Below are 40,684 nucleotides of genomic sequence, written 5' to 3' on the forward strand. Positions count from 1 at the left end.
AAATTCTACAGATTCTGAGCCTCACAATGTTCGAGAAAACCCCGTTGGATCAACTGCTTGCGGAAACTGTCATAAACGGATTTCAGCCGGTTTCAGACAATCAGCTGTTTTTGTTCGACTAACGTTGGGACACTAGTGATGCACATTGGAAACGTAATTCTCAAGTCCCCGGCCGTCATGGCGCCAATGGCGGGGCTTTCGGACCTGCCGTTCCGCCGGATCGTTATGGAATACGGCGCCGGGATGGTGACCACGGAGCTTATCAGCGCCAATGCCCTGGTCCGCGAATCGGCGAAAACTTTCGGCATGTTGCCTGTGGAGGACGAGCCACACCCCAACGCCGCCCAGATTTTCGGCGGCGACGTTGATGTCACCAGGGACGCCTGCGTGATCGCGTCGGAAAAGACCGCCTGCGACATCATAGACGTGAATTTCGGCTGCCCTGTGAAGAAGGTGACAAAGTGCGGGGCGGGCGCGGCGATGCTAAAGGACGTTGAAAAGGCCGGGCGCATGGTGGAGGCGGTGGTCATGGCCGTCCGCAAGCCGGTGACTGTGAAAATACGCGCCGGATGGGACATGAACTCCGTGAACGCCGTGGACATGGCGCTCGCGCTCGAACAGGCTGGGGCCGCCGCCATCACCGTCCACGCCAGGACCGCGTCGCAGGGGTATTCCGGAACGGCTGACTGGAATGTTATCTCAAAGGTTGCCGGCATTGTAAAAATCCCGGTGATAGGCAACGGCGATATCGTCACACCGGAAATCGCCCTCTGGCGTCTTTCCGGTTTCGGGTGCGCGGCGGTGATGATCGGCAGAGGGGCCTTGGGGGCGCCATGGATTTTCCGCCAGATCAACGAACTGCTTGCCTCCGGCTCATATTCAAGGCCGGGCGCGGCGGAGGTGATGGAGGTTATGTTGCGGCATCTGGACATGATGATCGGGGCTTCCGGGGAAATACCGGGGGTGCGCAGGATGCGCGCCCACCTTGGCCATTACACGCGCGGACTGCCGTCCGCCTCCCGTCTGCGGGACGCTTTCATGCGCGCGGCCAGCCGGGAGGACGTTGCCCGCATCGCGTCGGAATACCTTCTTGCGGCGGTGAATCACTGATGAGTTTTTAACGACAGAGACACAGAGAAGAAAATTATTTCACTGTGCCGTCTGGGATGCTCTGCGCTTCGCCGGCAATAAACCAAGGCGCTATTGTTGAAAGATTAAGTATTCCCCCTCATCTCTGTGCCTCTGTGCCTCCGTGCCTCTGTGGTTTAAATTTCCGCATTCTTCGCTTCCATTATGAGATACCGATTTTTCGGTAGTGTCTCAGTTTGCTCTTTGATGTCATGCTGAGCAACGCGAAGCATCTCCATATTTTTGTTATTTCAAAGGGTACTAAAAGGAGATTCTTCGGCTTCGCCTCCAGAATGACAAACTGAGACACTACTGATTTTTCGCCTCCATTACGGCCAATCTTTGCTATCCTATCTAATCGAAAGATCAACGCTCCGGCGAAAGGTGAATGATGAACAGGCATATTTTCAGGGAATACGACATCCGGGGGATCATAGACCGCGATTTGACCCCGGAAGCGGTCACCGGCATCGGCAAGGCCTTCGGGACCACTGTGAAAAGGAACGGCGGCAAGACCGTTTCTGTCGGATACGACGCGCGCCATTCGTCGCCGGGGCTCCATAAACACCTGACGGACGGGATACTTTCCACCGGGGTGGACGTGGTGAGCATCGGACTTGTGCCCACTCCCCTGCTCTACTACTCGTTGTACCATCTGCATACGGACGGCGGGGTGATGATCACAGGATCCCACAATCCGCCGGAGTTCAACGGATTCAAGCTCAACCTTGGCAAGGGCTCCATATACGGCGCCGGGATCCAGGCGTTGGCGGACCTGATCGAAAAGAGCGATTTTGAGACCGGCTCAGGCTCCATCAAGACGGTGGACGTGATCGCCGAATATATGATGATGGTGAAGGACAAAATCAAGCTGGACCGCAAGGTCCGGATCGTTGTGGACGCAGGCAACGGGTGCGGCGGCATTTTCGCGCCCAAACTGATGCGCGACCTGGGCTGCGAGGTGACCGAGCTTTTCTGCGACGTGGACGGCACATTCCCCAACCACCATCCGGACCCGACGGTGCCGAAAAACCTGAAGCATCTAATTGACAAGGTGCGCGAAACGGGGGCGGAGGCGGGCATCGCCTATGACGGCGACGCGGACAGGATCGGCGTGGTGGACGAAAACGGCGGCATACTTTTCGGCGACCAGCTTATGATGATTTTCGCGCGCGACATCCTCAAGCGCAAGCCGGGCGCGGCGGTGGTGTATGACGTGAAATGCTCGCAGAACCTCACCGACGACATCGCAAAGCACGGCGGCAGGCCGGTGATTAACGCCACGGGGCACTCGCTTATCAAGGCGCGGCTGGCGGCGGAGAAAGCGGAGCTTGCCGGCGAGATGAGCGCCCACATATTCTTCAAGGAGGATTATTACGGGTTTGACGACGCCATATTCGCCACGGCGCGGTTCGCCCGGATCATGTCGCAGACGCCGATGAAGGTGTCGGAATTCCTGGCGGACACGCCGAAGGTGCACAACACCCCGGAAATCAGGGTGGACTGCCCGGACGACGTGAAATTCGGCCTGATAAAGGAGATCACCGCCCATTTCAAGAAGACCCGCGAGGTGGTGGACATAGACGGGGCCAGGGTCAATTTCGGCGACGGGTGGGGGCTTGTCCGCGCGTCGAACACCCAGCCTGTGCTGGTGCTCAGGTTCGAGGCGCACAGCGTTGCGCGGCTTGAAGAGATAAAGAAGGTGTTCCATGAAAAACTTGTGACGTACCCGGCGATGCGAGGGACGCCGATGTTTTAGGGGCCTGACGGATGTTAAAGCCCCGTCCCGAATCGGAGATATTCTTCAAGCGCGTCAGGAGCAAGTCGCTTGTGTTCACGATCGTCATGGCGCTCGGATGCGCCGTGATAACGATGCGGTTGTGGCATTTGCAGGTGATCCAGTACGCCACACTGGCAAGCAAGGCGGAGAACAACCGGATCAGGGAGCTTTCCATAGACGGCCTGCGCGGCAAGATACTCGACCGCAACGGCGTGACCCTGGTGGACAACCGCCCATCGTTCCAGCTTTCCCTTATTCCGGAGGACATAGACGATCCCAGGCAGGCGCTTGACTACTTGAGCTCGAAAATAGAAATTGACCAGCAGGCGGCGATCAAGGAGATAGAGTCAGTCAAGCCTTTCCAGCCAGTGGCCCTCAAAAGGGACTTAAGCCGCGAAGATGTGGCCTTCGTGGAGGAGCGCCGGATAAACCTTCCCGGTGTGTTCCTTGAAATCAAGCCGATACGCAACTATCTTTTCGGAGAACTTGGAGCGCACGCCCTCGGCTACCTTGGCGCAATCTCCGAAAGCCAGCTTTTAAGCCGTGAATTCGCCAAATTCTCCCGCAACGATTTCATAGGCCAGGCGGGAGTGGAAAAGCTTTATGAGAACGGGCTTCGCGGCTCCAAGGGGATGAAAAGGCTGGAGGTGGACGCGGCGGGGCGCGAGATGAACCATCTGGAGGACATAAGCCCGAAAAGCGGCTCTAACCTTTACCTGACCCTGGACTACGACGCGCAACTGGCCGCGGAGAAATCTTTCGAGGGGCATATGGGGGCCGCGGTGGCCCTGGATCCGTCCACCGGGGAAATCCTGGCCTATATTTCCAAACCGGCGTACGACCCGAACAAGTTCGCCTATGGAGTAAACCCGGCGGACTGGAAAGCGCTCACCGATGACGAATGGCATCCCCTGCAGAACAGGGTGATCCAGGGGCAGTATCCGCCGGGATCCACTTTCAAGATCATCATGGCCCTGGGGGCGCTGGAAGAGGGAGTGATAAACACCTCCACCACCGTTTTCTGCCCCGGGTACTTCAACTTCGGCAACCGCGCGTACAGGTGCTGGAAAAAGGAGGGGCACGGCCATATGAACGTGCACACGGCGCTGGTGCAGTCGTGCGACGTGTTCTTCTATACGATGGGCATGAAGCTTGGGATAAACAGGATCGCAAGCTACGCCAACATGTTCGGACTTGGCGCGAAGACCAACCTCGGGTTCACCGGGGAAAAAGCCGGCCTGATCCCGACGACACAGTGGAAAGAGAGGGCGCGCAAGGAAAAGTGGATGCTCGGCGAAACGGTCTCCTGCGCCATTGGCCAGGGATATGTGCTCACGACACCGTTACAGCTGGCCAGGATGATCGCCGCTGTGGCCAACGGCGGCTCGCTTGTCCGGCCGACGATAGTGAAGACCGGCGACGCCGGCCCAAAGGAGGCGGAACGCGCTCCAATATCCCCCCAGAACATGGACACGGTCCGCCAGGCGTTGCGTGGAGTGGTTGCCGAGCCGCACGGGACGGCGTGGGCGCTCAAGGACGGGCCGTTTGAATACGCCGGCAAAACGGGGACAGCCCAGGTGATAAGGATGAAGCAGGGAGAGGTGGTGAAAACGCGCGACCAGGAATTGCGCTACAAGGATCACGCGTGGTTCGTGGCCTTCGCCCCTTTTGACGATCCGAAAATAGCCGTGGCCGTGATATCCGAACATGGCGGGCACGGCGGCGAGGCCGCGGCGCCCATAGCAAAGGCAATAATGGACGCATATCTGGGAAAGCTCATCGAGGCAAAAAAACCGGCGGCGGAGCCGGAAAGCAAGGAGGAATCCTAGGATGGACGGGCGTTACCTCGAAAGAAGCGCGACCCGCAACTTCGATTTCACCACCCTTGCGCTGACCATGACCCTTTGCGCCATCGGCTTCATGGCGATATACAGCGCAAATATGCAAAGCGATTCGGCCAACCTGCAGGGGATGTATATCCGCCAGGCCGCCTGGACCTTGTCGGCGATGGTGATAATAGGCGCAATGATGTTCGTGGACTACAGGACGATGGAAAGGCTTGCCTATCCTCTGTACTGGATAGGGGTGCTGTCACTTCTGGCGGTCACATTTTTCGGCAAGACTGTCAGCGGAGCCCAACGCTGGCTTTCCCTTGGCGGACTGAACGTCCAGCCGTCGGAATTCATGAAGATCGCGGTGATTCTGCTGGTGGTGCGGATCATAGACGATATGGAGAGGGAGACAGACCTGACGCTTTGGGACCTTCTCAGACCTGCGGCGTACGTTGTGGTCCCTTTCCTTCTGGTGGCCAAACAGCCGGACCTTGGAACGGCCATGATCTATTTCATCATACTCGCGGGGATAGCCTTTTTTGCCGGGATAAACAAGGGGACATTGCTGCGCATGGGCGTTGCCATCGCGCTTTTCCTCCCCACGTCATGGATGTTCCTCAAGCCATACCAGAAAAACAGGCTTTTGACTCTCCTTAATCCCGAGGAGGATCCGATGGGCAAGGGGTATCACACCATCCAGTCGAAAATAGCGATAGGCTCCGGCGGCCTTTGGGGCAAGGGGCTTTTCCAGGGGACGCAAAGCAAGCTTAACTTCCTGCCGGAAAAGCACACCGACTTCATATTCTCCGTCATATCCGAGGAGGTCGGCTTCATCGGCTCGCTTGTCATACTTTTCATATTTTTCCTGCTTATCATGAGGATCGTGGACGTGGCCATGACCTCGCGGGACAAGGGGGGAGCGCTGCTCGCCGCCGGGGTGGGCACAATGATCTCGTTCAATTTTTTGTACAACATAGGAATGACCCTCGGCATCGTCCCCATCGTGGGGGTGCCGCTGCCTTTCATATCGTACGGGGGCTCCGCGCTTCTCACAAACGCAATCGGGGTGGGGATCGCGCTGAACGTATCGTTCAGAAGGTTTTCCGTTGATTAGCGGGAAAACCGCGTTCGAACGCGTCCTTTCCAGAACGCGCAAGCCGTCGTCTTACCTGGGGACGGAGAAAAATTCCGTCCGCAAAGACCACGCCGCCGTCCGCGCATCCATCGCATTTGCGTTCCCGGACCTTTACGACATTGGCATGTCCCACCTGGGGCTGAAAATACTGTACGACATCGTAAACAAGCGGCCCGATTTCGCCGCCGAGCGCGTTTTCGCCCCGGACACGGACTTCGCCGAGGCGATAAAGGCCGAAGGCCTGCCGCTCATGTCGCTGGAGACGAAGACTCCGCTGCCGCAGTTCGACATGATAGGTTTCACGATACCGTATGAACTTTCATACACCACCATCCTGTGGACTCTCGACCTTGCCGGGATACCGCTTCACGCGGCGGACCGTGGCGAAGGACATCCGCTGGTGATCGGAGGGGGGGCGGGCGTTTACAATCCGGAGCCGATAGCGGAGTTTTTCGACCTGTTCTACCTTGGCGACGGCGAGGATGGGATAATTCAGCTCATGGAGGCTGCTGCGGACACGAAAGGGGCGCCGCGCCATGAACGTTTGAAAAGAATGGCCGATATCCGGGGCGTCTATGTCCCGTCGCTGTTCGACGTCTCCTATGAGCCGGAAGGCGGTGTGAATAATATAACCCCGCTTCTGGCCGGCCACGCAATGGCGGAACGGGTGTTCCTCCCTTCTCTGTCGCAGTCCCCCTACCCTTTCGACCTTGTGGTGCCGTTCGGCCAGCCGGCGCACGACAGGCTCAACGTGGAGATAGACAGGGGATGCGTCCAGGGTTGCCGCTTCTGCCAGGCGGGGACCACATACCGCCCGGCGCGGGAGCGGACCCCCGCCGAAGTGGAACGGATAGTTGACGAGGCGATCCGCCGAACGGGCTACGGCGAGGTGTCGCTCACGTCACTTAGCGCCGGGGACCATTCGCGCATCGGGGAACTGCTCACCGCGCTCATGGACAAATACGAGGGGGAGCGGGTTTCCGTCTCTCTGCCGTCGCTGCGCCCCGCCACGTTGACGGACGAAGTGATCCACCAGGCCGGAAGGGTGCGCCGGGGCGGCTTCACCATCACGGCGGAGGCCGGCAGCCAGCGGCTGCGCAACGTGCTGAACAAAAAGGTGACCGACGACGACGTTATCCGGGTCGCCTCAAGGCTTCTGGCCGAAGGCTGGAGGTCGCTGAAACTTTATTTCATGATCGGGCTTCCCACGGAGACGGACGAGGACGTGGAGGCGATTTACACCCTCGCCTCGCGGCTGGCAGTTTTGAACGTTGAAGGCGCCCGATTCATGAACATAAACGTGAGCGTGTCCAACTTCGTGCCAAAGGCGCACACCGCTTTCCAATGGCACGGGCAGGACGATATCGAGATGCTACAGGAGAAAAAGAAGCGGCTTTTCGAGATGATCCGGCGCAACCGCCGCATCACCCTCAAATGGCATGACGCGCGGATGAGCCAGATTGAGGCGGCGTTCGCCAAGGGGGACAGGCGCCTTTCAAAAGTGGTGGAGACCGCGTATGCCGAGGGCGCCAGGCTGGACGCATGGACGGAACATTTCAATCACGGCAGGTGGCTGGAAGCTTTCCGTAAATGCGGGCTGGACGTGAAGTTTTACGCCAACCGGCAAATCGGCCTGGACGAAACACTGCCATGGGACCACATCGCAACAGGGCTTTCCAAAAAGTATTTCCAGCGGGAATGGAAACTGGCCCGGCAAGGGGTGATGACGGAGGATTGCAAGACAGGCAAGTGCATCGGTTGCGGGCTGGACCCCGATGTATGCTTCAAGGCGTATGAGACCGCGCCGTTGCCTGCGGCCAGGCCCAAGGCGGCGGCAGAAGTATCCGGGCTTCGCTTCAAGTACAGACTTAAATTCAAAAAGGTTGGGCTTGCCCGCCATTTCTCCCAGCTTGAGTTCCAGAACATAATCCAGCGCGCCGCGCGTATGGCCGGATTGCCCATGGCGTATTCGCAGGGGCACAATCCGCATCCGAAGATATCTTTCGGCGCGGCGCTGCCGGTGGGGCTGGAGAGCGAGGCGGAGGAGATGGGAATCGAGCTTGCGGAGAACATGGCGCCGGACGCCGTGGCCCGTCGGCTTAACGGGTGCATGCCGGACGGGATAGAATTCACCGCCGCAAGGTTCGCCATGCCAGGGGAAAAGTCCATCAGCGAATCGGCAAAGGGATACGTTTACCTGCTGCGGTTTGGCGAGGGAGTGACCGCCGAAGCGTTGCGCCAGCGGACGGAGTGGTTCAACGCCTCCCCTTCCATCGAGGTGGAGAAAGCGCGGGAAAAAGGAGTGAAGCGGTTTGACATAAAACGGCTGGTCGAAAAACTCGAACCGGGCGATGACACACTTTCGGTAACGTTCACGGTGAACCTCGCCGCAGGGGGCTCCGCCCAGCCCAGGGACGTGGTCCACGCGCTGTTCGGCGAAAGCGCCGTCGAATGGAGCGGTGTGAAGACAGGGAAACTGGAAGGATAAGGCGCTGCTGGAAACCTATGCGCTCACCGTCCAATATAGGATGGCGTCAACTTCAAACCCAGTCCATGCATGATGGACATTATCGTCGACCAGCGGGGATTTCCCTCCGGAGTCAGCGCTTTATATAAAGTGTCGCGGGAGATATTTGCATTCTTGGCCAAAGAAACGATTTTGACGTTCCGCGCGGCGATATAATTCCTCAACGCGGCCAGAAAAACCTTCTCACTTTCCTCCATGGCCAGCTCAAGGTATTTTTGAGCGAACTTTTCGTCCATCAACCGCTCGCGCAACCCCTCGTCATAACTTGCCGATGGGGGATGATTTTTATTTCGCTTCAACGGCGCGGGCTTATTATAAACTCTCATTTCTATTGCCTTGTCCTGCGTTTGTAATCATCAAATGCTTTGATTGCGTCTTCAATATCGCGTTGCTGGCGGCGCTTCGTTCCACCGCCCAATAAAAGAATGATTTTGCCGCTTATATTCCCAAAATAAATCCGGTATCCAGGACCTTTATTCAAAGCTACTTCGTGAACACCATCTCGTACCGGCCGGACTTTCCCGGGGTTTCCTTGCCGGATCCGCTCGATTTGAATATCAATCAGCGCCGCGGCCGCGCCGAGTGTCTTTAACCATTTTTCAAAAGGTTTATTTCCATGAATATCCTGATATACAAGAATATCGTAAACAGTCTCCTGCATAATATCCTCCATGATTTTTTGTTGTTTCATCCATATTCTTTTCCCTTTCTCTGTTTTTCTCGTTAATAATTGGTTCTCTCAAACGAGACGTCTCTTTTATTGTTATGCAGATTATATTCTACATTGTCAACGCCCACCCTTCAATTCTTTTTCTTCCCTCAACTGCCCGCAGGCCGCCAGTATGTCCCTCCCGCGGCTTTCGCGCACGATGGCGGTGCGGTTGTTCTTCATGAGTATCTCGCGGAACTTTTCCACCCTCCCCTCATCCGGCCGCTTATAGGGGAGCCCAGGGCATTCGTTGAACGGGATCAGGTTTATTTTCGAAGGGATGTCCCGCGTAAGCTGGCAAAGCGCCTCCGCGTCCCTGTCCGAATCGTTCACACCGGAGAGCATCACGTACTCAAAGGTGATCCGCCTGCCGCGCGGCAGGGGCCATTTTGCAAGCGCCGCGAAAAGTTCCTTTAACGGATATTTTTTGTTGATGGGCATTATCTGGCCGCGCACATCGTCCGTCACGGCGTTGAGCGACACCGCCAGCTTCACTTTGGGAAAGTCCCCCGCCAGGTCCACTATGCGCGGCGCCAGCCCCGCCGTGGACAAAGTGATTTTCCTGGCTCCGATGATCCCCTCGTCCCCTTCCGTCCACACGTTAAGGGCGCGCAGGACGTTTTCATAATTGTCCAGCGGCTCGCCCATCCCCATGAGCACCACGTTTGTCACCCTCCCCCCCGGCACGGCCAGGCGGGCGGCGATAAGCTGGTCTATTATCTCCGCCGCCGAAAGATCGCGGATAAATCCCCATTTGCCCGTGAGGCAAAAGCGGCAGCCAAGCTTGCACCCCACCTGGGTGGAGACGCAAAGCGTGGCCCGGTCATCGGCCGGGATCCAGACGCTTTCCACGGTGTGGCCGTCTTCGAGCCTGTGGAGGAACTTGATCGTGCCGTCCTCCGACACGGACCGGGCGGCCTCCTCAAGCTTTGTGACACGCGCGATTTGCGGAAGGGTCTCGCGGAACTTTTTGGATATGTCTGTCATTTGCGAGAAGTCCGCCACGCCCCGCATGAATATCCACGCCCTCATCTGCTTGGCGCGATATGGCTTCTCGCCGAGGGATTCCAGCCACTGCTGGGTCTCCAGCGCAGTCAACTGCTTCAAATCAATCCGTTGCATATGGCCTTAAATGCATGTAAATTACCTTTAATGTGAATTTTCGTCATATTTTAATAATCATTCTGACCAATTCCGTTATAAAATGAAACCCGATTCTTTGCCTGGGGACATAAAATAACACGAACAGAGGGGTAAGACGCCATAAAGCATGGCCATTCGATTTTTTCATGCAGCGGTCCTGTTGATGGCCTGTGGGACATTTTCTTGCGCCACATCGCAGGTGGACAAGGCCTTTGGCGGCTCGCTTCCGGCGGATGAAGAGACGAAAACGATCGCGGAATATTGCCAAAGCTGCCATGTCCACAGGGATTTCGCCGCGGACAGGCATATGGAGGAAATCACGGGCAAATATGGCGAGGAGCCATACAAGTCCGCGAAAAGCTGCAGGACATGCCATACTGTGAGCCGCAGCCTGATGGGGGCGGAGACGCGGCAGACACGTTTTCCCGAGGGACGAATGATAAATGAGTGACATCCAGTCGACGATAAGAGTGGGGATCATCGGCGCCGGTGACGGGGCCAACTCCCTGCTGGACGTCCTCGCCGACTACACTGAGGTGAAGATCGTGGGGATTGCCTGCCGCACCGCGGACAGGCCGGCGGTGGCCAAGGCCAAACGCATGGGCGTTGTGGTGTTTGACGATTACCGGGAACTGGCCGAATCAAAGGATATTGACCTTATCATAGACGCCTCCGGCAATCCGGACGTGGAGATGTTCCTGGCCAACCGCAAAAACTCCGCCTCGGACGTTCTTTCCGGCTACAGCACCCTGTTCCTGTGGCGGATGGTGGAGGAGCACAAGAAACGCCAGGAGGACATGTCCCGTTCCATGGCCGAGCAGGAGGCGCTGTACAGCACGGGGGTGATGCTGGCATCCGCCGCCAACACTGAACAGACGCTGACGCTTATCATGGAATCGGCCCTGATGCTCACGAACATGGCGGCCGGGACGCTGGCGCTGTACGAGGAAGAGCGCGGCACGATGCAGATAAAAGTTTCCATGGGCTTTGAGGGGCGCGCGTCCAACGTCAACCTGCAATGGAAAGTGCGCGCAGGCGGACTGACCGGGCGGATACTCTCCAACGAAAAACCGACGGTGATAGAAGACCTCCAGGCGGACAATACGTTCGACACCGACCCGCTGCAGAAGCTGGGCGTGCGGGCGCTCATCGCCACTCCGCTGAAGGTGGAGGGGAAGATCGTCGGCATACTTTACGTGGACGACTTCAAGCCCCGCAAGTTCTCCGAACGTGAAATAAACACGCTAAACCTGCTGGCCACCCAGGCCGCCGCCGCGATAGACAAGGCGCTGCTGCTGGAAAAGGCGGAGATAATGGCGGTCACCGACGAGCTTACCAAGCTATACAACCACCGTTATTTCATGCGGGCGCTGGAGCGGGAGACAAAGAGGGCGGTGCGCTACGGATTCTGCCTGAGCCTTTGCATGATAGACGTGGACCATTTCAAGAATTTCAACGACACCCACGGCCACCTGCAGGGGAACGTGGTGCTAAAGACCGTGGCGGAGATACTCGCCGGCACTGCGCGCGAGACGGACGTTGTGTCCCGCTACGGCGGCGAGGAATTCGCCATCATCCTGTCCCAGGCCAACGAGGACCAGGCTTTCTACGTTGCCGAAAGGATACGCCAGGAGGTGCAGAACCACCCGATAGTTGGAGGCGAAAAGCAGCCCGGCGGCAGGCTCACCGTAAGCGTGGGGGTGGCCACCTTCCCCACGGACTCGCATGACGCCATGGGGATAGTGGAATGCGCGGACAAGGCGCTGTACCGTTCCAAGGCCGTGGGGCGCAACGCGGTCACCGCGTTCCGCACAGTCAAGAACAACCCTTCCGTGCTCGACAGCAAGTACAAGGCCAAGCACTGACACGCCGTCCTGCTCCCTATATTTCACCGCCATCCCGCCGCAAACGCTTGCGGGAATCCGGCGCTACGGCATGATATACGGCAGATAGACCGACGCGGCGGCGCCCTTCCCTTCCTGCCTGTTCTGGATATCCAGCGATCCGCCGTGGGCGCGCACCAGGTGGAGCGTCATGGAAAGGCCCAATCCGGAACCTCCGTGCTTTTTCGAGAAAAACGGCGTGAACAGCATCGATATGGCCTCTTCGTCGAGCCCGGCCCCGTCATCGGCCACCTCCACCCTGATGAACCTTCTCCCGGCCCCCTGAGGGGCAAGCCGGGGAACGCTCCATGCCAGCGACGTGGTGATCGTCACCGTCCCCCCCGCCTCGCACGCCTCCACGGCGTTCTTGGCCACGTTCAGGAATATCTGGCGGAGCCTGTCCTCGTCCCCGGCCACCAACGGAAGGCTGGGGTCGTACACCCGCAGCACCTTTATCCCCTTGGCGGAGATGGCGGGCCCCAATATTTTCAGCGCGTCGTCGAGCGCGGGATAGATATTGACCGGATTTTTCGGAAAATCCTCCGGCTGGTTAAGGTTTATCAAACTTAATACAAGCCGGTTGATCCTGTCCGCCTCACGGATGATAAGGTCGGCGCATTCCTTCATTTCCGAAGCCGCCTCCGAACCGATAAGCTGGGCCGCGCCACGGATTCCGCCGAGCGGATTCTTTATCTCATGGGCGATTCCGGCGGCCAGCGTGGAAAGCTCCACAACCTTGTCCTGCGCGGCGACGAGCCGTTCGAGCGCCCGCAGGCCCGTCAGGTCGCGCACTATGACGGCGGTGAACCTGTTTGACTCGTCGCCGAAAGGAAAGGCCGACACGTCCACTGGGAACAAACTCCCTTTCCTGTTTTTGAGCATGGCCCCGTGGTCTGTACGTGAAACTCCGTCCCGCATCACCCCTGCGGCCGCATCATGGGCCGCGTCCCCCTCCGCCAGCACGGCGTTGAACGCCATTCCCTTGGCCTGGCTTATCGGCAGGCCTGTCAGTTGCTCCGCCGCCGCGTTTAGCCATTCCACCGCGCCTCCGGGGCCGATGATGATCACCGCGTCGGAGAAGGAGGAGAGGACGCTTTCGAAGAAATTAGGCTTTTCCAATGTTCAAATCCGCAATAAAAAAACGGCGGACACCTTTATGAAGCGTCCGCCGTTATAATGACACGAATGCGCCGCCAGGTCACAGCGCCGGATGTTCGCTCATCGCCTTGATGCGGGCGAAGCGGCGGTCCACCTCTTTCTGGAAGCCGTCGAGGATGTCCTTGTACGTCGGGGTGAGCATGTGCTTGGTCTTGCCCATGAGCTTGAGCCACTCGGTGACCGGGACCTTCTTCCCCTTGCTTTCCGGATCGTAGTTGAGCGTGGTGATCCCATGCTCCACTTCGTACAGCGGGAAGAAGTTGCAGTCCACCGCGGCCTGGCTCACCTCCTGGCCGATGTTGTCCGCGTGGCGCCAGTTGAGCGGGCATACGGAGAATATCTTCCCGAACACCATCCCCTCGTTCTTCGCGAAATACTGCGCCTTGGCAGCCTTGCGGATCAGGTCCTTGTACATAGACTCGGTGGCCGTGAACACATACGGCACATGGCACGCGGCGAACAATTGCGCCGAGTCCTTGTGCCCGAATTTCTTGCCCCGTCCCACCGTCCCTATGTTGGAGGTGGAGGTGGCGTGGCCTATGGGGGTGGTGAACGAAAGCTGGTGCCCCGTGTTCATATACCCCTGGTTATCGTACTCCAGGATTATCAGGTTATGGTTGCGGAACGCCGTGCCCAAGGCGGGCCCAAGGCCGATGTCCAGCCCGCCGTCGCCGGTGACCATTATGAAGGTGATGTCCTGGTCCTTGGCGATCTCCCCTCTGCGCTGCCGTTCCTTGTACATCTCCACAACGCCGGAAAGGGTCGCCGCGCCGTTCTGGAAAAGGTTGTGTATGTACGTCACGGCGAAGGAGCTGTTCGGATACCCGGTGGTCACCACCATGCCGCATCCGGTGTGCCACAGCATCACCACGAACCCTTCGATCCCCTTGAGGAAAGTCCCTATGTTCGGGAAAATGCCGCATCCCGGACATGCGCCGTGCCCCGGCACGATCCGCTGGGGCATGGCGGTAAGGTCCCGCTGCTTGACCCCTTTGACTTCCATCATCCCGGTCTTCTCGTCCCTGTAAACGGAGACGATGCCGGGGGACTGCTGTTCCTTGGTCAACGTGGCCACGCCGGGTACAGGCTTCCAGTTCGGGTCGCCCGGCTCCGCGCCGATATAATCGTAAGGTATGGCCACCCTCCCCTTGGACACAGCCTCGGAGGCCAGCCGGAACATCTCCACCGCGTCCTCGGCGAAAAAGTCTTTTCCGCCAAGCCCGTATATGCGGGAAATGACCATGGTTTTGTTGTCCTGGTCGTCCTTGAGCGCGGACTTCACCTCGTGGGCCAGCCTGCCGCCGTGGGCTCCATAAGAATCCGCCCTGTCGCCGACAACTATCGCCTTCACGTTCTTGAAGGTCTTGCGTATCTCCTCGGCCGGGAACGGGCGGATCACCGTCAGATACACCGCGCCGGCCTTCTTGCCTTCCTTGCGAAGCCTGTCCACCACTTCCATGGCGGTGTCCGCCGCGGAGTTTAGCACCATCACCGCAACTTCCGCGTCCTCCATCCGGTAGGTCTCCACTTGGCGGTATTTGCGGCCGCTGATCTTCTCGTACTCCTCGAAGACTTTCGGGATAACCTTCTCGGCGGCGGCCATGGCCAGCGAGAGCTGCTTTTTGTTGTTTATCTGGTCCGGATCGTTCATGTACGGCCCGATGGTGACCGGATTGGCCGGGTCCACCGAAACGTTCTGGGGCTTGAACGGCCCTATGAAATCCTGGACAGGCTTCCTGTCCTCAAAGTAATAGACGCGCCGCTTCTGGTGGGAGGTGAAGAATCCGTCGTCCGCCACGATCACCGGCAAACGCACGTCCTGGTCCTCCCCCACTTTCACCGCCGCGATCACCATGTCATAAACAGCCTGCGGATCCTTGGCCAACAGGACGATCCACCCCATGTCCATCACCGCGATAAGATCCGAATGATCCCCCCGGATGTCCAGAGGGCCGGACACCGACCGGCAGACCAGGTTTAGCACCATCGGATAGCGCGTGCCGGACTGCACCGGAAGCTGTTCAAGAGAATAAAGCAGGCCGTTTGCGGACGTGGCGTTGAACACCCTGCCGCCGGCCGTGGTGGCGCCGTAGCAGATGCCCGCCGCGCCGTGCTCCCCGTCCCCCGGAACAAGATGCACGTTGTGCTTGCCGTTGGCGCCCATCTCGTCCAGATACTCCGCCACCTCGGTGGAAGGGGTGATCGGATAGTAGCCCATCACGTGGAAATTCACGTGGGAAGCGGCCAGCGAGCTCATCTCGTTGCCCGAAAGGAAATCCACCACCTGCGCAGGCTTCCCGGCCTTCACGTCTTTCGCCTCGGTAGTCGAACTCATGCTTTAAAATCTAACCTCCAGTTTGTCCGGTCAGGCTCCCGCCGCGGGACGCATCGCGCCTCCCGGCCCGGAACCTGTCGCATTGTTAATCCGTGAAACCAGCCTCGATCACCTTGTGATCCACCTCATACTCCACCTTGGAGGAGAGCGCGTCGAACTTGCATATGTCCACGCAGCGCAGGCACCCCTTGCAATGCTTGTAATCTATCTTCAGCAGGGTCTGCGCCTCTTTGCCCTTCTTGTCCTTGGCCACGCCCCAAACAAAGCAGTAGTCCGGACATGTGATGTCACACTCGCCGCAGGATGTGCATTTGCCGTGCGACAGCACCGGGATCCACCCCGCGCGCGACACGGTCAGGTCCTTGTGGACCGAATTTCCGGCGGTGTGGATGACGCCTCCCATCGGCTGGTTCATATATCCGATCTTAGCTCCGTCCCGCCTGAAAGGCTGCAGGGGATATTTCCCGTCGTCCTTGAAGGTCTTTTTCTGGAACTCGGCGGCCCCCCTGTCGAACGTCTTGATGTTCGGCGGGATGAGGTTCGCGTATTTTTTGCCCAGATTCTTCTTTATGTAATCTTTCACCGCCTCCGGATCAATAAAGCCGGAAACGGCCGTTATCGCCCCCAGTATGGCGGTGTTCACCCGGGTCTTCTCCTCCACGGCGATACGCATGGCGTCTATCGTCACCACCGTGCCGCACGCAAGGCGCATCTTGTCCCGCGCCTCGTCCGGGCTCATGGAAGTGTTCACTATCACCGTGGTGTTCTCCCCCGCGCCGGATATGATTCCCGGGGTGTCCAGCATGGTCTCCAGGAATATGGCGAGGATGTGCGGCTCGGTCACCGGGCTGTTTATCCTCACATCCACAGACGGATCGCAAAAGCGGACGAACGCCTTGACCGGGCTCCCCTTCTTCTCCGAACCGTAGCTGGAGAAATTCGATCCGTTAAAGCCCATCCCCAAAACACCGGCCTCGCCGAGGATCTTGCCGGCCAGGTTGGCGCCGAATCCGCCCACCGACTCCATCCTCACCTCGAAAAAGCCGAGATCGTTCACAACTGGCAGCTTGGACGACATAAGAATCTCCTTTGAAACAGCAATGAGCGTCCGCCGCATAAAGCGGGCGCCTTTCCTCCCAAAAATGAGCGGTCATGATACCAGATTTTCCCGCGTCCACCACATAAAAACAAAGGACAACAGGTATCATCGGCCAAGGACTATCAAGCTCACATAAGGCCATATGACAATGGATCCTGACCCCATCGTTAAATGTTATCAAATAAGGTCTGCTGTGTCCCCATGAAAAAGATTCCCGCCATGTGTCAGTTTGTTCCTGGATGTCATGCCAAGCGTCAGCAAAGCGTCTCGAATTTCTTTAATTTCAGTTTGAATGAGATTCTTCTGCCTCACCCGGATTGATAAACATGGGATACCCCATTTTCAGCATTTTTTTCGTAACATTTCAAGCCATTAAATAGTATGATTTCCTTTGAACGGAATTTTGTTTTATAATTGAAACATTAGTTGTTGACCGACACAACTGCTTGCGGGGGAGCTTTTGAAAAGGAGCGTGGGAGAATTGGCTGCCAGTAACGCCGTGTCCACCGGCCGGATGAAAAGAGAGCTTGAAGAGCTCAGGTGGCGCGTCACCGAGATGGTAAGAATCGCCGAAGAGCGCACCAACGCGGAATCGGCCCTTTCCGACAGCGAGGCGAAATATCGCGACCTGGTCCATTCCATATCCGAATACCTGTACAGCGTACAGTTCACCAACGGCAAGCAGACCGCCGTTTACCACAGCCCCCAGTGCGAGATAATCACCGGCTATAGGCCGGAGGACTATTACCGCGACCTGGACCTCTGGATAAAGATGGTGCATCCGGACGACCGGGAGAAAGTCACCGCCTTCCTCCGGGACGCCATGGCCGAAAAGACCGCAAAAAGCATCGAGCACAGGATCATCCACAAGGACGGCTCCGTGCGATGGGTCTCCAACCATTGCACCGTGACGACAGATCAGTCGGGCGCATCCGTAAGGCAGAACGGATTTCTGCTGGACATAACCGGGCTGAAGGAAACACAGAGGGAACGGGACCGGCTGTTCGCGGCGATAGAACAGGCCGCCGACGTGGTGATCATCACCAACACCGACGGAGTGATCCAGTACGCCAATCCGGCATTCGAAAGGGTGAGCGGTTTTACGCGGGAAGAAGCCGTGGGAAAGAATCCCCGCCTTCTGAAAAGCGGCGCCCACGACGACGCCTTTTACAAGGAACTTTGGGACACCATCGCAAGCGGCAAGACTTGGGATGGAACGTTTGTTAACAGAAGAAAAGACGGCTCCGTTTACTCCGAGTCGGCCACCATATCCCCGATAAAGGACGAGACGGGCAAGGTGACAAACTTCGTGGCGGTCAAAAGGGACGTCACCCGCGAATCGGCCTTCGTGAAGGCGAGGGACTATTTCACCGCCGTCACCTCCCACGAGCTTCGCAGTCCGCTGATAAAGATCGACCTTCTGAGAATGCTCGTTTCCAGGATAGAGAGCCAGGTGACAGACAAGGAGACACTCTCCCGGATCAACGAAGTGATAAACAACATCTACCAGTGCGTGGACGGCGTGGTTTCGGCGACGACCCTTATATCCGAGCTTAACGTGCCCCGGGGGGGCGATTCATTCAGCAAGGTGCTTGTGTATTTTATGGTCCAGTCCAGCGTTGAATCGTTGAAATCCTCCGTGGAAAAGGAAAAACGCAAGCTGGACATCAAGATGGACTTAAGCCGGCTGCCCAAGGACTGCTCCGCCCTTGGCGACCTTCGGCTGCTCACCCGCGCTGTGAACGAGGCGCTTTCCAACGCGGCCAAGTACACGCCGGACGGCAAGAGCGTGAACGTGACGGCCTGGGTGGACGACGCCAAGGCTGTGGTGGAGGTGAAGGACGAAGGCATCGGCATCGCCGCCGAGATGCAGGAGAAGATATTCGAGCCGTATTTCTCGCTGGAGAATCCCGCCTATTACACATCCAGCAAGCACAAGTTCATGGGAGGCGGCATGGGGCTGGGGCTCACCGTGGCGCGGATGATCATGGAGATACACGGCGGCAGGCTTGCCATTGAAAGCATGGGAGAAGGCAAAGGGACGTCTGTGACGCTCTGCATGAACCTGGCGTGACGGGTCTTCAGCCCGGCAACCTCAAGGACATCCTGCAAATCCGCGCGCAAATACAAGCCGGACAGTTCGAGTTCAGCCGGCACGCGTTCCACCGTGTGGTCGAACGCAATATAAGCGAAACTGAAATCAGAAGCCTAGGCGCAAATGCCCAAGTGATAGAAGAATATCCGGAGGACAAATACTCCCCCAGCGCTTTATTGCTTGGATTCACACCGAATGGACGGCCTTTGCATTTTCAGGTATCATTGACAGATATGGAGTTGGTGAAAATCATAACGATCTACGAGCCGGACTTGGGCAAGTGGGCTGACTATAAAAAACGGATATAAGAATGTTCAAATGCCATGTTTGCGGAGGGGAATCGGCCGGACGGGAGTTCGTGAGCGAAGTTTTTAATATCGGTGAACGCCGCGCCCTTGTTGAGCATATCCCTGCGATTGTCTGCGCACGTTGTGGCGAGGCCACTTTTTCACGGGAGACCACAGAGCGCATCCGCAAGCTTGTCCATGGACGCAAGCGTCCCTCAAAGACAGTCCCTTTGGATGTTTTTGATTTGCCCGCTCGCCGCTCCGCATAAACCTGGCGTGACGGGTCAATAAGCGTGTCCATCTTGCCGCTGTCCGGGGTGTTGCAACCCCGGCTTGAGCCTGGCGAAAACCCGTCAGTATGCGTGGCGGTTCACAAATCCCTTCCAGAGAGTGAGCAATATGATCTTGATGTCGAACATCAACGACCAGTTCTCGATGTAATAAAGGTCATACTCGATCCTCTTCTCCAGCGACGTGTTCCCCCGCAGCCCGTTCACCTGGGCCCAGCCGGTTATTCCGGCCTTCATCTTGTGCCGCAGCATGTACATCGGCACGCTCTTGCGGAAATCCTCCACGAACACCGGCCGCTCCGGCCTGGGGCCGACAAGGCTCATGTCGCCTTTGACCACATTGAACAGTTGAGGCAGCTCGTCCAGGCTCGTCCTCCTGATAAACTCGCCCACCCTGGTGCGCCGGCCGTCGTCCTTGGCTGCCCACACGGCGCCTGTGCCGCTCTCCGCGTCCTGCTTCATCGAGCGGAACTTGTATATCACGAACTTCCCGCCGCCAAGGCTCATCCGCTCCTGCCGGTACAGCACGGGGCCGCGCGACTCCAGCTTGATCATCACCGCTATCGCCGCCATCACCGGCGACCACAATATGATGGACATAGTGGCGACCACTATGTCGAACACCCGCTTTAGCACCACGTTCCAGCCGTACATGGGGCTTTCGGAAAGGGAGACTATCGGGATGCCGTCAAAATCCTCCACCCCGGCGTTAAGGCGCATGAACTGGAGGATGTCCGGCGCAAGCTTCACGTCCACCATCTCGTCCCCCAGAAGGTTGAGAGTTTTTTCCAGCCGTTCATCGGCGTGGCGGGGGAGCGCCACGAAAATCTGGTCTATGGTGCGCTGCTGGATGATTTCCTTTACGTCGTCTATGGCGCCGATGACCTCGAATCCGGCTATCCGTTTTCCGATGTCCGCCGGGTCGTCCGAAAGCATTCCGACAAGGCACAGGCCAGACTCCGGATGCCGCGCAAACGTATCGGCAAGCGCCCTGCCCAGGTCCCCCGCCCCCACTATCAACACATAGCGCAGGTTGTATCCTTTGGCCCTCATGCGCCGCAGGAACTCCCGCACGGCGGAATGGGCCACTACAAGGCCCACAAGGCTCAATCCCCAGAACAGGGCCATCACCGCCCGCGAATAGGAATATTCCCGGTAAAAGAATGTGGCCGCCATCATTATCACGGTGGACCCAGTGGCGGTGCGGAACACGCGGAAATACTCGTTGAACCGCGAGTCCGACCTCATGGGGGTGTACAGCCCGCCGATCTGGAGCGAAAAAAGCCAGACCAGCCCGATTATCGGGGTGAATTGAAGGTATTGCCAAAGGGGCGGAATCCCCAACGGGACGGGGAGCAGGCTTGTGTAAAACCGGATGTAATACGCGGCGATCCACGCGGCGAGCACCACCAGAAGGTCCAGCCCCACCATGAGGCTTAAAAACAGTTGGTTGTGCTTCCTTAACATGCCGTAATATCTTTCAATTCAGCCATTTGCCATACCATGTTGACCTTGCATTATAATCGAAATCCATTTATTTTTCATCTGTTTCGTTTAATAAGTAGTGTCTCGTTTGTCATTCTGGAGGCGAAGCCGAAGAATCTCCTTTTAGTACCCTTTGAAATAACAAGAATATGGAGATGCTTCGCGTTGCTCAGCATGACATCAAAGAGCAAACTGAGACACTGCCTTCATTCAATTGGGTTTGTAAAAAAAGCTCAGGTGATATAACTTGGACAATTTAACGCTTATGATTTCACGGATATTCACTCTGGTCCAGGCGGTTGTGTTTATCGCCGTGATGGCCATCGCCGGGTCGGTGGCGTGGTTTTTCGCCTGGCCGGACATCGCCGCGCTCAAAAAGGAGAATCCGGCGAAAACTTCGTTCATGAAGTATCGCGAGGAGGAATGGCAGAGCGCCGGACGCAAGGTCAAGATTGACTGGCGGTGGGTCCCCGCCTCCCGGATATCCCCCTACCTGCGCACCGCGGTGATTATCGCCGAGGACGACAAGTTCTGGAACCACGCCGGATTCGATTTCGAGGCGATGAAGAAAGCGGCGGAGAAGGACATCAAGGCGAAAAAGTTCAAGGCCGGCGGAAGCACCATCAGCCAGCAGCTCGTCAAGAACCTGTATCTTTCACCGTCGAAAAATCCGACGAGGAAACTCAAGGAGGCGATCCTCACATACCGGATGGAGAACACCCTTTCCAAGAAAAGGATACTGGAGATTTACCTTAACGTGATCGAATGGGGGGACGGGGTGTTCGGCGCCGAGGCGGCGGCAAGGCGCTATTTCGGCAAGTCCGCCGCGGACCTGGACGCCGGGGAGGCGGCGCGGTTGGCGGTGGTGCTTCCCAATCCACGCAAGTTGAATCCGTTGCGGCAGGACGGTTATGTTAAAAAAAGGGCGGACACCATCTACGAGATCATGGTCAAACGCGGCTATGTGGCCGAAGAGGAATAACACGATACTGCTTATCGCAATCCCCCCGCAGCGCTGTCGTATGTGAATGGCGACGTGGTGCATACCGGATGTCTTGCAGTGGCGGTCCAGCCGGAGTTTGTTCCGGTGGAAGAGACAAGGATCACCCCCTGGCTCCAGGTGAATCCGGGGATGTTGCTGCTTCTGTCAGCGTTTTGGCTAATCGCCACATACACCCGTTCATCAACGAAATAGGCCTCCTGGTGGCGAGCCAGGTTGGCCAGGTCGGACTTGACGGCGGCGCAGTTCGCCTTGTCCTTGTTGCCGCCGAGCATGGTGACGGCGATGGCCGCCAGGATACCCAATATGGCCACCACGACAAGCAGTTCCACCAGGGTGAAGCCCTCTTTCCTTGAATTTACCCGTGTGGATGTCATCGTTTTCTCCAATTCTCCATCAAACGTTCCGCCTCACTTTTTTTCCATCTGCTTTTCCAGGTCGAAAATGTACCTGGCGCCGCCTGTCTTGTACGTGGCCTTGAACGATATGTCCGTGGCCTCCAGCGGCCAGGCAAAGGCATACCGCTTGTTCTTCACGGTTATCACCCCTCCTTCGCTCAACGTGGCCCTCAGCACGGCGCCGTTCATGGGGATGATGTATATCTTGTTGGAGATTTCCAGCTTGTAATTGGTGAACACCTTGAAAAGGTCGGCGTATTGCCTGGCGCTGGCCTCTGCGTATCCGTGGATGGCGCTTTCAACAAAGTCCAGCCTGCGCGAGGTGATGGTCACCCCGTCGCCGGCGGCCTTTTTCACATGCTCAGGGTTTTGGGCGAGGTCCCTCAATGCGTCCAGGTCTTTGCGGCGAAGGTGGGACATGGTCTCCTGCGAGCCGAAATTCAAGTAAGTCACGGCAAGCTCACCCGATCCGTCCGGTTTTATTTTCAGGGAGAACTCCTCGCCGTCGTACTCGAGCTTGCACCCGGCCAGCGCAATGGTTGCAAACGCGAGAAACACCAAGGTGGGGCACATCCGCCGGGCTCGTGAACTCATATTCAATCAGCGTCCGCCTTTGGTTTATACGCTTTCACGGCATCGGTTTTTATGCCGTGGCGATACAATAAATAATATCGCATCGAATGGATGATACATTGAAATATCGGCGGTTCGCCACATAAATCGAGTATTCCGCTCTGTGAAAATGAAGGGTGGCACGGAAGGAAAACTTAACAAAACCACAGAGGCGCAGAGGCACACAGAGAAGATGACTCTTTATCTGTGTGTCTCCGCGCCTCAGTGGTCAAATGCCATTTATCGCCGGAGGCGATAAAGAAATCACATGTTCGACTTTATGAGCTCCGAAAGTTCGCCCTTGGACTTCACCCCGACGACCTGCTTTACGATCTGTCCCCCCTTGAAAAACAGAAGCGTGGGGATGGAGCGTATGCCGTAGCGCGTGGCGGTCTGCCCGTTTTCGTCCACGTTGAGCTTGCCGACGTTCACCTTGCCGGAATATTCCTTCGCCAGGTCCTCGATGGCGGGGGCTATCATGCGGCACGGGGCGCACCATTCCGCCCAGAAGTCCACCACCGTCAGCTTGTCGGATTTAACAACCTTCTCGTCAAAATCGCCGTCCGTGAAATGCGCGACGTTCTCAGACATTATCAACAATCTCCTAATTCGCGTTTACGTAAATCAAGTTTAGCTATTAGATGCGGCGGAATCAACATGGATTTCGCCGGAATGGGCCAAATGTCCGGAAAATCAAGTCAACAGCAGGACGACGATGAAGAGTCCTCTCCACAGCCGCATGCCGGTTCCCCGCCTTTCACCGCCGCGCCGATGAGGGCCGCGGCGCACCCGACGCCGCTGTCCACGGCTATAGCCTCCACGGGGCAGTTTTTCTGGCACGCGCCGCACTCCATGCAATCCTCCGGACGGGCAAGCGACACAACATCCTCCCCTTCCGCGAACACATCGTGCGGGCAAACAATTATGCACACGCCGCAGTTCACGCAAAGCTCTGCGTCGTAGCGCAGGGTGTTCACCGAATACATGCTCTTTATCATGATATCCATTTTACCAAAAACATACCCGCGACAGCCAGCAATCCAAGTCCGGCCATGGCCGCCATCACCGGGGTGTACGCCGCGATCTCCTTTTTCACCCCGCTAAGGGAGGTGAACGGCGTGGAGCCTGTGAAATTAAGCGCAAGATACGCTGTCACCGGCGGCATGGCAAGCGCGTAAAAACCAGCCCATCCATGTCTGTCCACAGTTTCCCCCTGCCCCGCCAGCGACTGATAAATGAAAGGGGCCGCCGTCACCGCGCCCAGCGCAAAACCTTTCAGGCTGAAATTGGCGGACGGCAGCCACGGCAGAAGGAGCGGAAACAGGAAAAGGCCGGAGAAAAAGGCCGAAAACACCGCCATCCCCGGCATCCAGCCGCCAATCAACAGAAGGGCCAGTGTAGATAAAGCCATCGGCATGAAATAATTCGTAAGCTCCACCGGTATGAGCACAGCCCTGTCCCAAAGGCCGAAGCGGACTTTCCTCATTTCCGGGGCGGCCTTGCGTGTTTTCATGTATTCAGGCAGGTCCTCCGCGCGCACAGGGCCGTATTCCACCTTGAATCCGGAGCGTTTCTTGGCCAGGTGCGCCGCCACCCCCACCGCCCCAAGCTGCGGCAGGATCACATGGCGATGCTCCACAATCCCCTTCAGGTCCACGCTGGCGATCCTGTTCACAAGCTCATCCGTGCCCAACGTCCCTTTCCCCGCCGCGCACCACACGTTCACTCCCTTCGTGTCCAGAACCAGGATATATCCGTCCATCCCCGCCAGGGCTTTGCGAAGCGCATCGAAACTTAACGTGTAGTTGGCGGTGACAAACACCGGCGACGCTGGAACCGGATTTCCGATGGAGTACAATCCCGGCGCCACCCTGTGCCCGCTCCTGTTCCATCCCAGCCGCGCCTTGATGTGGTCAACGGTGTCGCTCCATGTGATCCGGGTGGAGGCGGGCCTTATTGCCGCAGGCTTTTGCGTTTCAATAGTGGTAAAAACCTCCATCTCCGGCCTGTCACCGCCCTTCGGTCCGCAACAGGTTGTTTGAGCGTCTCTGGCGTCCATATCCGGCGTATTGTCCGAAGCGCTCATTTTGCTTTCTTTCCCATGGATGAAGCCGGTTTTTTCCGTTCGGGGCAACACGCCTCCAGCGCGCCTGCCAACGCGCGAAGCTTGCCCGCCACCGCCGCCGTGTCCAGCCGGCAATAGACCTCCCTCCCTTTTTTCTCGCATATCAAAATTCCCGAATCACGCAGCGCCCCCATGTGGCGGGAGACGACGGAAATGTCCAGATTCATTCCGTCCGCCGTTTCCGAAACGGTCAAGGGGCGCCCCGCCGAAGCGACCTTGGCCAGTATGGCGGCCCGGGAAGGGTCGCAAAGCGCCTTTAGCATCCGGAACGGCATGCCGCCGGCGTCAAACCCGCAACAGGCGTTCCCGGTCTTGTTTGTTTGCGTCATTGTGCAAATGTACAACTGTCCATGGCGGCTGTCAAGCATTTCTGAAAATGATTTATATGCGCCACAGGCTGTCATCCGGATGACCGCTTCTTGGTTGAACATCTCCGGCACGTCTGATATAAGAATCACAGGACATCAATAACGGCGGTTGATTTTGAGACATCTCCCCGGTTATTTCGCCATATTAGGCGGGCAGGACGGCGCATATTTCGTCATGTCCTCCGTTCTGCTTGCGGCATACCATGTATATCTGCGCATCCGGATCGCAAAAGATCCCGGCTACACCATACAGTCGGTCAACTTCAAGGCACGGGCCTTGTGGGTGGAACGGATCATGAAAAGCGGCGAGGACGGGGTGCTGGCGGTGCAGACCCTGCGAAACTCCACCATGGCCGCCACGCTCATGGCGTCAACCTCCGTGATACTGGTGATAGGCGTGCTCACGCTCAGCGGCCAGGGGGACAAGCTTGGCGCCACATGGCATGTATTGAACCCGGGGGACATAAGCGCGGAAATATGGCTGCTAAAGCTGATTATGGTGCTTCTTTGCTTCTTCACGGCCTTTTTCAGCTTTTCGCTTTCGGTCCGCATGTTCAACCATGTGGGATACCTCATCAACGTCCCCCTTTCCATGGGCCAAAGTCTGATTTCGGCGGAATACGTGGCCGTTTACTTAAACCAGGCGGGGAAGTATTACAGCGTGGGGATGCGGGCTTTCTACTTTTCCGTCCCGCTCATTTTCTGGCTGTTCGGGCCGCAGTTCATGCTCTCGGCCACCATCGCCCTGATCGTGGCGCTTTACAGAATTGACAGGGCGCCAACAAGCACGGCGGATTAAGGCCGGTTAAAATGGAAAAAGACGGGACTTGTCTCTTAACTCCGCGTCTCCGTGTCTTTCTGGTCCATCGGCGCCCTCTCCCCGCTGTTTTTTTCAATACGGGCCATCTTCTCCTCGTATTCCTTCTGGTTCATCACGTCCAGGTCCCACCGGGTGACCTTCACCGCAAGCTTCACGTTCACCCCTCTTTTGCCTATGGCCAGGGAAAGCTCCCCGTCCGGCACGATCACGTCGGCGAACTTTATCTTGTCCGACGGAAGCACCTTCATGCTCTTGGCCGGGGCGAGCGCGGCGGTGATCAGCTTTTTCGGGTCTTCGCTCCAGCCGATGATGTCTATTTTCTCGCCGGAAAGCTCCTTCATCACAGGCTTTATCCGCGCCCCGTGTGGCCCGATGCACGCCCCCACCGGGTCTATATCATGCTTCCTGCTTTTCACCACCACTTTGGACCTGCCAGAACCGTCCCGGGCCACATTGACTACTTCCACAGTGCCGTCGGCCAGTTCCGGAGATTCATTTTCCATCAATTTTGTCAACAGGTTAGGATGTATACGTGAAAGTGTTATCATAGGTTCACGCCGACCTTCCGCCACCTCCGCTATGGCAAGTTTCACGTGCCTTCCGCGCTCAAACCTGTCGTTTGCAAGCTGTTCGGAATGGGGGACCACCCCTTCAAGCTCGCCAAGCTCGAACACAAGCCCCGCGTCGGTCTTGCGTATGAACCTGGCGGTGACCACCTGCCCCTTACGGGCGCTGTATGAAAGGAAAAGGTGGTGCAGTTCCGCCTCCCTCCCCTTTTTGTGAATCATCTGGCGCACCGATTGCGCCGCTATCCGCCCCAGGTCCTCCATCTCCACCCGGTTTTTCACGGTAGAACCGACGGACGCCTCCGGGGCTATCATCACAGCCCTGTCCAGCGATATCTGCAACGACGGATCGGACGGCTCCTCGGCCACTTCCAGTATCTCGTAAAGCTCGAACTCCCCCCTGGCCCGGTCGAACCGGACTTCGAGGTTCTCCCTGTTCAGCCGTTTGACGGCGACGATTTTCACCGCCTCCTCGATGACCGCCACAAGATCGTCCACCTTCATGGACCGCTCGTCGGCCACCCCCTTCAACGCGTTCAACAATTCGGATGTCATATTTTAAAACTCTATTTCCAGGTGCGCTTTTGCGACGTCCTGGTATGGGATGGTGAATATTTGCCCGTCTTTTTTCAGGGAAACGGTCACCCCTTTCTCGTCGGCGCTTGTGATGGTGGCCAGTATCTTGTTGGAACCGGCCAACTGTACGCGAAGCTTGAACGCCGCCAGCTTGCCTATGGCCCGGATGAAGTCCATCGGTTTTTTAAGGGGCCGTGTAAGCCCCGGGGAAGAGACTTCCAGCATGTAAGCTTCCGGGATCACGTCCTCCGAGTCCAGGGCCAGGCTTATCTGGCGCGACGCGCTGGCGCAATCCTCCACGTCCACCCCGCCCTCCTTGTCCACATACACCGCCAGCGTGCGCCTTCCGCCGCCGCCGCCGGCGAACTCCACGTCCCATAGTTCCAGCCCTTCGGCCTTCACGACGGGCTCGATAATGCCCCTGATTTTGTCCAGTATGTCCATTGTCATAATCTGCGATCCAAAAAATAAAAAAAGTGGGCGAGAAACCTCGGTCCACTTGAAAATGCAAAACGCCTCAATTTCTTTTGATTATCCCACACGGGGCCGGGCGCGGCAAGGGGGGGTGGGGATTTTTCCGGCGGGCAACGTGGATTCTTCCGGTTTTGCGGCGGTGATGTTAGTATTGCTGGAAATTTAACTGGCGGTAAAACCATGGCGACAAGTTCCATCGGGCACGTGCGGCAGGTGATGTACCACGTCATCGTAAACGGCCCCAAAAGCGTGCTGGACGTGGGGATCGGTTTCGGCCGGTGGGGATTTTTGTGCCGGGAGATGCTCGACGTATTCCCCGGCCGGGTGAAAAAGCAGGAATGGAAGACGCGGATCGAGGGGATCGAGGTGTATGAGCCATATCTGCAGGATCATCAGCGGTTCATATACGACAAGATCCATATCGGCAACGCCCGTGACGTGATAGCCACCCTCGGCCATTACGACATCGTGATAATCGGCGACATGCTTGAACACCTTTCAAAGGACGACGCATGGGCCCTTTTCCACGGCGCCATGGAACGGGCGGACATGGGACTTGTATTAAACCTCCCAATCGGCAAGGAATGGCTCCGCGCGACCGGGGGGGAGAACAAGTGGGAAGACCACCTTTCATGGTGGACACTGGACGAGTTCGCCGACTACCTTCCCCAGACCTATCTCACCAGGCTTGAAAACGGCATGGAACACGCGGCCATGTTCATTAGCTCCGCCGACTACAGGTATGTCCAGATGCTCACCCAGGCAGGGCAGGCCGAGCAGGCCGGAGATAGCGAAGAGGCGGTTTCGTTGTGCAAGTCGGCGGTGTCCATTTCGCCCAAACGGCCCGAAGCTTATATGACCGCCGCTGACATACTGCTCAACTCGGGGCTTGTGGGCGAGGCGGAGAAGATAATGATGGCCATGACGGTCAACGCTCCTGATTATCCACATGGCAGGATACTGCTGGCAAACCTTTACAACCTGAGCGGCAAAAAGGACAAGGCGACAGAACAGCTTCAGATTGTGGTCTCCATGCCCGGAGTGGACGAAGGGATCAAGACACAGGCGGCGGACCTGATCGCGGCGATACGGAAGGTGTCCAGCGCTTGATGCCGCACAAGCCGGGGCGGTTACCGCAAGCTTCCATACGCCTTCAAAAATATAAACCGTCCGTTTTGATGAGTCCGGGGTGACCGCCCTTGCGGGCTACAACACCCCGGACAGCGTTAAGATGCCCGCGCTCCCACAAAGTCCCCGGTTCCACGCTTTAAGAATCCGTGGTCAGCGACCACGGGGAAGCGTACTTGAGACGACCACGGGGAAGCGTGCTTGAGACGACCACAGGAAGCGCACTTGAGACGACCACTGTGGGAAGCGCTAATAGAGGCGGCCACTGTGGGAAGCGCTGATAGAGACAACCAGCGTGTTTGCGGACAGCTAGCCCGGTTGAACGCTCACCGGGGTGTTGTAGCCCGCAAGGACGGTCACCCCGGTGTCTTACCGCTCGGCGGGGTGTTTGAGCGCGAAGCGCGTCACCCCGCCGTCGTATACGGCGGCAATTGCCGGCGGGACGCCGGCGCTGCAAAAGTCCAGACCACGTGGAAGCTTTGAACAAGGGCCGAGTGGACTTCATTCTTACGTTTCCTTGACACTTCCATACCCCTAACGCATACTTGATTGACCGGGTCTTACGGCAATAAACAACATTACGGTTCTTTTGTGAGCGAAACCACTCAGGCGGAAGGAAAGCGGGCCGCCATGGACTTTAAAGAGGTCACCGTCCGTTACGCGGAAGACATGGCCCGGGTGGAAAAGGACATCCAGCGCCATTTTTCCTCCGACGTGGCGCTCATCCCGGCCGTTTCCGGCTATCTGATCGGCGGCGGTGGCAAGCGTATCCGCCCGCTTCTGTTGATAGTCTCGTCCCGGCTTTGCGGATACACAGGCTCCACGCGCCAGATAACAAACTCCGTGGTGGCCGAATACATCCACGCCGCCACCCTGCTCCATGACGACGTGGTGGACGAGGCGGACACGCGCCGTGGCTCGGCCTCCGCCAACGCAAAATTCGGCAACGAGGCCTCTGTGCTCGTCGGGGATTTCCTTTTCGCCAAATCGTTCGACCTGATGAGCGCCGACGGGGACATCCGGGTGATCCGCGCCATGTCCACCGCCACAAAATGCCTGGCGGAAGGCGAAGTGCTCCAGCTTGTGAACACGTGCAACCTGGAGGTCTCCAACGAGGCGTACATGGACACCATATACAGAAAGACCGGCGCGCTGATAGAGGCGTGCTGCCGGGTTGGCGCCATGCTCGGCGGGGCGCAGGAGGAAAGGGAGAACGCCTTGGCCAGGTATGGAAAGAACATCGGCGTGGCCTTCCAGCTTGTGGACGACGCGCTAGACTACGTGGGCGAGGCAAAATCGTGGGGCAAACCGCTGGGGGCGGACCTTGTGGACGGCAAAGTCACCATGCCGCTGATCCACGCGCTTGCCGCGGCGAACGAAAGGGAGAACACGATCATCGCCGAGGCGATAGAGCAGGAAGGCTCCGCTTCGGACAAGCTTGGCGCAGTCATGCCAATCCTGGAAAAGCGCGGCTCCATTATCCACACGATGGACATGGCGAGGGACTATGCCGAGGAGGCCAAATCGGCAATCGCTTCCCTGTTCCCGCCGTCGGACCATCTGGAGGCTCTCCATTACATAGCCGAATATATCGTCAGCCGCAACGTATGATATGACACGGTCCGCAAAATGGCCCTGGTAATAGCCGAAATCGGCTTTTCCCACGGAGGGGACATAGACCTTGCCATCCGCATGATCGAGGCGGCGTCGGGAGCCGGGGCGGACGCCGTCAAATTCCAGTCATTTTTCGCGGACGACCTTTATTTCCCGGATCACGAGCTATATCCGATTTTCAAGGCGGGGGAAATATCCGTGGCGGCGCATGCGGCCTTAAAGAACGCGGCGGACGCCAATGGGATCGGTTTCCTGTCCACCCCCTTCAGCCCGTACTGGGTGGACGTGCTGGACAAACTGTCGCCCATGGGCTTTAAGATCGCCTCCATGGACATCAATAATCCGGTGTTGCTCAAGGCCGTGGCGGCCAAGGGGCGCGAGGTGTTCATTTCCACCGGCGCTTCGGACATAGAGGAAGCGGCCCGGGCCGTGCGGATATTGCGCGACGGAGGGGCAAGCGAGGTGTGCGTGATGCACTGCGTGTCCAACTATCCCACAGACCCGCAGGACGTGGCGCTGTATATGATCCCGAAACTCCGGGCCGAGCTTGGAACGCCGGTGGGATTTTCCGACCACACGCTGGGGGTGAACGCGGCGGTGGCGGCGGCGGCGCTGGGGGCGGAGGCCATCGAGAAACATTTCACCTTAGACAAAAACCTCCCCGGGCCGGACCACAAGATATCCGCCGATCCGGAAGAAATGGCCCGGTTGGTGAAGGCCGTGAAGGACCTGGAACTGGAGATGGACGCATTTTCCGCGGATCATCACGCGGCCCGGGCCGACGCCGGAAAGAAAAAGGGGATGCGGCGCGGAATCTACGCCGGGCGTAACATAGCCGCCGGGGAAACCGTGACCCTTGATTGTTTGAAACTAGTACGGCCGCAGATCACCCCGCTTGAAAGGCTGGACGAGTTTCTCGGCAAGCCCGCCCCCCGTGCATACAAGGCCGGGGAAAGCCTGTAGCGGGGAAAAGAATTTTAACCACAGAGTCACAGAGACACAGAGATAAGAATTAATTCTTATCTTCATTTCTTTACCTGTGTGTCTCTGTGACTCTGCGGTAAATCAGTCCTTTCCCTTTGCCTGTTGAATCGGGCGCCTTGCATGGCTTACCATAGGCCAGCCGGTAATTTTCTGGAGAAGCCGATGCCAAGCCGCCGCCCTGGATGCCCCTACTGCGGGGCGCAAGTCACCCTCGCGGGAGATCCCGGCGGCGATGGGCTTTACACCGTTAAATGCGCCAAATGCGGCAATCTGTTGAAAATTCCCGCACAGGACAACACCACTGAAAAACTTCCGCCGCCGACTGAAAAAGTTCCGCCCCCTTCAAGCCCGGAGGCGCGGGCAAGGCACGCCGCGGAACTTCATGAAGACGGGACGCGGCTTTTAGAATCGCAAAAATTCCCGGCTGCGGTGACGAAGTTCCGGGCCGCGTCCGACAAGGCCCCGGACAACGTGGAAATCCTTTCCGCCCTCGCCCACGCATGTTCCAGGGCGAACATGGCCTATGACGCGCTGGCCGCGTATAAACGCATTCTCGACATTGATCCGGACAACAGGGAAGCTCTGCTCAAGACAGGCATGCTTTACATCCAGTTAAAGCGCCCGGCGCTGGGGGCGGCGGCCTTGCACAGGCTGCTTGAATTTGATCCCGGCCATGAGCAGGCCCGCCTGATGCTGGAGATCGCCACAGCGCAGAAAAAGGACGAGGAAAAGTCCACCGGAGCCCCATCCGCCACGCCTCGGCGCGATGTTCTGGCGGAACTGGCCGGCCTTGTCTTAAGCGCCGGGTGGGGAAAGACCGGGCTTGTGGCGGCGGAATGGATATTGCCGCTGGCGGCCTTTGTGGCGATCTACCAGACGATCGGCTCCGAATCGGTTTATATGGACGGACTTCTGGCGGCGATGTTCCTTTATTGCGTCTTCTTAGGCGTGGTGGCGCACGAACTTGGGCATGGCGCCGCGGCGCTCATGTGCGGGGACAGGACCGCGCTCAACGCCGGAAGGCTTTCGCTTGATCCTCTTCGCCACCTGTCGTTTCTGGGAACCATCGCCGTCCCGGCGCTTGTGTACATCGCCGCGGGGGTGATGTTCGGATGGGCAAAACCTGTCCCTTTCGATCCGATGAAGATGGACCGGCATCCAAGGGACCTGGCGTTTGTTGCCGGCATGGGGCCGTTCGCCAGCTTCGCATCGGCCTGCGTTTCCTTCACGCTGTTCCTGGCGGTGGCCGCCGCCCACAACATTGACCATCCCGAGGCTTATCTCAGGTTCACATCCGAGCTTGGCTCGCCGTTGGATGCAGGGTCCGGGCGATGGGAGGCTTTCTGGTTCGTGGCGCTTGAGATAACGGCGCTGTCGGCGGTGGCAAACCTTATCATCGGCGCGTTCAACCTTATCCCCCTCCCCCCGCTGGACGGTGGCTGGCTGTTAAAATGCGCCGCGCCGCGTTCCGGCGAGTGGCTCAACAGGCTCATGTGGCCCGGCGCCATAGCGGTGATCGGGCTGATATATTCCGGGTTCGCCCCGCTCGTCTTTTATCCGGTGTATGTGGCGCTGGCCGGGTTTTACTTCGTCTCGGGGTTGGTGCTTTGAAAGGCGCCGCGTGCGTCCGCTGCGGCATGGTCAATATGCCGCCGTCCGGGGGGGACAAGTGCGCCGTGTGCCAGACTCCTCTCAAGGAAAGGCCGGAAGACCCGTTCGCCGGGAAAATGTTCGGCCTTGAGCTGAACCGGACTCCGCTGAAAAAGCTTGCCGGGCGCAAGCTCGCGCAACTGGGCAAATTCAAGGGGACGGCTGAATTTGTTTCCGTGGCGGCCAACATCATCACGGCAAAACTTTTGCGGAGGATCGCGCTGGAGCCTTTGTTTTGCGGCAGGCTGATCCGTTTCCGGAAGACCGACCTTACGGAGGAGACCGCCATTGACCAGGCGGCCTTAAAATCGGTCACGTCGAAACTTAAAGAGAGAGGTTTTGCGGCGGCGTGGGACAGGATCGTGGAATCGCGCGTGCCCCCGGTGTATGAGCGGATATACATAAATCCCGAAAAAAAGCTGTACGCATCCGCCGGTTTGGTGGAGAACACGTTGGGCGCCGGGGCGCGGATAATTTCGCCGAAAAAGGAGGCGGGGCTTGTGATCGTCTCCAACGAACCGGCGCAGATAGCGGCCGACCCGGAATCGGAGTTTCATTGCGTCCCTGGCGGCTCCATCCCGGAACTGCTCAACAAAATGGAACGCCTTATCGAGGGGAAAGACAGGACGAACGTCCGGTTCTCCGCGCGGGACATACTTATAGACCTCGCCGACAGCCATGAACGCGCCTTTGACGACGCCGTATCAAAAAAACTGTTGATAAAATTCCGCGTGGAGGGGGAAGAAAACCCGGGAGCCTCCGCGTTCACCCCACCGGCCGCGTGCCATTTCCATCACAACGAAACGGCGGTGAAACATTGCTCGCTTTGCGATAAGCCTGTGTGCGTGGCCTGCCTGTTCCGGTTTGAGGAAAAGGATTATTGCAAACTCTGCCTGCCGGGGGAGGCGGAAAAAGGGATCGGGACGCATCTGGACCTGACCGGAGAGCTGAACCCCGCCGGAATGGCGCTTCGCGGCGCCGTGAAGGTCTTAGAAATAGCCGGATTGTTATGGCTTTTGGCGGCGATGTTCCCGGAAGGGGCGGCGGGATCGAAAATCGCCTTTTTTATCCTTGCCTCCGCCATGTTCACCGCGTACTTCTTCGCGACGGTTGCCGTTTGGGGCGCCACCCCTTTGCAACTGGCCGCCGGGGTGGCCGTGATAGACGCGGAAACCGGGGCTCCGCCGGGATTCAAGGGGGCGTTCATCAGGACCTGCTATCTTTTCGTCACGATGATCACATTCATTCCGGCGATAGGGTATATCGCGGCAATCCGCGATCCGCTCCGGCGCGGCTGGCACGACAGGATGGCGGGGACGCTGGCCGTCACATCGAACGCCCCCATGAAGGAAAAGGCGGGGCTGGCGGCGATTGTCCTGATGGCGGCCATAGCCGGATTGAACTGGACACACCTGAAAGGGGGAGCGGCGGATATTTTCACCGTGGCGTTCGGTGGATCGGCGCCTTTGGACATGGCCGTGTCGGCAACGCCATATTGGAGCGGCAAGACCGCCACGCCACCGGCAATGCCCCCCGGACGGGCCGCCGTCGTGGCCGAAGATGGCATCGCAACAGCGTATATGCCCGACAACGGCAGGCAAATATGGGCCTCCCCTGCCCGGAATGTTGAGAGGGTCTTCGCGGATACTTTCTCCAGCAATTACATATTCACCGCGGGGAAAAATATCGGCGCCATCGCGGGGCAGAACGGCGCCGTGGCGTGGTCAACGGCTCTGCCCGCCAAGCCTGAAACACCACCGGCGTTCAACTCCACCGGCATCACCATCGCCGCCGGAGGGAACGTGATATCGCTGGACCGGGCAGGCAAGTTTATGTGGAGCAAAAAAGCGGACGGGCCTGTGGAGCGTCTATCGGCCACAGCGGAAACTGTCACGGCGGTGATAAAGGGACAAGGCTCCACAGTTTACCGGCAGAATGACGGGCAGGTTCTCGTAAAAATGCCGGGGATGCGCCCGGTGGCCTCGACATCGGCCGTGGAAACGGTGTTTGGCGGCGCGGCCGGGACGGCGCTTGTGAACATGAAAGACGGCAGCGTCAAATGGGCTATCAGCAGGCGCTTGATATTCCCCGTGGAGGACATGTCCGGCCAGCCTTATCTATACTCCGCCACGGCCGCCCTTCGCCCGGAAAGCGGAATCTCCGCGTTCGGCTATCCCAAAGGATGCGCTTTCACCGGGACGCTAAAGAACCTTTTGATTTTGAACTGCCCGTCAAGCAAGAAGATGATAATAGCCGACGGCAAGACCGGCGCCTCCATTTTCAATATGGGCGCCCCTCCTTTCGGCAAATCATGGCTGCTGGCGGAAACCGGGCGCTATGCAATGCTGGCTGAGGACTCGTCCGCCGGAGGATTCGTCAAAATGTACCTGTTGATGGTGGATCCCGGCCTGGTGGGGGCCCAGACCATCCCGCTTGGCGATTTTAGCGGCGAACCTTCCATCCATTACGACCGCCGCGCCAACGCCCTTTTCATCGCCGGGAAGAATTTCATGGGAGCCTGGCGGCCGCCATTTTAGATGGGGGCGCGAGCAAAGGACGCTTCACACCGCCTTTCGTAAAAGCTTCAGTTCCGCGCGTATGGTGTCGCGCACAATGTCCTGAATGGCGCGCTGGTCTTTCCTGGTATATTCCCGCAAAGCCTCGTTTATATATGGCTGGTAAGCGCGTCCCTCACGTTCGGATTTAGCGCGGAACCAATTCAATACGTCCGTGTCTATGCAAATGGTTATTCTGGTCTTGCCTTTGGTGGACGCAATGGGGCCGCGCTTTCCTTTGCCAAAATCAACTTCCTTTTTCATAGTATTGCCTTTCCCGTCTTGTGGCTTTCCTTGCCGATATAAGACGTGTTTTGCCGTCATCCATAAATGCGAATACGATCACGATCACTTCACCGGTGATATTTTGTCCTATGGCCAAAAACCTTTGTTCGGAATGTCTCTCGTCTTCAACGGTGATGGTTGATGGATCCTCAAATACAGACACCGCGTCGTGGAAATCCACTCCATGTTTTTTCTTGTTTGCGGCGGCCTTGCTTATGTCCCAAACAACATCACCAGGTTTCATGGGCTTATTATATGCATATGATATGTATTTGTCCAGAAACCAAGGCCGCCGTTATAAATTCCGCCGCCTATCCCCCCACTATCCCGGCGGCGAACGCCACCGCCATCCCCTTCTCGTGCGACAGCGACACGTCCAGCGAAGCGATTCCAAGCTCCAGCGCGATTTTCTCCGCTTTGCCCGATAGCGTCACCACCGGACGCCCTTCTTCGTCCGCCGAAATGTCTATTTCAGTGAACGACACTTTGCCGATCCCCTTGCCCAGAACTTTCATCACCGCTTCCTTGGCGGCGAAACGGGCGGCGTAAGATGGATTGGGATCGGCCATGCGCGAGCAGCGGTCCATCTCCCCCTGGGTGAATATGTGGCGCAAAAACCTTTCGCCGTGGCGGGCCACCGCCTTTTTGATCCGGGCGGGGTCGCAGATGTCCACTCCTGTCCTTATGGAGACGCGGGGCTGTGGTCTTGATGGATCGGGGCTCATGGGGGATATGATAACAGAAGAAGCGTTATTCGCCAGCGTGCCCGGCGGCCTCTTTCTCCATTTCATCGAAGGCGCGCTGAACGATCTTCTCCACGGCTGGGGGAACGCTCAACGACGCCTTGAACCGCCGGACGAAATCCTCGTATTCCTTGAGCAGCGTCTCCTCCTCATCGGCGGCGATCTTAAGCTCACGTTCGATGCGGGAAGACTCCCCCTTATATATCTCCAGCTTCTGGAAAAGGACCTGCCGCTTGCGGTCGAAAGCTTTTATCTTCTGGCCCCCCTGTTCCATTTTTTCCTGCGATTCGCCTCGTTTGCGGGCGGTTTCGGAGAGTTTTGCGTCCAGTCCGGCGAAGGAGGACTTGAGCCTGCCCAGGAATTTCTCCCGCCGGTCCGCCAGGTCCACGTCCTGCGGGGCGAAAAGCGAATCAAAGGATCCCGCAATTCCCCCCTCTTCGGCGGGCATGCGGCCGGAAAGCAATTCCATGTACTTTCCCTTAAGGGAGGTCTCTTCCCGGGAAAGCCTGGCCGCGTCGTCCTTCGCGCGTGAGATTTCTTTTTTCAGCCGGTCGGTGTTTGTGACGATGTTTTTAAGGGAGGCGACCGTTTCTTTGCGCAAGGCGGTAAGTTTTTCCAGGGTCTCCACCTGGCGGGCGCGCCGCTCCCGCCGGTATTTAAGGCTTCCCCGGAACCGGACGAGAATCTTCTCGAGCGTCTCCACCGCTCCAGCCACCTCTTTTTCAGTGGCTACCCGCCGTCCGTCCGCCCTGTTGTGGTCCTGATCCAAAACGTAGCTCTCCGTCATTAAGTTGACGCCATAACCGCTACCATAAATGAAAACCACATTCCGTGCCAAACCACGCCAACGGCGGAATAATGACACGCGGACCAAACGGACGTAAACAGGAATTATCAACCACAGAGGCACGGAGGCACAGAGGGAAGAAAAGAAAAAAGATAATATTTCCCCCATATCTCAAAGGCTTCGTGGTTTCTCGCATCTATAATGAATGTGGAATTGAAATAATTTGCATCAGTTCCTCACCTCCTCCCCTCTGTGCCTCCGTGCCTCTGTGGTTATTTCATCCTGTATCCGCCTCTGTGGTCAATCCACCCTTCTTCTAAATTTTCCTTGCGAAAACGAAAATTTACGGTAAGATTAGGTTTTCTTTTTTCGTAACAATTCAATCGGATTATTTAAGGGAGCGTTATGGGACGCATTAACTATCTTTTTACTTCTGAATCGGTGTCCGAAGGACATCCGGACAAGATATGCGATCAGATTTCCGACGCGGTGCTAGACGCCGTCATCGGGCAGGACCCCTATGCCCGCGTCGCATGCGAAACATTCTGCACCACCGGGCTTGTGCTTATCGGCGGTGAGTACACTTGCGACCCGAAGGTGAAGCTGGACGTGGCCCAGATCGCCAGGGACGTGGTGCAGGAGATCGGCTACAACGAGTCGGCCATGGGATTTGACTATAAGTCCTGCGGGGTGCTCAACGTGATGCACGGCCAGTCGGCGGACATCGCCATGGGCGTTGTGCGCGAGACCCCGGAAAACCAGGGGGCGGGCGACCAGGGGATCATGTTCGGCTACGCCACCAACGAGACCCCGGAGCTTATGCCCATGCCCATCCTGCTGGCGCACAAGCTTATGCTCAAGGCCGCCGAGATGCGCAAGAACGGCAAGATGCCGTTCTTGAGGCCGGACGCCAAGTCGCAGGTGACGGTGGAATATGTGAACAGGACACCCCACAAGATAGACACGGTGGTGCTTTCCACCCAGCATAGCGACGACATCTCGCAGGAAGACCTTAAAAAGGAAGTGATCGAGAAGATAATAAAGCCGGTCATGCCAGAGCATCTTTTCGACGAGAAAAAGGTGAAATTCCACATCAACCCCACCGGGCGGTTCGTCATCGGCGGCCCCCACGGGGACACGGGATTGACCGGCCGGAAGATAATCGTGGACACATACGGCGGCGTGGGATCCCACGGCGGCGGCGCTTTCTCCGGCAAGGACCCGAGCAAGGTGGACCGCTCCGCCTCGTACATGGCCCGTTATGTGGCCAAGAACCTTGTGGCCGCGGGGATCATGGACAAGTGCGAAGTGCAGCTTGCCTACGCCATCGGCGTGGCGGAGCCCGTGTCGGTGCTGATAGATTCTTTCGGCACGCGCCACCACAAGATTGACCAGGAGAAAATCCAGAAGATCGTGCGTGAGCATTTCGACCTGCGCCCGTACGGCATCATCAAGACGCTGGAGCTGCGCCGGCCCATATTCCGCAAGACCGCGGCCTACGGCCATTTCGGCAGGCAGCTGCCGGAGTTCACCTGGGAAAAAACGGACAAGGCCGACGCGCTTCGCAAGGCGGCGGGGCTGTAATCTAAATAAAAGGAAGAATGATGACGACTCAAACGGCGCTAAACCACGACGTTAAAGACATGAACCTCGCCGACAAGGGGCGAAGCAGGATTGAATGGGCCGACGGCGACATGCCGGTGCTCCGCACGATCCGCGACAGGTTCGCCAAGGAAAAACCTTTGGCTGGCGTGCGGATGTCCGCGTGCCTGCATGTGACCGCAGAGACCGCGAACCTTTGCCGCGCGCTGAAAGCCGGCGGGGCGGACCTGGTGCTTTGCGCCTCCAATCCCCTCTCCACCCAGGACGACGTGGCCGCCGCGCTGACAAAGCATTACGGTATCCCCACGTTCGCCATCAAGGGGGAGGACAACGAGACGTACTACAAGCATCTTAACAGCGCGTTGGACCATAATCCCAACGTGACGATGGACGACGGGGCGGACCTGGTCACCATGATCCTCACCAAACGGCAGGACCTGGCGGCGCAGGTGTATGTTTCCATGGAAGAGACCACCACCGGCGTCATCCGCCTTCGCGCCATGGAAAAGGACGGTGTGCTGAAATTCCCGGTGATCGCGGTGAATGACGCGGACACCAAGCACCTTTTCGACAACCGCTACGGCACTGGCCAGTCCACACTCGACGGCATCATCCGCGCCACGGACATATTGCTGGCGGGCAAGAAAGTCGTGGTGGCCGGCTATGGCTGGTGCGGCAAGGGTGTGGCCTCCCGCGCCTCCGGCATGGGCGCCACGGTGATCGTCACCGAGGTGGACCCGATCCGGGCGCTTGAAGCGGCCATGGACGGGTATCTTGTGATGAGCATGGAAGAGGCCGCGCCGCAGGGGGACCTTTTCATAACCGTCACCGGCAACATGCACGTTGTCCGGCCGGAGCATATGAAGAAGATGAAATCCGGCTCGATGGTGTGCAACTCCGGCCATTTCGACATCGAGATAGACATCAAGGGGCTTGAGGCCATCGCCAAGAAGAAGACGAAAAACATCCGTAACTTCGTGGACGGCTACGAGCTGGACGGCGGCAGGACGGTTTATGTGCTCGGCGAAGGGAGGCTTATAAACCTGGCCGCCGCCGAAGGGCACCCCGCTTCCGTGATGGACATGAGCTTTGCCACCCAGGCCCTCGCATCCGAATGGGGTGTGAAGAACAAGGGGAAGCAGGCCGTGGCCGTGCACAACGTCCCCCGGGAGATAGACGCGCTGGTCGCCACGCTGAAGCTTGGCACGATGGGTATCGGCATAGACAAGCTGACACCAGAGCAGGCGCACTACCTTTCCAGCTGGCAGCACGGGACGTAAGAATACTTTCGCCGTCAATCGCTTTTAAGAGCGGGGTGATATTCACCCCGCTCTTTTTTATGCGCGGCGCCACGGGAGCGTGGGATCATTTTTCTCCCCCTTTACAAGGAGACCTTTGCATAATTCCAGCATCGTGGTTTTGATCCATCATTTACCCCGTAATTGCGGATTGACGGCCTCTTTGCGCTCAGACAACGACTGTTTTGTGCCCCCCATGGAGCCCGCTTTAGC

38 protein-coding genes are annotated in these 40,684 nt (G+C 57.8%); 19 read left to right on the forward strand and 19 right to left on the reverse strand.

Going from position 1 to position 40,684, the window contains the following annotated elements:
* The first annotated feature begins 138 nt into the window (after positions 1-138).
* The 5 genes from dusB (at position 139) to HZB29_05500 (ending at position 8,363) form a co-directional block, all read left to right on the forward strand.
* Entirely contained in the window at positions 139-1,110 is a 972-nt protein-coding gene (dusB, locus tag HZB29_05480) for a tRNA dihydrouridine synthase DusB (GenBank protein MBI5815043.1), read from the forward strand.
* 409 nt (positions 1,111-1,519) lie between these two features.
* Entirely contained in the window at positions 1,520-2,887 is a 1,368-nt protein-coding gene (locus tag HZB29_05485; GenBank protein MBI5815044.1) for a phosphomannomutase/phosphoglucomutase, read from the forward strand.
* An 11-nt stretch (positions 2,888-2,898) separates the two neighbouring features.
* Entirely contained in the window at positions 2,899-4,737 is a 1,839-nt protein-coding gene (gene mrdA / locus HZB29_05490) for a penicillin-binding protein 2 (protein MBI5815045.1), read from the forward strand.
* Position 4,738: 1 nt separating this feature from the next.
* On the forward strand, positions 4,739-5,854 hold the full coding sequence (gene rodA / locus HZB29_05495; protein ID MBI5815046.1) for a rod shape-determining protein RodA: 1,116 nt from the start codon (positions 4,739-4,741) through the stop codon (positions 5,852-5,854).
* On the forward strand, positions 5,847-8,363 hold the full coding sequence (locus HZB29_05500) for a TIGR03960 family B12-binding radical SAM protein (protein MBI5815047.1): 2,517 nt from the start codon (positions 5,847-5,849) through the stop codon (positions 8,361-8,363). The genes rodA and HZB29_05500 overlap by 8 nt, the downstream gene beginning before the upstream one ends.
* A 23-nt stretch (positions 8,364-8,386) precedes the next feature.
* On the opposite strand, the gene HZB29_05505 is transcribed toward HZB29_05500, so the two are convergent.
* The 3 genes from HZB29_05505 to rlmN form a co-directional block, all read right to left on the reverse strand.
* The gene (locus HZB29_05505; GenBank protein MBI5815048.1) at positions 8,387-8,728 is read right to left on the reverse strand and encodes a putative addiction module antidote protein; all 342 of its coding nucleotides are present in this window, start codon (positions 8,726-8,728) and stop codon (positions 8,387-8,389) included.
* Between the two features lie 2 nt (positions 8,729-8,730).
* The gene (locus HZB29_05510) at positions 8,731-9,093 is read right to left on the reverse strand and encodes a type II toxin-antitoxin system RelE/ParE family toxin (GenBank protein ID MBI5815049.1); all 363 of its coding nucleotides are present in this window, start codon (positions 9,091-9,093) and stop codon (positions 8,731-8,733) included.
* Positions 9,094-9,189: 96 nt separating this feature from the next.
* Positions 9,190-10,233, reverse strand: coding sequence for a 23S rRNA (adenine(2503)-C(2))-methyltransferase RlmN (rlmN, locus tag HZB29_05515; GenBank protein ID MBI5815050.1), 1,044 nt, complete (start codon positions 10,231-10,233; stop codon positions 9,190-9,192).
* 184 nt (positions 10,234-10,417) lie between these two features.
* Here rlmN and HZB29_05520 point away from each other — a divergent pair, with 184 nt between their 5' ends.
* A complete protein-coding gene (locus HZB29_05520) occupies positions 10,418-10,705 on the forward strand; it encodes a hypothetical protein (protein MBI5815051.1) in 288 nt (95 codons plus the stop codon).
* Entirely contained in the window at positions 10,698-12,119 is a 1,422-nt protein-coding gene (locus tag HZB29_05525) for a diguanylate cyclase (protein MBI5815052.1), read from the forward strand. Before HZB29_05520 ends, HZB29_05525 begins: the two co-directional genes overlap by 8 nt.
* Positions 12,120-12,182: 63 nt before the next feature.
* On the opposite strand, the gene HZB29_05530 is transcribed toward HZB29_05525, so the two are convergent.
* From HZB29_05530 to HZB29_05540, 3 genes are all read right to left on the reverse strand, one after another.
* A complete protein-coding gene (locus HZB29_05530) occupies positions 12,183-13,256 on the reverse strand; it encodes a PAS domain S-box protein (protein MBI5815053.1) in 1,074 nt (357 codons plus the stop codon).
* A 79-nt stretch (positions 13,257-13,335) separates the two neighbouring features.
* Entirely contained in the window at positions 13,336-15,630 is a 2,295-nt protein-coding gene (locus HZB29_05535; protein ID MBI5815054.1) for a pyruvate synthase, read from the reverse strand.
* Positions 15,631-15,715: 85 nt separating this feature from the next.
* Positions 15,716-16,708, reverse strand: coding sequence for a 2-oxoacid:acceptor oxidoreductase family protein (locus HZB29_05540; protein ID MBI5815055.1), 993 nt, complete (start codon positions 16,706-16,708; stop codon positions 15,716-15,718).
* A 502-nt stretch (positions 16,709-17,210) separates the two neighbouring features.
* Between HZB29_05540 and HZB29_05545 the strand changes: the two genes are divergently transcribed.
* The 3 genes from HZB29_05545 to HZB29_05555 are packed head-to-tail and all read left to right on the forward strand — an operon-like array spanning position 17,211 to position 19,380.
* Positions 17,211-18,803, forward strand: a complete 1,593-nt coding sequence (locus HZB29_05545; protein MBI5815056.1) for a PAS domain S-box protein — start codon at positions 17,211-17,213, stop codon at positions 18,801-18,803.
* Positions 18,800-19,132, forward strand: a complete 333-nt coding sequence (locus tag HZB29_05550) for a DUF4258 domain-containing protein (GenBank protein MBI5815057.1) — start codon at positions 18,800-18,802, stop codon at positions 19,130-19,132. Before HZB29_05545 ends, HZB29_05550 begins: the two co-directional genes overlap by 4 nt.
* A gap of 2 nt (positions 19,133-19,134) precedes the next feature.
* Positions 19,135-19,380 (forward strand): YgiT-type zinc finger protein, encoded by a 246-nt coding sequence (locus HZB29_05555; GenBank protein ID MBI5815058.1) that lies wholly within the window; start codon positions 19,135-19,137, stop codon positions 19,378-19,380.
* Between the two features lie 84 nt (positions 19,381-19,464).
* Here HZB29_05555 and HZB29_05560 read toward each other — a convergent pair whose 3' ends face one another.
* The gene (locus HZB29_05560; GenBank protein MBI5815059.1) at positions 19,465-20,868 is read right to left on the reverse strand and encodes an undecaprenyl-phosphate glucose phosphotransferase; all 1,404 of its coding nucleotides are present in this window, start codon (positions 20,866-20,868) and stop codon (positions 19,465-19,467) included.
* Between the two features lie 283 nt (positions 20,869-21,151).
* Here HZB29_05560 and mtgA point away from each other — a divergent pair, with 283 nt between their 5' ends.
* Positions 21,152-21,868, forward strand: coding sequence for a monofunctional biosynthetic peptidoglycan transglycosylase (mtgA, locus tag HZB29_05565; protein MBI5815060.1), 717 nt, complete (start codon positions 21,152-21,154; stop codon positions 21,866-21,868).
* An 11-nt stretch (positions 21,869-21,879) separates the two neighbouring features.
* On the opposite strand, the gene HZB29_05570 is transcribed toward mtgA, so the two are convergent.
* From HZB29_05570 to HZB29_05595, 6 genes are all read right to left on the reverse strand, one after another.
* Positions 21,880-22,263, reverse strand: coding sequence for a prepilin-type N-terminal cleavage/methylation domain-containing protein (locus tag HZB29_05570; protein ID MBI5815061.1), 384 nt, complete (start codon positions 22,261-22,263; stop codon positions 21,880-21,882).
* A 33-nt stretch (positions 22,264-22,296) separates the two neighbouring features.
* Entirely contained in the window at positions 22,297-22,878 is a 582-nt protein-coding gene (locus HZB29_05575; protein MBI5815062.1) for a hypothetical protein, read from the reverse strand.
* 282 nt (positions 22,879-23,160) lie between these two features.
* The gene (gene trxA, locus HZB29_05580; protein ID MBI5815063.1) at positions 23,161-23,487 is read right to left on the reverse strand and encodes a thioredoxin; all 327 of its coding nucleotides are present in this window, start codon (positions 23,485-23,487) and stop codon (positions 23,161-23,163) included.
* Positions 23,488-23,594: 107 nt separating this feature from the next.
* Complete coding sequence (locus HZB29_05585; GenBank protein ID MBI5815064.1) at positions 23,595-23,894, reverse strand: ferredoxin family protein; 300 nt, start codon at positions 23,892-23,894, stop codon at positions 23,595-23,597.
* Entirely contained in the window at positions 23,891-24,895 is a 1,005-nt protein-coding gene (locus tag HZB29_05590) for a carbon monoxide dehydrogenase (GenBank protein ID MBI5815065.1), read from the reverse strand. Before HZB29_05590 ends, HZB29_05585 begins: the two co-directional genes overlap by 4 nt.
* 83 nt (positions 24,896-24,978) lie before the next feature.
* Entirely contained in the window at positions 24,979-25,350 is a 372-nt protein-coding gene (locus HZB29_05595) for a helix-turn-helix transcriptional regulator (GenBank protein ID MBI5815066.1), read from the reverse strand.
* A 214-nt stretch (positions 25,351-25,564) separates the two neighbouring features.
* Here HZB29_05595 and HZB29_05600 point away from each other — a divergent pair, with 214 nt between their 5' ends.
* A complete protein-coding gene (locus HZB29_05600; GenBank protein ID MBI5815067.1) occupies positions 25,565-26,188 on the forward strand; it encodes a DUF599 domain-containing protein in 624 nt (207 codons plus the stop codon).
* Between the two features lie 35 nt (positions 26,189-26,223).
* Here the strand turns inward: HZB29_05600 and nusA are convergent, their stop codons facing one another.
* Positions 26,224-27,330 carry a transcription termination/antitermination protein NusA gene (gene nusA / locus HZB29_05605; GenBank protein ID MBI5815068.1) on the reverse strand — a complete coding sequence of 369 codons (1,107 nt, stop codon included), beginning with the start codon at positions 27,328-27,330 and terminating at the stop codon, positions 26,224-26,226.
* A gap of 3 nt (positions 27,331-27,333) precedes the next feature.
* Positions 27,334-27,801: a ribosome maturation factor RimP gene (locus HZB29_05610; protein ID MBI5815069.1), complete on the reverse strand. Its 468-nt coding sequence runs from the start codon at positions 27,799-27,801 to the stop codon at positions 27,334-27,336.
* Positions 27,802-28,005: 204 nt separating this feature from the next.
* On the opposite strand from HZB29_05610, the gene HZB29_05615 reads away from it, so the two are divergent.
* From HZB29_05615 to HZB29_05635, 5 genes are all read left to right on the forward strand, one after another.
* On the forward strand, positions 28,006-28,935 hold the full coding sequence (locus HZB29_05615; protein MBI5815070.1) for a tetratricopeptide repeat protein: 930 nt from the start codon (positions 28,006-28,008) through the stop codon (positions 28,933-28,935).
* 609 nt (positions 28,936-29,544) lie between these two features.
* The gene (locus HZB29_05620; protein ID MBI5815071.1) at positions 29,545-30,564 is read left to right on the forward strand and encodes a polyprenyl synthetase family protein; all 1,020 of its coding nucleotides are present in this window, start codon (positions 29,545-29,547) and stop codon (positions 30,562-30,564) included.
* 18 nt (positions 30,565-30,582) lie between these two features.
* Entirely contained in the window at positions 30,583-31,530 is a 948-nt protein-coding gene (locus HZB29_05625; protein MBI5815072.1) for an N-acetylneuraminate synthase family protein, read from the forward strand.
* 183 nt (positions 31,531-31,713) lie between these two features.
* A complete protein-coding gene (locus HZB29_05630; protein ID MBI5815073.1) occupies positions 31,714-33,162 on the forward strand; it encodes a tetratricopeptide repeat protein in 1,449 nt (482 codons plus the stop codon).
* Positions 33,159-35,738 (forward strand): RDD family protein, encoded by a 2,580-nt coding sequence (locus HZB29_05635; GenBank protein ID MBI5815074.1) that lies wholly within the window; start codon positions 33,159-33,161, stop codon positions 35,736-35,738. Before HZB29_05630 ends, HZB29_05635 begins: the two co-directional genes overlap by 4 nt.
* A 24-nt stretch (positions 35,739-35,762) precedes the next feature.
* Here HZB29_05635 and HZB29_05640 read toward each other — a convergent pair whose 3' ends face one another.
* The 4 genes from HZB29_05640 to HZB29_05655 form a co-directional block, all read right to left on the reverse strand.
* Positions 35,763-36,020 (reverse strand): BrnA antitoxin family protein, encoded by a 258-nt coding sequence (locus HZB29_05640; GenBank protein MBI5815075.1) that lies wholly within the window; start codon positions 36,018-36,020, stop codon positions 35,763-35,765.
* The gene (locus tag HZB29_05645; GenBank protein ID MBI5815076.1) at positions 36,004-36,285 is read right to left on the reverse strand and encodes a BrnT family toxin; all 282 of its coding nucleotides are present in this window, start codon (positions 36,283-36,285) and stop codon (positions 36,004-36,006) included. The genes HZB29_05640 and HZB29_05645 overlap by 17 nt, the downstream gene beginning before the upstream one ends.
* Before the next feature lie 67 nt (positions 36,286-36,352).
* Positions 36,353-36,832 (reverse strand): holo-ACP synthase, encoded by a 480-nt coding sequence (gene acpS / locus HZB29_05650; GenBank protein MBI5815077.1) that lies wholly within the window; start codon positions 36,830-36,832, stop codon positions 36,353-36,355.
* Complete coding sequence (locus tag HZB29_05655; protein MBI5815078.1) at positions 36,792-37,571, reverse strand: hypothetical protein; 780 nt, start codon at positions 37,569-37,571, stop codon at positions 36,792-36,794. The genes acpS and HZB29_05655 overlap by 41 nt, the downstream gene beginning before the upstream one ends.
* Positions 37,572-37,976: 405 nt before the next feature.
* On the opposite strand from HZB29_05655, the gene HZB29_05660 reads away from it, so the two are divergent.
* Both HZB29_05660 and HZB29_05665 read left to right on the forward strand, forming a co-directional pair.
* Positions 37,977-39,155 carry a methionine adenosyltransferase gene (locus HZB29_05660; protein MBI5815079.1) on the forward strand — a complete coding sequence of 393 codons (1,179 nt, stop codon included), beginning with the start codon at positions 37,977-37,979 and terminating at the stop codon, positions 39,153-39,155.
* Between the two features lie 17 nt (positions 39,156-39,172).
* Positions 39,173-40,453 (forward strand): adenosylhomocysteinase, encoded by a 1,281-nt coding sequence (locus HZB29_05665; GenBank protein MBI5815080.1) that lies wholly within the window; start codon positions 39,173-39,175, stop codon positions 40,451-40,453.
* Positions 40,454-40,684: the final 231 nt, after the last annotated feature.

This window comes from Nitrospinota bacterium, from assembly GCA_016235255.1.
Taxonomy (GTDB): domain Bacteria; phylum Nitrospinota_A; class UBA7883; order UBA7883; family JACRLM01; genus JACRLM01.

What these genes read in the sequence shown, in the direction of transcription:
- HZB29_05590 (MBI5815065.1), bottom strand. Translation starts at nt 24,895, where the DNA reads ATGGAGGTTTTTACCACTATTGAAACGCAAAAGCCTGCGGCAATAAGG.
- HZB29_05570 (MBI5815061.1), bottom strand. Translation starts at nt 22,263, where the DNA reads ATGACATCCACACGGGTAAATTCAAGGAAAGAGGGCTTCACCCTGGTG.
- HZB29_05505 (MBI5815048.1), bottom strand. Translation starts at nt 8,728, where the DNA reads ATGAGAGTTTATAATAAGCCCGCGCCGTTGAAGCGAAATAAAAATCAT.
- HZB29_05630 (MBI5815073.1), top strand. Translation starts at nt 31,714, where the DNA reads ATGCCAAGCCGCCGCCCTGGATGCCCCTACTGCGGGGCGCAAGTCACC.
- HZB29_05520 (MBI5815051.1), top strand. Translation starts at nt 10,418, where the DNA reads ATGGCCTGTGGGACATTTTCTTGCGCCACATCGCAGGTGGACAAGGCC.
- HZB29_05660 (MBI5815079.1), top strand. Translation starts at nt 37,977, where the DNA reads ATGGGACGCATTAACTATCTTTTTACTTCTGAATCGGTGTCCGAAGGA.
- nusA (MBI5815068.1), bottom strand. Translation starts at nt 27,330, where the DNA reads ATGACATCCGAATTGTTGAACGCGTTGAAGGGGGTGGCCGACGAGCGG.
- rodA (MBI5815046.1), top strand. Translation starts at nt 4,739, where the DNA reads ATGGACGGGCGTTACCTCGAAAGAAGCGCGACCCGCAACTTCGATTTC.
- HZB29_05575 (MBI5815062.1), bottom strand. Translation starts at nt 22,878, where the DNA reads ATGAGTTCACGAGCCCGGCGGATGTGCCCCACCTTGGTGTTTCTCGCG.
- acpS (MBI5815077.1), bottom strand. Translation starts at nt 36,832, where the DNA reads ATGAAATGGAGAAAGAGGCCGCCGGGCACGCTGGCGAATAACGCTTCT.
- HZB29_05510 (MBI5815049.1), bottom strand. Translation starts at nt 9,093, where the DNA reads ATGAAACAACAAAAAATCATGGAGGATATTATGCAGGAGACTGTTTAC.
- mtgA (MBI5815060.1), top strand. Translation starts at nt 21,152, where the DNA reads ATGATTTCACGGATATTCACTCTGGTCCAGGCGGTTGTGTTTATCGCC.
- HZB29_05665 (MBI5815080.1), top strand. Translation starts at nt 39,173, where the DNA reads ATGATGACGACTCAAACGGCGCTAAACCACGACGTTAAAGACATGAAC.
- HZB29_05535 (MBI5815054.1), bottom strand. Translation starts at nt 15,630, where the DNA reads ATGAGTTCGACTACCGAGGCGAAAGACGTGAAGGCCGGGAAGCCTGCG.
- HZB29_05540 (MBI5815055.1), bottom strand. Translation starts at nt 16,708, where the DNA reads ATGTCGTCCAAGCTGCCAGTTGTGAACGATCTCGGCTTTTTCGAGGTG.
- HZB29_05645 (MBI5815076.1), bottom strand. Translation starts at nt 36,285, where the DNA reads ATGAAACCTGGTGATGTTGTTTGGGACATAAGCAAGGCCGCCGCAAAC.
- HZB29_05600 (MBI5815067.1), top strand. Translation starts at nt 25,565, where the DNA reads ATGTCCTCCGTTCTGCTTGCGGCATACCATGTATATCTGCGCATCCGG.
- HZB29_05610 (MBI5815069.1), bottom strand. Translation starts at nt 27,801, where the DNA reads ATGACAATGGACATACTGGACAAAATCAGGGGCATTATCGAGCCCGTC.
- HZB29_05625 (MBI5815072.1), top strand. Translation starts at nt 30,583, where the DNA reads ATGGCCCTGGTAATAGCCGAAATCGGCTTTTCCCACGGAGGGGACATA.
- dusB (MBI5815043.1), top strand. Translation starts at nt 139, where the DNA reads ATGCACATTGGAAACGTAATTCTCAAGTCCCCGGCCGTCATGGCGCCA.
- HZB29_05655 (MBI5815078.1), bottom strand. Translation starts at nt 37,571, where the DNA reads ATGACGGAGAGCTACGTTTTGGATCAGGACCACAACAGGGCGGACGGA.
- rlmN (MBI5815050.1), bottom strand. Translation starts at nt 10,233, where the DNA reads ATGCAACGGATTGATTTGAAGCAGTTGACTGCGCTGGAGACCCAGCAG.
- HZB29_05555 (MBI5815058.1), top strand. Translation starts at nt 19,135, where the DNA reads ATGTTCAAATGCCATGTTTGCGGAGGGGAATCGGCCGGACGGGAGTTC.
- HZB29_05485 (MBI5815044.1), top strand. Translation starts at nt 1,520, where the DNA reads ATGAACAGGCATATTTTCAGGGAATACGACATCCGGGGGATCATAGAC.
- HZB29_05640 (MBI5815075.1), bottom strand. Translation starts at nt 36,020, where the DNA reads ATGAAAAAGGAAGTTGATTTTGGCAAAGGAAAGCGCGGCCCCATTGCG.
- mrdA (MBI5815045.1), top strand. Translation starts at nt 2,899, where the DNA reads ATGTTAAAGCCCCGTCCCGAATCGGAGATATTCTTCAAGCGCGTCAGG.
- HZB29_05595 (MBI5815066.1), bottom strand. Translation starts at nt 25,350, where the DNA reads ATGACGCAAACAAACAAGACCGGGAACGCCTGTTGCGGGTTTGACGCC.
- HZB29_05615 (MBI5815070.1), top strand. Translation starts at nt 28,006, where the DNA reads ATGGCGACAAGTTCCATCGGGCACGTGCGGCAGGTGATGTACCACGTC.
- trxA (MBI5815063.1), bottom strand. Translation starts at nt 23,487, where the DNA reads ATGTCTGAGAACGTCGCGCATTTCACGGACGGCGATTTTGACGAGAAG.
- HZB29_05560 (MBI5815059.1), bottom strand. Translation starts at nt 20,868, where the DNA reads ATGTTAAGGAAGCACAACCAACTGTTTTTAAGCCTCATGGTGGGGCTG.
- HZB29_05585 (MBI5815064.1), bottom strand. Translation starts at nt 23,894, where the DNA reads ATGATAAAGAGCATGTATTCGGTGAACACCCTGCGCTACGACGCAGAG.
- HZB29_05525 (MBI5815052.1), top strand. Translation starts at nt 10,698, where the DNA reads ATGAGTGACATCCAGTCGACGATAAGAGTGGGGATCATCGGCGCCGGT.